The following is a 55,747-nucleotide window of genomic DNA, read 5'->3' on the forward strand; positions in this document are numbered from 1 at the left end:
GAGTTCGCCTTTCACCTCAGGGGAACTCTCCACTTTTCCGGGGCAAGTCCAGTCCGTGCGGCGGATGCAGCAGCTTCTCGCCTAGGCGCAGAACGTCGCCTACGACGTCCAGCAGGTCGACCGGCTGTTTCAGCAGAAATACGGCAACGCCTCGCTGTCGGCCTCCGACGCCCAGCTGGTCGGCGACGCGCGTGCCCGCTGGCAGAACACGGTCGGCGGTTTGCAGGACTCAATGCGGGTGCAGGCCGGGGTCGTCGGCAACATCGACGCCAACCGCGCCGAGATGGCGACGCTCGTAACCCACTCGCAGGGCGCCACCGGGGCGTTGCAGGCGGCGCAGACCGGCAATCAGCTCCTCCCGCTTCAGGCGTAACAGCTCGCCGACCTCACCGCCGTCGTCGCGGCGAACGGGCGGGCGCAGGCGCTGCAATCGGCCGAGCAGGCCGCCGCCGCCGAACAGGGCCGCGAGCAGCGTCGCCGCTTCCTGACGCCGGGCACGGGCTATCAGCCCGGCGACGCCCGCGTGTTCAACGGCAACGACTGAGGCGCATCGTGGAAGGGAAGACGCTCGCCCGTATCAGTGCCGCGGTGTTCGCCGGCATCGCCGTCACCGCTGCCGCGATCGAGATGACGCGCAAGGAGAAGCCGGTCGTACCGGGCACGGTCGAGGTGTCCACCGTGCCCGCCGATCCGTTGCGCGATGCACTATCCCGGTGCCAGTTCATGGGCGAGGCCGCGACGCGCGACGGTGCGTGCCTGCGCGCATGGGCCGGGAACCGGCAGCGCTTCCTCGCGCCCGGCGCGCGACCGATGGAGCGGTTGCCGGACGCGCCGGCTCTGGAGGATGCGGTGACGAAGCAGAGTGTCCCGCTCTTCACTCCTCCGGCCGGGGGGCGCTGACCATGGGCGGCACCGGCGTCATCGACCAGTTCCTCGCCGTCTTCACCCGCTACTGGATTGATTCCAACGTTTGATGCCCGCGCTTGACGGCAGCGATGATGTCATTCGGATCGTCGCGCCAGACGAAGGGTCGCGGCTGCTGGTTATGCTCCTTGATGAAGCGGTTGATGGCAGCCTGAAGGTCGACGACGGAGTGGAAGACGCCGTTCTTCAGGCGACGGCGGGTCAGTTTGGCGAAGAAGCCCTCGACCGCGTTCAGCCATGAACATGACGTAGGCACGAAGTGGAACGTCCAGCGCGGGTGGCGATCCAGCCAGCTTGAAGCTGCGCCAGCGGTGAGGCGCCAGGCCATGGTCGTGCCAGATCTTCACCACCAAGGAGGCCGTGATATCGACCGCCCTGGCCATGGCGCGCACCGTCCAGTGCGTCGCCTCGTGCCCAGGCGGCTCCAGCGTCAACGCCACGACCCTGTCGACCAGCGTGGTCTTGAGCGGTGCGATCCCCGGCGGTCGCGTATTGTCGCGCAGCAGGCCATCGACGCCCTCGGCCATGAACCGCTCCTGCCAGCGCCACACACAGGTCTTCGACTTGCCCGTCGCCGCCATGATCGCGACCGTGCCCAGACCATCGTCGCTCAGCAGGACGATCCGCGCCCGCCACACATGCTTCTGCGGTGAACCACGCGCCACCACCAGCGCCTCGAGCCGCTCTCTGTCCGATGCCGTGACGGCAATGCTGATCCCGCTACGCATCCCCCGACCATCGCACCCGAAGACGATACCAGGAAGCCTGTACGGATGCTTCCGTCCCGATCATTCTACTAGCAGTGACCGCCTGCTCTTCCTTATCGTTGGAAGGGCAGGCGGCCTCGCCGTCCTCAGTAGCACTCTGCCGCAACAAAGCAGCAGCTATGCTGCAAACGGACACGCATATGGTGGGCCCGGAGGGACTCGAACCCCCAACCTAGCCGTTATGAGCGGCCAGCTCTAACCATTGAGCTACAGGCCCCGCGGCGTCGCCTAGCGCAACCGCCGGCAAAGAAAAAGGGCGCCCGCGAATTTCGCGAACGCCCTTTCCCGCAATAACGCGACAGTCGGGCGCAATCGCCCGACCGGCATTACTTCATGTTGTCGATCTTCTCGTCGGCGACGTCACGCACGTTCGATGCGGCGTCTTCGAGGTTGTCCGACGCGTTCTCCAGCACTTCCGTCGCGGCAGCGTTGGAGGTGTTGTCGGCCAGGTCTTCCAGGTTATCAGCCTGCGCTTCGAGGTTATCCGCCAGCATGTCGGCGTTGTTCTCGACAGCAGCCGCTTCCGGCGACTTCGAGCAGGCTGCGACGGACATCAGGCCGGCGGCAGCAGCGATCAGAACGATCTTCTTCATTCGAATGCTCCCAAGCATAGCAATTCATCGCGGCCGACCCGATTGCCGTCGCGAAGCGGCGTGCATAGCGGACCCGGATCGCCGGTCAACGGCGAAAATTCATCAAACAGCAATGTTCGCGACGGGTGGAGGAAGGGGGGGACGGTTTCGAAACGATCGTCATGGTCGCGCGGGTACCGGGCCGATATCCTCGGGCGCGTTGGCGACGATTGCGAGCATCGTCGTCCAAGCCGCGACGTTCTGGCGCAATTGTGTCGGATCGACCCGGTCCAGCGTGTCCTCCGGCGTGTGATGCACGTCGAAATAGTGCAGGCCCGACTGGTTCAGGTCCACCCCCGCCACGCCGGTGCGGATCACCGGGCCGATATCGGTGCCGTCGCCACCGGTGCCGGTGCCACGCACGATGCCGAGGGGGGCCAGCGCGGCGGCGAGTCGGTCCGCGACCGGCCGGGCCGCGTCCGGCAGCGACGTTTCCACCCGCCACACCCGGTCGGCGCCGAAATCGCTTTCGCTGGCGGTGGCATGGCGTTCCCCGGCATGGGCCCTGGCATATTCCTGTCCGCCGAAACCGCCGATCTCCTCGTCGCCGAACCACACCACGCGAATCGTGCGGCGTGGCCGTCCGGCCTCCATCACCAGCCGGGCGGCGGCGGTGGTGATGCCCAGGCCGCTGGCGTCGTCGATCGCGCCGGTACCCAGTTCCCAGCTGTCGAGATGCCCGCCGACCAGCACGATCCCGGCATCCCGGTCCGTCCCCGGCACCTCCGCCACGACGTTGCCCGACTGGCGCGGCCCGATGAAACGCGGGGTCAGCACCAGTTTCAGCGTCACCGGCCGGCCCAGCTTTACCATCCGTTCCAGGTTCTCGGCATCCGCGACCGACAGCGCGGCGGCGGGGATCGGCGCCACGCCGGGGGCGAAATTGGTCGAACCCGCATGGGGTCCGCGCCCGTGATCGGTGCCGATCGACCGGATCACGATCGCCGCCGCGCCCTTTTGCGCGGCGACATTGGGGCCGACGAAGCGGGCCGCGCCGGCGCTGCCATAGCTCGATCCGTCCTGCGTCGGCTCCATCGTGTTGGAGACGAAGGCGATCCTGCCCGTCAGGCTGCCGGCGGGCGCGGCGAGCAGATCGTTCAGCGTCGCGAAGAACGTCACCGGTGCGGTCAGGCCGCCAGCGGGGGTCGCGCCCGAATTGCCCAGCGCGGTCAGTCGCAGTGCCTGCGGATAGGGCACGACGACCTCGGCGGTCTCGACGCCGCGTTCCCAGACGTTGGGCAGGGTATAGGGTTCGATGCGGACGTTGCGGAACCCCAGCGCCTTCAGCTTCGCCACGCCCCATTCGCGCGCCCGCGCCTGCGCCGCCGATCCGCCGGTGCCGCGCTGGCCGATCTCCGTCGTCAGCCCTTCGGTGATCGCATAGGCCACGTCGTCGCCCAGCGCCTTGTCGCGCAGCGCCGCGACGCGCGGGTCGACGGCGACGGCCGGCGGCGCCGCGCGGGTGCGGGCGGCGGGGGCGGCAGGAACGGCGGGGGCGGCGGGCTGCTGCGCCGACGCGGGCGTGGCAGCGGCGAGCAGGGCAAGCGGAATGGCGTGGCGGATCATGTCGTTCCCTTTTGTAGGCAGGGCAGGGGTATGCCGCATCGCCGCCCCGGCACAAGCCCGACCGGTGTGCCGCGCCCCGGGGGCCGGGCAATTGCGTTCCGCGGCCCGGATCGCTATCTCGCGAACCACGATTTCCCGCCATTCGAACGATGGAGCCCGGCACCGCGATGGCCGTTCAGTATACCTACGTCATGAAGGGTCTGACCAAGACCTTCCCCGGCGCCAACAAGCCCGTCCTCAACAACATCCATCTGCAGTTCATTCCGTCCGCGAAGATCGCGATCATCGGGCCGAACGGCGCCGGCAAGTCGACGCTGATGAAGATCATGGCGGGCATGGACCCGGACTTCACCGGCGAGGCATGGGCGGCGGAGGGCATCCGCGTCGGCTATCTCGCGCAAGAGCCGCAGCTCGATCCGTCGAAGGACGTGATGGGCAACGTGAAGGACGGCGTCCGCCCCGTCGCCGATCTGGTCGATCGCTTCAACGCGATCTCGGCGGAGATGGGCGATCCGCAGGACGATACCGATTTCGACGCGCTGATGGAGGAGATGGGCGACCTGCAGGCCAAGATCGACGCGGTCGACGGCTGGTCGCTCGACAGCCAACTGGAACAGGCGATGGAGGCGTTGCGCTGCCCGCCGGGCGATTCGGCGGTCACCAACCTGTCGGGCGGCGAAAAGCGCCGCGTCGCGCTGTGCAAGCTGCTGCTGGAAAAGCCGGACATCCTGCTGCTCGACGAACCAACCAACCATCTCGATGCCGAATCGGTGTCGTGGCTGGAGAATTACCTCAAGGAATATACCGGTAACGTCATCCTCGTGACGCACGACCGCTACTTCCTCGACAATGTCGTCAACTGGGTGCTCGAACTCGATCGCGGCCGTTACTACACCTACGAATCCAACTATTCCGGCTATCTGGAAAAGAAGTCGAAGCGGCTGGAGCAGGAGGAGCGCGAGGAGGCCGGCAAGCAGAAGGCGATCGCCGACGAACTCGCCTGGATGCGCCAGACCCCCAAGGCCCGCCAGACCAAGTCCAAGGCGCGTATCCGCGCGTTCGACGAATTGATGGCCAAGCAGGAGAACCGCGCCGCCGGCAAGGCCGCGATCCTGATCCAGCTGCCCGAACGGCTCGGCGGTAAGGTGATCGAGGCGAAGGGCCTGACCAAGGCCTATGGCGACAAGCTGCTGTTCGACGGGCTCGACTTCACGCTGCCGCCGGGCGGCATCGTCGGCGTGATCGGCCCGAACGGCGCGGGCAAATCGACGCTGTTCAAGCTCATCACCGGGCAGGAACAGCCCGACAGCGGCACGATCGAGGTCGGCTCGACCGTGAAGCTCGGTTATGTCGACCAGAGCCGCGATCACCTCGATCCCAACAAGAACGTCTGGCAGGAAATCTCCGACGAGCTGGAGGTCTTCCGCTTCGGCAAGCAGGAACTCGGCACGCGCGCCTATGTCGGCGCGTTCAACTTCCGCGGGCCGGACCAGCAGAAGAAGGTCGGCCAGCTCTCGGGCGGTGAGCGCAACCGCGTCCACATGGCCAAGATGCTCAAGGAGGGCGGCAACGTCCTGCTGCTCGACGAACCGACCAACGATCTCGACGTCGAGACGCTGCGCGCGCTGGAAGAGGCGCTGGAGACGTTCGCGGGCTGCGCCGTGGTCATCAGCCACGATCGCTTCTTCCTCGATCGCCTCTGCACCCACATCCTCGCGTTCGAGGGCGACAGCCATGTCGAATGGTTCGAGGGCAATTACGAAAGCTACGAAGAGGACAAGCGCCGCCGCCTGGGCGACGCCGCCGACCGCCCGACGCGCCTCGCCTACAAGAAACTGACGCGCTGATGTTCGGCGTCGCTGACGTGGTAGCCCGCGTCAGCGACGCGGCCTTTGGCCGGCCGCTGGTGACGAACGTCCTGCGGGGTCATGTCGTGGAAGCGATCGTGGCCCTGGCACTCGAACCGGAATGGCGCTGGTGCGCCGCCGATTATGCGTCATGGGATTTCGAACATGATGCCGGCGTCAGGCTGGAGGTGCGGCAGTCGGCCCTTCGACAAAGCTGGGTCCAATCCTCGACCAGCGTGTCGCGACCCGCGTTCGATATTCGCGCGCGGACGGGCCGCACCGAAGCAGGCCAGTGGATCGCCGAACCAGGTCGCGCGGCGAACCTCTATTTGTTTTGCTATCACGATCGCACCGATGATGATGCCGACCATCGCGATCCTCGCCAGTGGTCGTTCTTCATCGTACCCGCCGCGTCGCTGCCCGACGCTGGCACCATCGGATTGGCGTCGCTCAGGCGGTATGCAGCGGGTGTGCCCATCACGGCCCTGCGCGCAGCCATGAACGATGCGGTCAACGCATTGACGTCCGCCGGCTGATTTTTCGGGATGCCGAACCGGACATAACGCACGTCTATGACCGGCATGGATTCCGCCGCGTCCGGCCGCCGGTAATCGTCCACCGTCAGCCCGACCGGACGATGGCTGTTGTTGAACGCCGGCCGCTCGGCCATGGTCCTTGTCTGGCATGACCGGCCGTTCGCTTCCGGGCGGTCGTGGCCTGCCGGTTTAAACCGAGGCGACGCGCGCCTATCTTGCCGGCAACAATGGCAAAAGGGGCCGATCGACGACATGGCAGTGGTGGAAGACGCGCCCGGCAACGCTGGTGTGACGGGGGATGGCGAGCTTCACTACCGCCTGCGTCAGCAATCAGTCCTCGCGGATTTCGGGATCGAGGCGCTGCGCGCGCGCGATCTCGATCCGATGCTCCAGCGCGCGGTGGAACTGTGTGCGGAGGGGATGCGCTCGCACTATTGCAAGTTCCTCGAATATAACGGCGGCTCGGGGCGATTGCTGGTTCGCACCGGCGTCGGCTGGCGTGACGGCGTGGTCGGCCAGATCGAGATGGGCGCCGACACCGGATCGCCCGCCGGCTTCGCCTATCAGACCGGTCAGGCGGTGATTTCCAACCATCTCGGCAACGAGACCCGGTTCCGCACCCCCGGTTTCATGGCCGACCACGGTATCCGCCGCGCGATCAACGTGCTCGTCCATGCCGGCGGCCATCATTACGGCGTGCTGGAGGTCGACAGCCCCGACGAGGGCCGGTTCGAGGCGGCCGATCTCGCCTTCATGCAGGGGTTCGCCAACCTGATCGGCGTCGCGATCGAGCGGCAGGCGGCCGAGCATCGGCTGAACGACGCGCTCCAGCATCAGGAACTGCTGACGCGCGAGGCGAGCCACCGGGTTAAGAACAGCCTCGCCCTCGTCTCCGCCATGCTCAACCTCCAGATGCAGGAGGACGAGGACCCGCGCATCACCCGGATGCTGGGCGATGCGCAGGCCCGGATCGCCGCGATCGCGCAGGCGCACGACCAGTTGTGGCGGGGCGACAAGGTCGGGGTCGTCTGTCTGGACGATCTGGTCGGCGGTATCGTCACCCAGCTGGGCGAGCAGTCGCCCGCGCACGATCTGAGTTGCGCGATCGTGCCGCTGGAACTCAGCGCCGATACCGCGATCCCGATCGGGTTGCTGGTTACCGAACTCGTCACCAACGCGATCAAATATGCTTATGGCGAGGCCGGCGGCCCGATCGCGGTGACTATCGACCGGCAGGACGATGCCCTGATCGTCACGGTCGCCGATCGTGGCCATGGCCTGCCCGCCGACTTCGCCATCGCCACCGCCTCGCGCCGCAGCCTGGGGATGCGGATGATCGCCAGTCTGGTGCGGCAGTTGCGCGGCGAGATCCGGTTCGAGGATGCCGGGCCGGGCGTGCGCGTCGTCGTCCGCACCGATCCGCGCGGCATGTAACCGCGCGGCGAGGCGTTACGCGCTACCGCAGCCGCCGGACATAGGACTGGCCGCCCTCGCGTCGCTCCAGCTTGAAGTTGCTGACCGATTCGATCAGGTCCGACAGCCGCTTGTAGCCATAGTTGCGCACGTCGAAGCTGGAGCGGTTGGCGGCCAGCTGCCCCATCGCGGTCAGGCTGACATATCCCTTCTCGTCGCGTTTCGAGGCGTCATAGGCGTCGATCAGCAACTGCAGCAGTTCGTCGTCGACCGGCAGCTTGGGCCGCGCGGCGGCGATCGGCGGTGGCAGGCTTTCGGCGATCGGGACCGCGACGTTGTTGACCGGCGCGACCGTGCGCGTGCCCGCCACGGGCGGGGTGGGGGCCGGCGTGGCGACGGGCGGCGGCGGCGCGACGCCCGGTTCCTCGACGGGCGCGGAAATGGCGTTCACGTCGATGAAGCGGGTGCAGGCGCGGCGGAATGCCTCCGGCGCGCGACTGGTGCCGAACCCGTAGACGGGGATGCCCTCCTGCCGAATGCGCATCGCCAGCGGCATGAAATCCGAATCGGACGACATGATCCCGAAGCCCTCGATCTTGCCCCGGAACAACAGGTCCATCGCATCGATCGTCATCTTCATGTCGGTGGCGTTCTTGCCCTTGGTCAGGTCGAACTGCTGCTGCGGCTCGATACCGTGCTTCACCGTCATGTCGCGCCAGCTCTTCAGCTCCGGCTTCGACCAGTTGCCATAGACGCGGCGGATGTTGACGGTGCCCAGTTCGGCCAGCACCGTCAGCACGGGGTCGAGCGTGGCGGCGGACGCGTTGTCGGCATCGATCAGCAACGCGACGTTGCGGGTGGGGGTGGAATCCATGGCCGCCTTGTCGCCGACCCCGACGCGGGCGGCAAGATGGATCAGGCGGGATAATCGACCGTCATCACCTCATATTCCCGTTCCCCCGCCGGCAGCACGACCCGGCGCACGTCGCCCACCGCCGCCCCGCGCAGCGCGCGGGCGAGGGGGGCGTTCCACCCGATCCGGCCCGACGCGGCATCGGTCTCGTCGTCGCCGACTAGCGTCAGCGTACGCCGCGCATCGTCCTCGTCCGCGATCGTCACCGTCGCGCCGAACCACACGCGGCTGCGATCCTCCTGCCGTGCGGGATCGACCACCTTGGCCGCCTTCATCCGTTTCGACAGGAAGCCGAGCCGCCGGTCGATCTCGCGCAACCGCTTGCGGCCATAGATGTAGTCGCCATTCTCCGACCGGTCGCCATTGCCCGCCGCCCAGCTGATCGTCTCGACCAGCGCGGGGCGTTCGGTGGCGAACAGCCGCTCATACTCCTGGCGCAGCACGGCATAGCCGGCGGGCGTGATGTAATTCGGGCGCGGCTCCATCGATCCGGCCCGGTTAGCCCGGCTGTCCCTTGCCGAGATACCATGACAGCCGCGCCGCCCCCCGGCTGCGCGATCGCGGGGGGTTCATCAGGTCGTAGACGACGGCATTTTCCAGCACGCGCTGGACGTAGTTGCGCGTCTCGCCGAACGGGATCGCCTCGATCCAGTCGACCATGTCGATCGTGCCGGTGCGCGGATCGCCGAACTGCCGCAGCCACTTGTTCACATTGCCGCCGCCCGCGTTGTACGCCGCCACCGTCAGCGGATAGCTGCCGTAATTGTCGAACACCCGCTGGAAATAGCTCGACCCCAGCTTGATCGAAATCGCCGGATCGCTCGACAATTGCTCGGGCGTGAAGGCGAGGCCGATCTTGCCGCCCTGTTCGCGCGCGGTGGCGGGCATCAGCTGCATCAGCCCGCGGGCGCCCGCGCCGCTGACGGCGGCACGGTCGAACTGGCTTTCCTGCCGCGCGATGGCATGGATCAGCGTCCAGTTGTTCTCATAGCCGGCGGGCACCGGCACGGTCGGGAAACCGGCGGCGGAATATTCGGTCAGCCCGTTCTGCATCGCGCTGCGCCCCACCATCACCGCCAGATCGGGGCGGCCGATCTGGCGCGACAGGTCGGCCGCGAGCAGATGGTCGGTATCCGACGTGGCGTCGGCGGCGATCTGGCGGACGAACGCGGTCTGATCGGTCCACTGGCCGATCTGGCCGAGGAAGCGGACGGCCTGCACCGTTTCCCGCGCGTCGAACGCGGCCTTCAGGGCAGGGGCGATCGCGGGCGCGGCGATCGCCGGCGGCGCGGCGAGCGGCCGGCCGGTCCGCTCCAGCGCGAGCTGGCCATAATACTGGTCGCGGTACCCGGCGGCGCGGGCGTAGAAGGCGGCGGATTGCGGCGCCATCCCGGCAGCTTCCGCCGCGCGCCCCGCCCAGTAGAAGCCCTTGGCGCGGGTCTGCGGCGACTGGCTGCCACGGCCGTAACGGTCGAACATCGTCGTCGCGTCGGCGGGCCGGTTCAGCTGCTTCAGCGCCGCCTGTCCCGCCAGCCACGCCAGCGAGGTATAATCGTCACGCTCGCCATACGGCTTGGTCGATACGTCGGTGCCCGCCGGATAGGCGTCGTCGACCTGCCGGGCGATGTCATAGGCGACCTGCCACTGCCCGTCCGCCGCCGCGCCGCGCGCATTGACCAGCAGCACCTCGTACCATTTCTCGACATGGCCCGGCCGGCTGGCCAGCGTGCGCGGCTGGGCCAGCCACGTCCGCGCGCTTGGGCTGAGCGTGTCGCGCAGCCACGTCGCCCGGTCGGCGATGTAACCGGGATCGTTGGCATAGATCGCCTGTGTCGCGGCGGACAGGTCGGCGGCGTTCGATGCCCTGGTGCGAAACGCCAGCCGCGCCTCGAACAGGGGGCGTTTCGCCGGGCTGACCAGCGCGATCTGGCGCTGCGCCGCGCCCGTCTGCCCCTGCCACAGCATCGCATCCATCCGCGCGTCGTTGGCCTCGGGCGTCAGCGCGGCGGGAAAGCCGGTCAGGATCGCGCTTTCGTCGGCGGAGGACAGCGCGCCCGTCTGCCACGCCGCCCGCGCGGCGGCATCCGCGCCCGCGCGGTCGCCCGTCGCCAGCAGCGCGCGCGCCTGCGCCACCATGCCGGTCGCGGTCAGTGGCGGGAAACGGCGGAAAAACGCGGCGACCCCGGCCGGATTGCCGGTGCCCAGCGCCGCCTGCCGTTCCGCCGCGCGCCGGTTCGCCGCCTCGCCCGGCCAGCCCGGATGGTTGGTGACGAAGCCGGCGTAGCTGTCGAACGGCAGTGCATCGGTCTGTTGCAGCGCACGCCACTGCGCCACCGCCGCGGCGATCGGGGCGGTGGGCAGCGGCGCAGGCCGGCCCGCCGTGCCGGGGGCGCCGGGGGTGACGCTGCGATTGGCGGCCTGCGTCGCGGCGCGCTCTGCCTCCTCCTGCGATTGGGCCAGAACGGCGCTGCCGGCCAGCATCGCCAGCAGCATCGCGGATTTCATCGGTGCGATCATGTGGACAGGATACGCATCGCGCCCGTATCTGTCCTGAACGAAATGCATCCCGCTTGCTCAAAGTTCGCCTGAAGGACACGTAAGATCATGTTTTCCGGTTCGATTCCTGCGCTCGTCACGCCGTTCGACGCAGCGGGCGAATTCGACGAGGCGGCGTTCCGCCATTTCGTCGAGTGGCAGATCGCCGAAGGATCGGCCGCGCTGGTCGCCTGCGGCACCACGGGGGAGGCGGCGACGCTGACATATGACGAACATTTCCGGGTGGTGCGCATCTGCGTCGATCAGGCGCGTGGGCGGGTGCCGGTGATCGCCGGGGCGGGTTCCAACGACACCCGCGTCGCCACCGCCAACCTGCGCGCGGCGCGCGATGCGGGGGCGGACGCCGCGCTGATGGTACCCCCTTATTACAACCGGCCCTCGCAGGAAGGCATCTTTCGCCATTTCGAGGCGCTGGCGGCGGACGCGCCGTTGCCGATCGTCCTCTACAACGTGCCCGCCCGCACCGTGACGGATATCCAGCCCGCCACCGTCATCCGCATCGTGCAGGCGTTTCCGCAGGTGTTCGTCGGGATCAAGGATGCCTCCGGCGCGCTGGCCCGCGTGTCGCAGCATCGCGGCGCGCTGGGCGAGGGGTTCGTGCAGTTGTCGGGCAACGACGATCTGGCGCTGGCCTATAACGCGATGGGCGGCACCGGCTGCATCTCGGTCAGCGCCAACGTCGCGCCCCGGCTGTGCGCGGATTTCCAGGCGGCCTGCGCGGCGGGCGACATGGCGACCGCGCTGACGCTCCATGACCGGCTGTTCCCGCTGCACGATGCGCTGTTCACCGACGCGTCGCCCGGCCCCGTCAAGTACGCGATGACCCGCATCCGCGCCGATTTCCCCCCGCACCTGCGCCTGCCGATGACCCCGGCGAACGAGGCGTCGCGGGCGGCAGTCGATGCGGCGCTCGTCCATGCCGGACTGCTGTAACCGGCGCGCTTCCCCCTCGATGTCCTACACGCCGCTGGCCTGCTATGACCCCGGCAACCGCTCCTTCTCATCGCCGTCACCCCGATAAGGGCAGCCGCCGTCGCACCGTATCGACCCCTGTAGGATGCGACGTTCGTGACTTTCGGTGTGACTTTCCACGCCCGCCGTCGCCGCTTTGCGCCCGTTCGGCGTCCCCCGCTTCCCAACGGCCCATGGGCCGCCTACATCGCACCCGCATGTCCCGTCCCAAACCCGCCACCTTCGACAAGAAGAAGATCGTCGCCGAGAATCGCCGGGCGCGGTTCGAATATTCGATCGAAACCGTCTACGAGGCGGGGATCGCGCTGACCGGCACCGAGGTGAAGTCGCTGCGCTTCGGGCAAGGGACGATCGCCGAAAGCTATGCGGAGGTGCGGGGCGAGGAGGTCTGGCTGGTCAATGCCAACGTCCCCGAATTTAGCCACGGCAACCGCTTCAACCACGAAGCGAAGCGCCCGCGTAAACTGCTTCTTCATGAGCGGGAGATCAACAAGCTGCACGGCGCGGTCGCGCGCGAGGGGATGACCCTGGTGCCGCTGTCGGTCTATTTCAATTCACGGGGAAGGGCCAAGGTGGAACTGGCACTGGCCAAGGGCCGCAAGGATCACGACAAGCGCGCCGCGATCAAGGAACGCGAGTGGAAGCGTGAAGCCGGCCGCCTGATGCGCGAACGCGGCTGATGGCGTCCGCGGCGCCCGGCCTGTGGCAGCGTGGGGCCGCCTGGTGTCGCCGTAACCTGCCGACGCGGGAATCGATGGAGCGCAGCCGCCTGCTCCGCCCGGTCGCGCACCGGGTGCTGGCGCCCGAACTGTGGCGGTTCACCCGCCGGTCGGTGCCGCGCGGCGTCGCGCTCGGGATGGTCGCGGGGTTCCTGTTCCCCGTCGCGCAGATCGCGATCGCCGCGCTGTTCGCGCTGCCGTTCCGCGCCAATGTCTCGGTCGCGGCGCTGACCACCTTCATTACCAACCCCTTCACCACGCCGCTGCTCTGGCTGCTGGCCTACAAGATCGGATCGTGGCTGCTGCGCAGCAACGCGCCGATGGTGGCGCAGCCGATCGCCGATGCGGCGACCGGGTGGCTGCAATGGGCGACGGGATGCCTGCACTGGCTGTGGGACAAGGGGCCGGCATTCGGGGTCGGGCTGCTGGTGCTGACCGTGGCGGCGGCGATCCTCGGCTTCGTGCTGTCCGCGTTCGGGTGGCGGCTGTGGATCGCCCGGAAATGGCGGACCCGGCATCTCTGACCACCATCCGGCGGTCTGCAACGATTCGTAGCGGCTGACGCGTTTCGACGCGTATGCTGGGTTGGTCCCGAATCGGTCATGATTCGGGACGATGCTACGGGTTGACGCCATGCCGCTGCCGACTGAAAGCGATGTCATGGCCGTCCTCTCCCCCCGTTCGTCACCCAGTCTGGCGGCTGCCATCGTCGCGATCGTCGCCGGTATCGCCGCGGCGGCGGTGGTGATGGTGTTCGCGGGCAGCTGGATCATGGCCGCCGGCTTTCTGGCGGCGGCGATCGTCGGGGTGGCGATCGCGGTGGCGTGGCGGTTGCTGGCGCCGGTGGCGGGCACCGGGCCTCGCGCGATCGACTGGAACCTCACCCGCGCGGTCGCGGGGGCCAGCGGCGATGCGGTGGCGATCACCGATCGCGCCGGCCGGCTGGTCTGCGCCAACGACAGCTACGAACTGATTTTCGACGGTTTTCCGACCCCGCCCGCGCTGCCGCTGGACGACGAGGCCAATGCCGCGCTGGCCGAGGCGGCACGCGAGGCGTGGCGGGAGGGGATCGCCCGCGTCGACGGGGTCGAGGCGATGGACGCGACGCTCGGCGTCAGCATCATCCGCGCCGGGGACGAGGCGGACATGCTCGTCTGGCGGTTCGAACCCAAGCGCGAACGCGATCGCGCCGATGCCGCCCGTTCGATCATCACGGGGCCGACCGGCGATCGGCTGGGCGAAGCGGGGATCATGGCGGCGCTGGTGTCGCCCGATGGCCATGTGCTGGCCGCCAATCCGGTGCTCGCCCGGCGGGCGCTGGGCCGGCCGGGCACGATCAACGGCCGCGACATCGTCGACATGCTGATGACGGACAGTCGGGGGCTGGTCCGGTTCGAGCGCGAGGGGCTGGAGGGGACGCCGCTGCGCCTGTTGCAGGTGCCGTTCCTCGACGACGAGCAGGCGCCGCTGCTGGTGATGATCCTCGACGACCGCGACGATGCGGCGGGTGTCCGCGAAGGGGCCTCCGCGACCGAGCATGTCCGCTCGCTCGTCAGCCTGATGCCGTTCGGCATGGCGCTGGTCGATCGCGACGGGCGGTTCATGCAGATGAACGAATCGTTCCTGCGGGCGGCGGGGGTCGATGCCGAATCGATCCCGCTCTATCCGGGCGATCTCGTGGTGCGCGAGGACAAGGCCGCCGTCGCCGACGCGATCCGCCGCTTCGCGAGCGGCGCCACCCATTCCACCGACATGGCGGTCCGGCTGAAGGACCACCCGGATGAACCCGTCGCGCTGACCATCGCCGGCGCGCGCGGGCTGGGCGATGCCGCGGTGCTGCTCAGCCTGAAGAACAACAGCGAGGAGACCCGGCTGAAGCGCGAGGTCGCACAGGCGACCAAGATGCAGGCGGTGGGCCAGCTCGCCGGGGGCGTCGCGCATGATTTCAACAATATCCTGACCGCGATCCTGGGGCATTGCGACCTGATGCTGATGCGCCATTCGCCCGGCGACAGCGATTACGACGACATCCAGCAGATCCGCACCAATTCCAACCGCGCCGCCAGCCTGACCCGGCAGTTGCTCGCCTTCTCCCGCCAGCAGACGCTGCGGCCGCAGGTGCTGCAACTGCCCGACGTGGTGTCGGAGGTGTCGACGCTGCTGAAACGGCTGATGGGCGAGACGGTGCGGCTGGATGTCAGCCACGGTCGCGGGCTGGGCGCGGTGCGGGCCGATCCGGGGCAGCTGGAGCAGGTGGTCGTCAACCTTGCGGTCAACGCGCGCGATGCGATCATGTCGGCCAATCCCGGCGGCGGCGGTACGCTGACCATCCATACCCGCGCGGTATCCGCCGCGGAGGTGCGCGAGATGGCGATCGATATCCTGCCGCCGGCCGATTACACCGCGCTGTCCGTCACCGATACCGGCGCGGGCATTCCCCCCGAAATCCTGCCCAAGATATTCGAGCCGTTCTTTACCACCAAAGAGACGGGCAAGGGCACCGGGCTCGGCCTGTCGACCGTCTATGGCATCGTCAAGCAATCGGGCGGCTGGATATTCGCCGATTCGCGGCCGGGACAGGGTGCTACCTTCACCATGTATCTGCCGGTCCATGCCGATACGGGCGCGCCGGCGCTGCGCATCGCCCCGCCGCCCAAGCCGGCGGTCCGCGCCCGCGAGATGTGGGGACAGGGGACCATCCTGCTGGTCGAGGACGAGGACATGGTCCGCGCCGTCGCCGAGCGCGCGCTGACGCGGCAGGGCTATACCGTGCTGACCGCGGAGAATGGCGAGGTGGCGCTGGAACTGCTGCGTGAGGCCGCCCGCCCCGACCTGCTGATTTCGGACGTGGTCATGCCGACGATGGACGGGCCGACGATGGTCCGCCACGTCCGCGAACGCTATCCGGATCTGCCGGTGCTGTTCATGTCGGGCTATGCCGAGGAGCAGTTGCGCAACTCGATCGACATCGACAACGTTGCGTTCCTGCCAAAGCCGTTCTCGGTCCAGCAACTGGCCGATGCGACGCGTGAGGTATTGGCCGGGGCATGACGTTGCTTTTACGCGGCGAGTGCCGCTAAGGGCGGGAAGCATGACCGAAGCCAAGCAGATTCTCATCGTCGAGGATGAACCCCTCATCGCCATGATGCTGGAGGATTTCCTTGATATCCTTGACCAGCAGGTCGCCGGCAGCGCCGATAGCGTCGCGACCGCGCTGGAACGCGTCGGTCAGGGCGGGATCGACGCCGCGATTCTCGACGTCAATCTGCGCGGTGGCGAAAAAAGCACGCCGGTGGCCGAGGCATTGGCCGCCGCCGGGGTTCCCTTCGTCTTCGCGACCGGGGGCGGGGACGACAGCGTCGACGTGCGTTTCCGGGACCGGCCGGTGCTGCAGAAGCCGTTCACGATGGATGGCGTGGCCAAGGCGCTCGCCGCGCTCTGACTGAGACTGGGATCGATGCGGGCGGTCGCTCGTGGCGATTGACGTAATAAGCTTGCGTGGATGACCGGTTTCGCGACATAGGCGCGTTCCATGACCAGCATCGACAAGTCCCGCCTGCCGAGCCGCCACGTCTCGGTGGGTCCCGAACGCGCGCCGCATCGCAGCTATTATTATGCGATGGGGATCACCGAGGAGGATATCGCCAAGCCGTTCGTGGCGCTCGCCTCCGCCGGCAACAACTCCGCGCCGTGCAACACCACGCTGGATGCGCAGGCGGATGCCGCGCAGGGCGGCGTGATCCAGGCCGGCGGGATGCCACGCCGGTTCAACACCATCACCGTCACCGACGGGATCGCGATGGGCCATCAGGGGATGAAATCCTCGCTGGTCAGCCGTGAGGTGATCGCCGATTCGGTCGAACTGTCGGTTCGCGGCCATTGCTACGACGCGCTGGTCGGCTTCGCCGGCTGCGACAAGTCGTTGCCCGGCATGATGATGGCGATGCTGCGGCTCGATGTGCCGTCGATCTTCGTCTATGGCGGATCGATCCTGCCCGGCCGCTATCACGATCGCGACGTGACCGTGGTGGATGTGTTCGAAGTGGTCGGCCGCTATGCCGCCGGTTCCTGCCCGCTGTCCGAATTGCAGGAACTCGAAAAGGTCGCCTGCCCCGGCCACGGCGCGTGCGGCGGGCAATTCACCGCCAACACGATGGCCTGCGTCGGCGAGGCGATCGGCCTGTCGCTGCCCAACAGCAACATGGTGCCGGCTCCCTATACCAGCCGCGAACAGATCGCGATCGCGGCGGGCGCGCAGGTGATGGAACTGGTCGCCAGCCAGTTGCGCCCCCGCGCGATCTGCACGCGCGAGGCGTTCGAGAATGCCGCGCGCGTCGTCGCCGCCACCGGCGGTTCCACCAACGCCGCGCTGCACCTGCCCGCGATGGCGAACGAGGCGGGGATCGATTTCGACCTGTTCGACGTGGCCGAGGTGTTCCGCACCACGCCGTACATCGCCGACCTGAAGCCGGGCGGGCAGTATGTCGCGAAGGACATGTACGAGGCCGGCGGCGTCTACATGCTGATGAAGACGCTGATGGCGGGCGGGTATCTGCACGGCGACTGCATGACGGTGACCGGCAGGACGCTGGCCGAGAATATCGATCGGGTGACATGGAACCCGGACCAGAAGGTGATCTACGACGTGAAGACGCCGATCACCCCGACCGGCGGGGTCGTCGGCCTGCGTGGCACGCTAGCGCCCGAGGGCGCGATCGTAAAGGTCGCGGGGATGCAGCGCCTGCAGTTCGAGGGACCGGCGCGGGTGTTCGATTGCGAGGAGGATTGCTTCGCAGCGGTCGAGGCGCGGTTGATCACCGAGGGCGAGGTGCTGGTAATCCGCTACGAAGGGCCGAAGGGCGGGCCGGGGATGCGCGAGATGCTGTCCACCACCGCCGCGCTCTATGGGCTGGGGATGGGCGAGAAGGTCGCGCTCATCACCGATGGCCGTTTCTCCGGCGGGACGCGCGGTTTCTGCATCGGCCATGTCGGGCCGGAAGCGGCCGACGGCGGGCCGATCGCGCTGGTCGAGAATGGCGACACGATCCGTATCGATGCCGAAGCGGGAACGATCGACCTGATCGTCGACACCCCCACGCTCGATGCCCGCCGTGCCGCATGGCGGCCGCGGGTCAACGATTATCAGGCGGGCGCGCTGTGGCGGTACGCGCAGAATGTCGGCCCCGCGCATCTGGGCGCGGTGACGCATCCGGGCGCCAAGGCGGAACGCCACGTCTACGCGGATATCTGACGGCACGGAGCCAAGCCCTCGATCGGCCGTTCCCGCCGGCATGACACCGATCGACGGCTATCCGATCCTGACCACCGCCGCGATGCGGGCGGCGGAGGAGACGTGCGGCGATGCCGCCATGTTGATGGAACGGGCCGGCGCGGCCATCGCGACGGCGGTGGGGCGGCTGGCCGGAGGGTCGGCGATCCTGATCCTCTGCGGACCGGGCAACAACGGCGGTGACGGCTATGTCGCCGCGCGCCTGCTGGCGGCGGCGGGACATGCCGTCCGGGTCGCGGCCGATGGCGAGCCCCGCAGCGCCCTCGCCATCATTGCGCGACGCGGCTGGCCCGGACCCGTCGAGTCGCTGGATACGGCCTTGCCCGCGCCAATATTGGTCGATGCCCTGTTTGGCACCGGCCTGACCGGTCCGCTGGCCGACCGGACGGCCGCCGCGCTCCACCGCCTGGCCGATGCGGCCACCTTGCGGATCGCGATCGACCTGCCGAGCGGGGTCGCGACCGATGACGGGGCGGTGCCGACGATGCCGCCCCGTTTCGACCTGACCCTCGCACTGGCCGCACCGAAGCCCGCGCACGTCCTCCAGCCGGCGGCCCGACTGGCCGGCAGGGTGAGGGTGCTGGATATCGGCGTTGCCGTCACCGGCGACGCCCATGTTCTTGCCCATCCCGCCTTGCCAGATCCCGGCCCCGATTCGCACAAGTACAGCCGTGGCATGGTCGCGGTGGTGGGCGGCGACATGGCCGGCGCGGCCGAACTGGCGAGCCTTGCCGCGATGCGGGCAGGGGCGGGATATGTCCTGTATCTCGGCGAAGGGCAGGGAGCGCCCCATGCGCTGGTGCGGCGGCGCTGGTCGCCCGACGCGCTCGATGATCCGCGTATCGGTGCGGTCGTGGTCGGACCGGGGCTGGGCAGGGGCGACGGGGCGGGTGCCCGGCTGGCGACCGCGATCGGCAGCGGACATAAGCTGGTGATCGACGGTGACGCGCTGCGCCTGCTCGACGTCGATGCGCCTCGCACCGCCGCGACGATCCTGACCCCCCATGCCGGCGAATTCGCCCATTTGTTCGGCAAACTATCCGGCAGCAAGATCGACGCCACCCGCATGGCCGCACGTCGCGCCGACGCGGTGATCGTCCACAAGGGACCCGATACGGTGATCGCCGCACCTGACGGCCGGGTGACGGTATCTGCCGGCGCCAGCGACTGGCTGTCGGCGGCGGGAACCGGCGATGTGCTGGCCGGTGCGGCGGGCGCGATGCTCGCCGCCGGCCTGCCGCCGTTCGAGGCGGCGGGGGCCGCCGTCTGGCTGCACCGCGCGGCGGCGGCGGTTTGCGGCAGATCATTCATTGCCGACGACCTCGCCGCCGCGCTATCGCGCGTCCGATGAGCCTGATCCTCCGTGTCGCCGCGCGCGGCGATGGTGTCGCCGACGACGGCCGCCACGCCCCCCTCTCCGCCCCAGGCGATACCCTGACCGAGGCGGGCGAGGTCGTGCCCGGCCCGCATCACCAGACGCCGCCCTGTCGGCACTTCCCGGCCTGCGGCGGATGCCAGCTCCAGCAGCTCGACGATGAAAGCTATGCCGCCTTCGTCGCGGATCGTATCGCTTCCGCGCTCGATGCGCAGGGGCTGACCGCGCCGCTGCGCCCCGTGCTGCTCTCGCCGCCCAATACCCGGCGCCGCGCCACGCTCCATGCCGAACGCGGGCTGATCGGCTTCACGGCCGAGGCGAGCCACCAGATCGTCGACATGCGCGAATGCCATATTCTGGCGCCTCCGCTGTTCGCGCTGGTCGCGCCGCTCCGGGCGCTGTTCCAGCGGCTGGGGCTGAAGCGCCGGGCCGACGTGCATCTGGCACTCGCCGATCAGGGGCCGGACATCCTCGTCACCGGCTTCGCGCCGCAAGGGCTGGAAGCGGCGGAGGCGCTGACTGGCTTCTGCGAGCGCCACGGCGTCGCGCGCTTCTCGGTCGACGATGGCCTTGGTGCGGAAACCCGGTGGGAGCCGCAACCGGTGACGATCACCTTGGGCGGCGTACCGGTCGGCTTCCCCCCCGGCGGCTTCCTGCAGGCGACGCGCGAGGGCGAGGATGCGCTGGTCGCGGCGGTGGTCGAGGCGGTCGCTGGCGCGAAAACGGTGGCGGATCTGTTCGCCGGACTCGGCACCTTCACGTTCGCATTGCCGGGCAAGGTCTATGCCGCCGAGGGCGCGCGCGACGCGCTGTTCGCGCTGAAGGCGGCCGCGCATATCCGTGGCCGCGCCGTCTTCCCCGAGCATCGCGACCTGTATCGCCGGCCGCTGACCACGGTGGAATTGAACCGGTTCGACGCGATCGTGCTCGATCCCCCCCGTGCCGGTGCGCGCGAACAGGCCGCGGCGCTGGCCGCCTGCACGGTCGGGACGATCGCCTATGTCTCGTGCAACCCGTCCAGTTTCGCGCGCGACGCGAAGGCGATGGTCGCGGCGGGCTGGCGGATCGACTGGATTCAGCCGGTCGGCCAGTTCCGCTGGTCGACGCATGTGGAACTGGCGGCGCGCTTCGTCCGCTGACCGGTCAGTCCGGATAGACCGCGCCGGTGAAGAACAGCCCGTCGGGGGGCGCGTTGAGCCCCAGTCGCGCCCGGTCCCGGGCTGCCAGCGCGGTGGCGACGTCGTCGGGTGTCCACCGCCCCATGCCGACCAGCGCGAGGCAGCCGACCATCGAGCGGACCTGATGGTGCAGGAACGATCGCGCCGCCGCGATCACCGCGATCCGCTCGCCCGCGCTGGCCACCTCCAGCCGGTCGAGCGTCCGGACCGGGCTGTCCGCCTGACAGTGTGCCGACCGGAAGGTGGTGAAATCGTGCCGCCCCACCAGCATCGCCGCCGCCGCCGCCATCGCTTCGGCATCCAGCGGCTGCGGCACCTGCCAGGCCAGCCCGCGTTCCCAGGTCAACGGCGCCCGCCGGTTGACGATCCGGTATTCATAGGCGCGGCCAAGGCATGAAAAGCGCGCGTGCCAGTCGTCGGCGACGATGTCGCACGTCAGCACCGCCACCGGCGCCGGCCGCAGCCGGGCGTTGAGTGCCTCCCGCAGGCGGAACGCGTCGATCGGCTTGGCGATATCGCAATGCGCCCGCATCGCCAGCCCGTGGACGCCCGCGTCGGTGCGACCGGCGGCATGGACCGCGACCGTCTCGCCCGTGATCGCCAGCACCGCCGCCTCCAGTGCGCCTTGCACGCTCGGCCCATGCGGCTGGCGCTGCCAACCCATGAAGGGCCGGCCATCATATTCCACCGTCAGCGCGAATCGCGTCAACACGCCGTCCCCGACGGGATCGGGAAGCCGCGCAGCATGTCCTCGGTCGTTGTCACGCCGCGTCCGGCCCGCTGTACCAGCGTCGGCCGGATCGCGCCGTCGCCGCACGCGATCGTCAGCCCGTCGTCGACCGTCTCGCCGGTGCCATAGAAGGTGAACGGCAGCACATCGGCAGCCAGTATTTTCACCCGCTCCCCCTTCACCTCGATCCACGCGCCGGGGGCAGGGTTCATCGCCCGGATCAGCCGCTCGACTGCGATGGCCGGGGCAGCGAAGTCGATCCGCGCCTCCGCCTTGTCGATCTTGGCGGCGTAGGTCAGCCCTTCCTCCACCTGCGGCACCGGGGGATGACCGGCGAGGTCGCCCAGTACCGTCACCATCAGCCGGGCGCCCATCGCCGCCAGTTCTGCCGTCAGCTCGCCCGCGGTCTTGCCCGCGACGGGGGTTCGCCCTTCCAGCCTGACCGGCCCGGTATCTAGTCCCGCCTCCATCTGCATGATGCCGACCCCGGTTTCCGCGTCGCCTGCCATGATCGCCCGCTGCACCGGTGCCGCGCCGCGCCACCGCGGCAACAGCGAGCCGTGGACGTTCAGGCAGCCATGCACCGGCGCCGCCAGCACCGCGCGCGGCAAGATCAGCCCATAGGCGGCGACGACCGCGACATCGGCCGCCAGCGCGGCGAACGCCGCCTGCTCGTCCGCGCCCTTCAGCGATACTGGGGTATGGACGGGGATACCCAGCGCCTCGGCCCGCCGCTGCACGGGGGAGGGGACCAGTTCGCGCCCGCGCCGGCCGCCCGGCCGGGCCGGCTGGCTATAGGCCGCGACGATCTCGTGCCCGGCCTCGACCAGCGCATCCAATGTCGGCACCGCGAAGTCGGGCGTTCCCATGAAGACGATCCGCATGGGGGACAGCCTCTCCCCGCTGGCGCGGCCGCGTGCAACCCCCTATCTGTTCCCCGATGGCTTCCTCCGAGATCGATGCGTTGACGCAGGCGCTGGCGCGGCTGCCGGGCCTTGGGCCGCGCTCCGCGCGCCGTGCGGTGCTGCACCTGCTGAAGAAGCGCGAGGCATCGCTGACGCCGCTGCTCCATGCGCTGGCGCTGGTCGACGAGCGGCTGGAGACGTGTTCGACCTGTGGCAATGTCGATACCGCCAATCCCTGTTCGATCTGTGCCGATCCCCGTCGCGACGGTCGGGCGCTGTGCGTGGTGGAAGAGGTCGCCGACCTGTGGGCGCTCGAACGCTCCCGCCTGTTTCCCGGCCGGTTCCATGTGCTGGGCGGCCGGCTGTCGGCGCTGGAGGGCATTCGGCCGGAGGATCTGACGATCGACGCGCTGGTCGGCCGGATCGGGCAGGGCGGGATCGACGAGGTGGTGCTGGCGATGAACGCGACGCTGGAGGGGCAGACGACGGCGCATTACCTGGCCGAGCGGATCGAGCGGTTTCCGGTACGGGTCACGCAACTGGCCCACGGCCTGCCCGTGGGCGGCGAACTCGATTACCTGGACGAAGGGACGCTGGCACAGGCGTTAAGGGCACGCCGGCCGGTGGCATGAACTTGACGGCCACCGGTCCCGCGCATAGCGGACCCGGCATGGCCGTTCTTCCCATCGTAGAAATCCCCGATCCCCGTCTTCGCCTCGTCTCGCGCGCCGTCGATGCTGTCGACGACGAGATCCGCACGCTCGTCGCTGACATGACCGAGACGATGTATGCGGCGCACGGCATCGGCCTCGCCGCGATCCAGGTCGGGGTCGATCGCCGCGTCGTCGTGATCGACCTGCAGGAACAGGAAAGCGAGGACAGCGAACCCGTCCGCAATCCCCGCGCCTATATCAATCCGGAAGTGCTGAGCGAGAGCGAGGAACTGTCGGCCTATAACGAGGGCTGCCTGTCGATTCCCGAGCAATATGCCGAGGTGAAGCGCCCCGCCCGGTGCCGCGTCCGCTGGCTGGACGAGCAGGGCGAGACGCATGAGGAGGAACTCGACGGCCTCCTCGCTACCTGCATGCAGCACGAGATCGATCATCTGGACGGTATCCTGTTCATCGATCACGTGTCCAAGCTGAAGCGCGACATGCTGCTCAAGAAGCTGGCCAAGCAGCGTCGCGGCTGAGAGAGGGGGCTTGTCCCCTAGATCGCGTTCCTGCTACGTTCCCTCGCACGGCGAATGGTTCCGCCGGATGAGGGACATGCAGGTGGCGCGGAAAATGTCGGTGGTCGGTCATGGCGCCTGAATTGTTGATCGTCGCGCTGCTGGCGCTCGCGCTGGGATTGCTGATCGGCTGGCTGGTGGCCGGTCGCCGGGCGGGAACGCTGGCAAGCGATCTGGCGGTGGCCCGTGCCCGCGCCGACGATGCCGATCTGCTCCGCCAGACCCGCGATGCGGTGGAGCGGGAACGCAATACCGCGATGCAGGACCTTGCCTCGCTGCGCGCGCGCGCGGCGGAACGCGACGCCGCCTATGACGATGCGGTACGGCAGTTGTTCGAGGCGCGCGAGGCCATTCAGGACCTCGCCTCGCTGCGCGCGCAAAGCGAGGAGCGGCAGGCCGCCCATGCCGAAACGCTGCGCCAGCTGGCCGATGCGCGCGAGGCGATGCACGCGCATTTCGATGCGGCTGCCGCGCGGGCGCTGGAAGGCGCGCAGACCCGCTTCCTCGAACGCGCGCATCAGCGTTTCACCGAGGCGGAACTGTCGCAGGGCCAGCGGCTGGCGGCCTTGCTGCAACCGGTCAACGATCGCCTGCAACGTTATGAGGAAGGCGTCGCGAAGGTCGAGGCGGAACGGCGCGACGCGTTCGGCGACCTGAAGGGGCAGATCGAGCAGATGCGCCTCGGTCAGGAACGCGTGTCCGGGGAAGCGGCCAAGCTGGTCAACGCGTTGCGCAACGCGCCCAAGGCACGGGGCCGCTGGGGCGAGCAGCAGTTACGCAACGTGCTGGAAACTTGCGGGCTTGCCGAACATACCGATTTCGCGATGGAGGTCAGCGTATCGGACGGCGAGGGTGGTCGCCTGCGCCCCGACGCGATCGTCAAGGTGCCCGGCGGCAAGTCGCTCATCATCGATGCCAAGGTATCGCTCAACGCCTATCAGGACGCGTTCGGCGCGGTGGATGAGGGGGAACGGCAACTGGGGCTGGTCGCCCATGCCCAGTCGATGCGCAACCACGTCAACGGCCTCGGCAACAAGAGCTACTGGACGCAGTTCGAGGATACGCCCGAATATGTCATCATGTTCGTGCCGGGCGAACATTTTCTGTCCGCGGCGCTCGAACATGATCCGACTCTGTGGGATTTCGCGTTCGACAAGCGCGTGCTGCTCGCCACCCCGACCAACCTGATCGCGATCGCGCGCACGGTGTCGGCGGTGTGGCGGCAGGAGAAACTGGCGGCACAGGCGCGCGAGATCGGGATGCTGGGCAAGGAGCTGTACGGCCGGCTCGCCAAGATGGGTGAGCATGTCGGCAAGCTTGGCCGCAATCTCGAAACCGCGACGACCGCCTACAACCAGTTCGTCGGCAGTCTCGAAAGCCAGGTGCTGACCACCGCCAAACGGTTTGAAGCACTGAACATCGATACCGCCGGCAAGTCGATCGAACCGCTGCCCGCCGTCGAGCAGACGCCGCGTCCGCTGACCAAATTGGCGACGTCAGGTGAACAGGGCGGCATACCGGCGATCTGACCCCCCCCGTCGGTACGGGGAAATCCAGTACGGGGAAATTGCGGCTTACCCCCGCTGCTGAGCCAGCACTTCATAGGCCATCACCGCGGTCGCGACCGCGGCGTTGAGGCTGTCGGCCTTGCCGAGCATGGGAATCTTCACGAGCAGATCGCAACCGGCGGCATAGCCTTCGGGCATCCCCTGCGCCTCGTTGCCGGTGAGCAGGAAGGTGGGCGCCTGATAGCGTACGCCGCGATAATCGTGATCGGTGTCGAGGCTGAGGCCGACGAGCTGCCCCGGCCCCGTGCGCAGCCAGGTGAGAAAGCTGGCCCATTCGGCATGGACGACGGGCACGGTGAACAGCGCTCCCATGCTGGCGCGAACTGCCTCGACCGAGAAGGGGTCGACGCAATCGCCGATCAGGATCAGTCCGCCGGCCCCTACCGCATCGCCGGTGCGCAGAATCGTGCCTAGATTACCGGGATCGCGCAGCCGCTCCGCGACCAGCCAGATGCCCGAGGTATGGCGATCGAGATCGTCCAGCGTGGTCGCGAACTCCTCGAACACGCCGACCACCGCCTGCGGATTGTCCTTGCCCGACAGTTTCGACAGGATGTCGGGCGTGGTCTGTACGGCATCGCCGCCGGCCCGTTCCACCTCGGCGATCAGCGTGCGGACCAGCGGATGCATCGCGCTGGCGGCGGCGAAGAACAGCAGGACGGGCAGCCGCCCCGCTTCGCGCGCCTCGGTCAGTATGCGCAGCCCCTCGGCCAGGAAACGGCGCTGTTCGCGACGATGACGCTTGTCGCGCAGATCGCGGACGCTCTTGATGAGCGGGTTGGAGAAGGCGGTGATCTCGCGCGGCATGACGGTGATATCGGCGGACGTCAGTCCTCGCCGAACTTGCCCTCGACCAGATCGACCAGCGCGGCCACCGCCGTTTCCGCGTCGTCGCCATTCGCGGAGATGGTGATGCTGTCGCCCATCGCGGCGCCCAGCATCATCAGTCCCATGATCGACGTGCCCGTCACCGCGCCGCCTTCATGCTTTTCGACCAGCACCTCGCACGGGAGGCCGGACGCCATGGTGACGAACTTGGCACTGGCGCGTGCATGCAGGCCACGGCGATTGCAGATGGTGACGGTGCGGCGCACGGTCATGCCGCCGCCTCGCCCAGCACTTCGGACGCGACGGAGATGTACTTGCGCCCCGCCTCACGCGCGGCGGCGACCGCTTCCACCACCTTCATCGATTTGCGCGCGGAACCCAGCCGGATCAACATCGGCAGGTTCATGCCCGCGATCACCTCTACCCGGCCGCGCTCCATCAGCGAGATCGCCAAGTTGGAGGGCGTACCCCCGAACAGGTCGGTCAGCACGATCACGCCGCGGCCCGTATCGACCTCGGCGATGGCGGTGGCGATGTCCAGCCGGCGAGACTCCATGTCGTCGTCCGGGCCGATCGCGATCGCCGCCACCCGCTCCTGCGGGCCGACGACGTGGACCATCGCGGTCACGAACTCGTCCGCGAGCCGCCCGTGCGTCACCAGAACCAGACCGATCATAATCGGATGCGCTACCTACCTGCTGGGCGACCGGCGGCACTCCAGCGAGTCCTGCGGTGCTGCCCCCAAATCACGATGCCCGACTGTGGGCGAAAATCCCGCATCGCACAAGGAGCGGGCGATCCGTTCTGCGACGTGCACCGAACGATGTCTCCCTCCGGTACAACCGATGGCGATCGAAACATAGGCCTTTCCCTCGGCGGCGTAGCGCGGAAGCAACAGCGCCAGCAAATCTTCGATACGCGAGACGGCCGGCTCATAGGCGGGGTCGGCGGCGATATAGGCGGCGACATCGTCGTCCAGTCCCGTGCCGGGTTTGAGCGCCGGCACCCAGTGGGGATTGCGCAGGAAGCGCATGTCGAACACCAGATCGGCCCCGCGCGGCAGCCCGCGGGCGAATCCGAACGAGGTCACCGACACCACCGTCTCTGCCGCATCGTCACCCGAAAAGGTGACGCGGATTTCCTGCGCCAGATCGTGGGTGGACAGGGTGCTGGTGTCGATCCGTCGCGGTGCCGCCTCGCGTAGGGGGGCCAGTAGGTCGCGTTCGCGGGCGATGCCGTCACGCGCCGGCCGGTCGGGCGCCATGGGGTGTCGCCGCCGCGTCTCGGTATAGCGGCGCTCCAGTTCGGCGTCGGTGCAATCCAGGAACAGCAGTCCGATCGGATCGCGATCGTCGCCCTGACCCTGTGCGACGCGTTCGACCACCCGCTGCGGATCGAAATCGCGCGTGCCGGCGCCGAGCCCCAGCGCCAGCCGTGGCCGGCGGCCGTCCGCACCGATCGGCAACGGCGCGTCGAGCAGCCGGTCGAGCAGCGCGAGCGGGAGGTTGTCGACCGTTTCCCAGCCCAGATCCTCCAGCGTCTTCAACACGGTGGACTTGCCGGCACCCGACAGGCCGGTGACGATCAGGATGTCCTGTGGTGCGGTCATGCCGGCAATCCCTTTCGCAAGGCGAGTTCGACCCTGATCGGCGTGGAGGCTGAGAACGGCTCCAGCACGATCTCCGCGATCGCGACGCCCTCGACCATGCGGGTGCGCGGATCGGGTAGACGCGGCACGTCGGCACCGAGACGCACGATCAGGGCGACTGGGGTCGGCGGGGCGGCGGGCAGATCGACGATGCCGATCCCGCGCACCTCGATCATCCCGGCGATCGTCGCGGGCGCCGAACTCCATAGCCGCCCATCTCGCACGGCGACGATCGTGTAGTCGTCGCTGACCAGCATCGCGCCGCGATCGATCAGGCGCAGCGCGAGATCGGATTTTCCGGCGCCCGACGGCCCCTCGATCATCACAGCGTGCCCGTCGATCGCGACGGTGGAGGCATGGAGCGTGACGGTCGTCACCGCTCGGTTCCGGCGGGCAGGCAGACGGTGAAGCGCGCGCCGGTACGATCATCCTCGCGTGATTCGACCGTGATGACGCCGCCATGCCCCTCGACGATCGTGCGCGCGATCGCCAGCCCCAGTCCGGAATGGCGGCCGAACTCCTCGCTGTGCGGACGGATCGACTGGAACCGGCGGAAGATCGCCTCGCGTGCTTCCTCCGGCACGCCGGGGCCTTCGTCCTCGACCATGACGACCAAGTCTCCGTTTCGCACCGTTGCCGCGATCGTCACGAGACCATTGTCGGGCGAAAAGGAATGGGCGTTGTCGAGCAAATTCTCGAACACCCGCTCCAGTCGGGCGCCTTCGCCCATCGCCACCAGCGGGACATCGGCCGGGCGGTCGAAATCGAAGCGGATGTCGCGACCGATGCCCCGCTGCGCGCGCTGGTCGAGCAATCCGGCGACCATCGCACCGATATCGACCGGCTCGAATTTCGCGCGGCTGAGCTGTGCATCGAGCCGTGACGCCTCCGAGATGTCGGTGATGAGCCGGTCGAGCCGATGCACGTCGTCCTGCACGATCGCCAGCAATTGTGCCTGCAGGGCGGGATCGCTGACCCGCCCCAGCCCGTCGACCGCCGACCGCAACGAGGCGAGGGGGTTCTTCATCTCATGGGTCACATCGGCGGCGAACGCCTCGGTCGCATCGATCCGGGCGCGCAGCGCGAGGCTCATGTCCGACAGCGCCCGCGCCAGCATGCCCAGTTCGTCGCGGCGGGAGGGCAGGCGCGGTACCACCACCTCGCGCGCGCGCCCCAGCCGGACGCGCACCGCCGCGCGGGCCAGGCGGCGGAGCGGCCGGACGATGGTGCGGGCGAGGAACAGCGACAGCAGAACCGAGACGATCGTCACCATCAGCAGCACGAGGCTGAGGCGCAGCCGCTCGGTCCGCACGGTGCGGGTGATGTCGCGGGCGTTGATGGCGGTCAGCGCGATCATGCCGTCCGGCAGCCGCGCGGCGGCGGTGATGACCGGGGTCCGGTCCGGCGCGCGCCAGACGGTGGCGGCGACGATGCCGCGCCGGGCGGCGCGCACGTCGGGCCATTGCGCGGGATCGGAACGATCACGATAGAGCGGGGGCCGGGCGGCGGCGACCACGGTATCGATCATTCCGTCCAGAAAACGCGCGATCCGTTGGTCCAGCCCCTCGCGGTCGGGGTCCTGCAACAGGAAGTTGCGCAGGCCCAGCGCCCGGCTGTCCATCGTGACCCCCGCCGGGCCGAGCAGGCGGATGCGCGCGCCAGTATCGCGGGCCAGCCGCAACAGCAGTGCCTCGCGTCCGGTATCGGCGGCCGCCAGCGCCTCCGCGATCAACCGGGCCTCACGCGATGCCTGCGCGACGCGGTTGTCGACGATGCGCGACCGGTAGCTGTCGAGATAGAAGAATCCGCCCGCCAGCAGCAGCAGCGCGATGATGTTGACCGCCAGGATACGCCGCGTGAGCGAGACGCGCCCCGACCAGCGCAACGCCAGATCGGGCCCCTCGTCGGACGGGGACTCATTCCTCGGAAAAGCGATAACCGGCACCATAAAGGGTTTCGATCGCGTCGAATTCGGGGTCGACCCCGCGGAATTTGCGGCGGACGCGCTTGATATGGCTGTCGATCGTGCGATCGTCGACATAGATGTCGTCCTGATAAGCGGCATCCATCAGCTGGTTGCGCGTCTTCACCACGCCCGGCCGCTGCGCCAGCGTTTCTAGGATCAGGAATTCGGTGACGGTCAGCGTCACCGGCTCGTTGTCCCACAGCACGCGGTGGCGGGCCGGGTCCATCGCCAGTCGCCCGCGCACCAGCGTCTCCGCAGTCGGCTCGCCCCCCGCACCGGCGGGTTGCAACGGTTCCGCCCGGCGCAGGATGGCGCGGATGCGGGCGATCAGCAGCCGCTGGGAAAAGGGCTTGGCGATGTAATCGTCCGCGCCCATCGCCAGACCCAGCGCCTCGTCCAGCTCGTCGTCCTTGGAGGTCAGGAAGATCACCGGGGTCGATTGGCGTTCGCGCAGACGACGCAGCAATTCCAGCCCGTCCATTCGCGGCATCTTGATATCGAAAATCGCCAGATCGGGTGGATTGTCGGCCAGCGCCTTCAACGCCGCCTCGCCATCCGAATAGACGCGCGTCAGGAACCCCTCCGCCTGAAGGGCGATCGATACCGAGGTCAGGATGTTGCGATCGTCGTCGACGAGCGCGATCGTTGCCGTCATGCCTTGCGCCTAGTCCAAAGCGTGGACGCGCTCAACCATGCCGATCCACTGGCCCTGCCGCGCCGGGCGGTTTAAGGGGGCACGATGACCAACACGCCCCCTCCGCCGCAGTTCTTCCACGGTTCCGACGGTGTCCGTCTGGCGTGGCGGGAAGTGGGTGAGGGGCGGCCGGTGGTGCTGATCCACGGCTATTTCAGCGACGCGTGGACCAACTGGCTGCGGTACGGCCATGCCGCCGTGATCGCGGCCACCGGGTGCCGGGTCATCATGCCGGACCTGCGCGCGCATGGGGACAGCGATCGGCCGCATGACCCCGCCGCCTATGTGCCCGATATCCTGACGCGTGATGGCCATGCGCTGATCGCCCATCTGGGGCTGACCGATTACGATCTCGGCGGTTATTCGCTGGGCGCGCGCACGGCATCGCGAATGCTGGCGACGGGGGCGACGCCGGGGCGCGTGATCTTCGCCGGCATGGGGCTAGAGGGGCTGACCGAGACCGATCGCCGCGTCGATCATTTCCGCAATATCCTGACCCGCCTGGGCGAGCACAGGCGCGGCAGCCCGGAATGGCTGGCGGAGGCGTTTCTGAAGACCACCGGTGGCGATCCGGCGGCGTTGCTGGGTATCCTCGATACCTTCGCCGATACCCCACTGGCGACGATCCGGGGATTCGCGATGCCGGCACTGGTCGTGGCGGGCATGGAGGATTTCGACAACGGGTCGGCGGCAGCGCTGGCCGATGCGTTGCCCGACGGCCGTTTCGTCGAGGTGCCGGGCGGGCATATGAGCTCGGTGGCCAAGCCCGAACTGGGGCAGGCGATCGCCGCGTTTCTGGCGACTTGACGGCGGCGGGCGGCGGGTGGATCACCACGCCGTCCGTCCGAAAAGGAACATCATGATCCGTACCACCGCCTCGCTCGCCGTGCTGGCGAGCGTGCTTGCCGCCACCCCGCTCCCGGCGCAGACGGCCACGCCCGTCACCGTGGCACAGGCCGACGCCTTCGTCGCCGATGCCGAAAAGCAGATCGCCGACCGGTCGATCCCGCTCAACCGGATCAGCTGGGTCAACGCCACCTACATCACCGACGATACCGACGCCCTGGCCGCGCAGGCGAACGGGGCGATGACCGAATTGCAGGTGACGCTCGCCACGCAGGCCGCGCGCTATGCCACGCTGCCCGGCCTGTCGTTCGATACCCGGCGCAAGCTCGACCTGCTGCGCGGTGGCATCACCCTTCCGGCTGCGGCGACGCCCGGCGCGGCGGAAGCGCTGGCGACGCTGACCACGCGGATGTCGTCCGCCTATGGCAAGGGCCGGGGGACGCTCGACGGCAAGCCGGTCAACGGCTCGGACATCGAGGCGGCGATGGGGGAAAGCCGCGATCCTGCCAAGCTGAAGGAGATGTGGATCAGCTGGCACGACAATGTCGGTGCGCCGATGCGCGCCGATTACATGAAGATGACCGATCTCGCCAATGCGGGGGCCAAGGGGCTCGGCTATGCCGACACCGGCGCGCTGTGGCGGTCCGGCTACGACATGACCCCCGATGCCTTCGCGGCCACTACCGATCGCATCTGGAAGGAGGTCGAGCCGCTCTATCTGGCGCTCCACACCTATGTCCGCTGGAAGCTGAACGAGAAATACGGCGATGCGGTGCAGGCGAAGACCGGGCCGATCCGCGCCGACCTGCTCGGCAATATGTGGGCACAGGAATGGGGCAACATCTATGACCTCGTCGCGCCGGCGGGGGCCGGCGATCTGGGCTACGACACCGGCGACCTGCTGAAGGCCAAGGGCTATGACGCGACGCGGATGGTCCGTCAGGGCGAGGCCTTCTATTCGTCGCTCGGTTTCGCGCCGCTGCCCGAGACGTTCTGGCAGCGGTCGCAGATCGTGAAGCCTGCCGACCGTGAGGTGATCTGCCATGCCTCGGCATGGGATCTCGACAATGCCGACGATATCCGCATCAAGATGTGCACCAAGGTGAACGGCGACGATTTCGTCACCATCCACCACGAACTCGGTCACAATTACTATCAGCGGGCGTACAAGGCGCAGCCGTTCCTGTACAAGAACGGTGCCAATGACGGGTTCCACGAGGCGATCGGCGATACCGTCGCGCTGTCGATCACGCCCGACTATCTGGTCGGCATCGGCCTGCTCGACAAGGCGAAGGTGCCGAGCGCGGACAAGGACATCGGCCTGTTGCTGCGCCAGGCGATGGACAAGGTCGCCTTCCTGCCGTTCGGCCTGCTGATCGACAAATGGCGCTGGGGCGTGTTCTCGGGCGAGATCAAGCCGACCGGCTATCAGGCGGGATGGGACAAGCTTCGCCTGCAATATCAGGGAGTGGCGCCGCCGGTGGCGCGGGACGAGACGAAATTCGATCCCGGCGCGAAATATCACATTCCGGCGGGCGTACCCTATACGCGCTATTTCCTCGCCCGCGTGCTTCAGTTCCAGTTCTATCAGGCGGCGTGCAAGCAGGCCGGATGGAAGGGGCCGCTCCATCGCTGTTCGTTCTATGGCGACAAGACGGTCGGCACGCGGCTGAACGCGATGCTGGCGATGGGCCAGTCGAAGCCGTGGCCCGATGCGCTCCAGCAGTTCACCGGTACCCGCGAGATGAGCGGCAAGGCGCTGATCGCCTATTTCGCACCGTTGAAGGCGTGGCTGGACCAGCAGAACAAGGGCAAGCCACAGGGCTGGTGACGTCAGGAAAGCCCCTCTCCACCGGGAGAGGGGCTTTTCGGAGCCGGGGCAGGGTTACCTACCCCGTCATGGCGTTCGCACCCACGACGGTGCGGGTTTTACGCGGTCATGACCCGAATTATCGCAACCGCTCGATCGCATGGGCAAGGGCGACGTAGAGCTTGCCCATGTCGGATGACAGCAGGGTCACCCCCAGCGCCGATCCGTCGCGCTGGGTCAGGATGGCCCGCAGCATCGCCTCGAAATCGTGGATGTAGCGGTTGACGTGTTCGTTGAACGTGCGGTCGCCATCGTACAGGTTCGCGATCCGCTGTGCATCGCCGCTGTCGATCAGGCGTACCGCACGGCGGGTGAAGACGCCGCGATCCCCCTTCAGATAGGCGGCCCAGGCACTGTCGGCGACGTCGGGGGCGAAGGCCTTGGCGATGTCGATCGACGCGGAATTGAGCGTCTCGATCAACTGGGTGACGCGCCCCGCCATCGAATCGCTGTCGCGTACCGCGGCCAGCCGGGCATCGAGCGCCGCGCTCTGCTGCGTGATCGCATCGATCTGGCCGGTCAGCTGCTCGGTCGCACGGGCGGTGGCGGCGACCACCTCCTGCGTGGCATCGCCGATCGCCGCGACCTGACGCTCGATCGTGTCGCCGGCGGCGCGGCGCATCGCCTCCGCGCTCGCCTGTTCCAGCTTGGCGGCGGCGGCTGGGATGACCGCGGTGATCGCCTCCCGCGCGCGATCCGCCGCGACCTGTGCGGTGTCGCGGACGCGCAGCAGCGCCTCGACCAGCCGTGGCGTGGCCTCTTCCGACAAGCGGTGGCTGCGGTCGATTGCCTGATCGACCGCCTCGGCCAGCGCGCCGGCGCTGTCACGGCCGTTGCTGAGCGTGTCGAGCAGATTGCCCGAAAGGTCGTCCAGCGAGCGGCGCTGATCGGCGATGGTGCCCGCAATCGCCTCCACCGCGTCGTGCGTCGTCTCGGCGGCGCTGACCAGCGTCAGCAGGTCGGGCCGGGCCTGGGCGATCAGGTGCCGGCTGCTGTCGACCCGGCCGTCGAGCCGGCCGAGCGCATCGGGCAATGTCTCGTCGATCTCGCGCGCGGCGGCGTCGAGGGCGACCAGCAGCGCCTCGGTGGTGGCGATCGTCCGGGCGGCCATCGCCTCGCCGGTCCGCAACGCTTCGGTCATCGCATCGGCCGAACCACCCAGCGCGCTGATCGAGGCGGCGAGCAATTGCGTCCGTTCGCTGCCGTTCGTGTGAAGCGAATCAAGCTGGCGTTCGACCAGCGCCACGCCATCGGCCAGATCGCCGACCAGTTCCTGGCCGATGCTCCGCTGTCTGCCGAGGCGGGCGGCAAGGCGATCGATCGTCGTATCGACTTCCTCCAGCCGGATCGCCAGCCCATCGACACCGTCGCGCGCGGTCTTTTCGAGCGCGGTCTGATGCGCGGCAACCGCCACCAGCATCTCGTCGCCACGATCGGCCAGTCGGGCGCGGGCGCCTTCCGCCGCGGCCTCGGTCCGGTCAACCAGCGCGGTGATCGTCGCCGCCAGTTGACCGCCGGCCTCCGTCATCCGCCCCGTCGCGGCGGTACCCGCACTGCCGAGATGTTCGATCTGCCGGTCGAGCCGCCGCGCCGCCGATTCGACCAGTTGATCCAGCGCGTGCGAGGCGGCGGCCGTCGCCTCCTCCAGCCGGGTGCCGGCGCGGTGGCTGGTCGCGTCCATCCGCTCGATATGCATCGCGAGCCGTTCGGCGGCGGCGGCGGCGGCCTCGTTCGATTCGCGCGCCCGCCGGCCGAGCGCGTCGAGCTGCGCCTCCAGGGCGGCGGCCTGCGCGGCGGCGGTCAGCCCGGCCTGGTCCAGCCGTCGGCCGACTTCCTCGCTGTCGTTGCGGGCCTGCGGCATCGCCGCGATCAGTTCGCCGACGGTGGCGCGCGCCCGCTCGGCGGTGGCGGCGAGGTGGTCCGCCTGCGCCTCCGCCTGCACCACTTCGCGATGAAGGGCATGGCCGATCGCCTCGAACCGGGTCGCTGCGGCCGTGCCGGCGTCCAGCTGGGCCCCGATCGCCTCGCGCTGCGCGGTCAGCGTGCGCGACAGCGAGGCGATCCGGCGTTCGAGCGCTGCCGCCTCCGCCCGCATCGCCTGCGCCGACGCACCGAACCGCTGCGCCTCCGCCCGGCTGGTGCGTCGCGCCAGCAGCCAGACGATGCCGACCAGCGCGGGGGCGATGCACAGGGCGGTGAGGAACTGGACGAGATCGATCGGCGTCATCGATCCCAGCGCGTCGCGGACCAGCCAGGTCAGCCCGCCGGCCCAGACCAGCACGACCGCCCCCGCCAGCGCGGGGGCGATCCAGCCGCCCGCCGCGTTGTCCGTCGTGGCGGGATCGATCCCGTCCGCCGTCCGGTCCGCGCCGTCCTGTCCGGCCCAGCCACCGATCGCAGTCGGCCAGAGATCTTCATGCGTGTCGATGCGCGCGCCCATTACCGGCCCCCCGTTCATCGGCGCGGTTGTAGCATTTTTCTCCCGCAGGCAAAGTCCGTGTGTCACAATCCGTCCGATCGCCCCGTCCGATCGCCCTGCCGGGGCGGTCAACGCAACCTTAATCCCGATCGGGATAGGGGGTTGGGATGGCTTATGATCCTGGTGCAATCGATGCGACGCTGGCGGCGACCGTGGGGGACGAACCCGCGCTGATCGTCGAGTTGCGGCTGGCCTTCATCGCGGGTGCGGAGCGGACGCTGGGGCTGATGGAACTGGCGGGTGACAACGTCGACGAATGGCGCGGCGCGGCGCTCCGCCTGCATGGATTGGCCGCCAGCTTCGGCGCGGTCCGGCTGATGACGCTGGCACGTAGCGCGATCGACGGTCGCCCCGGCGATCTGTCCACCGTCGCCAAGCTGCGCCGGGCGATCGCCCGCCTGTGACGGGACCGTTGGCGGGAACGGATCGTCACGGATCGCCCGGATAACGGCCGCAACGGGCTTGCATCGTGGCGGCGCTTGCCTAACAGCCTGTCCGGATGCTCGCAGGGCTTCTTTTCGCAAATGACGAGGCGCTCGATCGTCCCGGCCAACTGACGGCGACGTTGCCGTTCGGCGGCGTGTGCCTGATCGAATATCAGGCGCGGCTGCTGGTCGCGGCGGGGGCCGCGCATGTGATCGTGTCGGTCGGTCGCCTGACCCCCGAACTGCTCGGCGCGCTGGGGCGGATCGGGAAACGGGGCGTGACGATCGATGCGGTCCGCACCGCTGCGGAAGCGTCGGAGAAACTGCATCCGCTGTCGCATGTCGTCATGCTGGCCGATGGCCTCATCACCACGCAGGAGGTGGTGGACCGGTTCGCGGTCGAACCCCGCGACGCGTTGCTCGTCCTGCCGGAAGAGGATGCCGCCCCGGCGTTCGAACGGATCGGCGGCCGCATGGCGTGGGCGGGCGTGGCGCGGATCGACGCCGCGCTGATCGCGGAGGTGGCGGCGCTGCCACGCGACTACGACCTGCAATCGACGACGTTGCGGCTGGCCGCCCAGGCCCTGGCTTCGCAGGTGCCGATCGCGCCCGCGATGCTGCATGACGGGCACGGTATCGAACATGCCAGCGCGGCGCTGGCGAAGCGGGGCCGGGCGATCCTGGCGTCGATCGCCGCGGACCGGCGCAACTGGTTCAACGGCTGGATCATCGCCCCTGTCGCGCGGCTGGCGGCACCGTGGCTGATGGACCGTGCGGTGCCGAGTGCAGTGCCCGCGGGCATCGGCGGCACCATCGGACTGGCGGGTGCGATCGCCGTGGTGCTGGGCACCCCGGCATCCGGGCTGGTCGCTGTGCTGGCAGGATGCGTGGGGCTGGGTCTTGGTCGCGTTCTGGCGGTGTTGCGCGACGAACAGGGGCTGGCGCGGGCGCAGGCCAGTGCGATGGCGATCCTGCCCGCGCTGGCGGTGGTGATGCTGGGTCTGGCGCTGGGCGGCGCGGAGGCGGGTGGTACGACCGGCCCCTTGCTGGCGCTGGCGTTGCTGTTCACCGGCGGGCTGGCGGAGCGGGCGATCGTGCCGCCGCTGCGCCGCCGCTGGTGGTCATCACCGCCCGCCTGCCTGACCGTGCTGACGGCGGTGACCCTGCTGGGATCGCCGGTCGCGGGGCTGGCGGCGGCGACGCTCTATGCCGCCGCGACGCTGATCGCGGTGGTGGAGACGTTGCGGCCCGACGCGTGACGGGACGTTAACCGGCGTCTGCTAATCCCCCTTGCCATGGTGGCCGGTCGAAACGATGACACAGGGCGGGGATGGGCCCCATATGGTTTGGCGACGCGGGTCGCCGCAGCCGAGGCGCGGGCACAGGCCGAACTGGATACCGCGATCGCGGATCTGGGCGTCGTCGAGGCGCTGCGGCTCGATGACCGGACACGGCTCGATATCGAAACGATGGTCGGTGGATTGGTGGCGACGATCGGCACGACGCTGCGTCGCCATGCCGCCCGTCTGCTGTCCGATCGGGATATCGATGGCGCCGCGGTATTGCGGCCGGTCGCCGAACTGATGCCGAGGCTGGTGGCTGCGGGTCTGCTGCGCGATCGCGCGCTCGTCGCCGCGCTGGTCCGCCGCGCCCGTCATGACCAGATCGCCGCCGCGCTGCCCTTGTTGCCGACGGCGGACGCGACACCCGGCCTGCTGATCCGTCTGGCGGGAGACGCCGATGCGGAAGTCGCCGAGGCGGCGCTCGCGCTGCTGGGGCTGGACGGTCGTCGGCGAGACGCGTGGGAGCAGGGCGGGGCCGGCCCGGTCGGTCTCCCGGTGGCGCTCCATAGCCGGGTCGCCTGGCACGTGGCGGCGGTGTTACGGGCGGACGATGGCAGCGCGGCGGTAACGCGGGCCGTCGATCGCGCACTGGCGGAGGCGACCGGCCGCCTGCTTGCCGGCCATGACGATGACAAGACCGCCGATGCCGTCGCCCTCAGGCTGGCGACCGCGCTCGATCCTCGTGCGAACGAGATCGTCGCGCTGCTCGTGGCGGCGATCGACGATCGGCGACTCGATCTGTTCACTGCGTTGATCGCACACGCGTTGGATATCGGGATGCCGGACATGCGGGCGATCGTGATCGATCCGGTCGGCGACCGGCTGTGGCTGGCCCTGCGGGCATTGTCGGTCGATCGTACCGGTCTGGCCCGGATCGCGTTGGCGCTGGCGGATGCCGATCGGCGTCGCGACATCGACGGCTTCGCCGCGCAACTGGATGCGATCGCCGCTGTTCCGGCGGCTGAGGCGGCAGCCATACTCTCACCGCTGGCACTGCCGGCCGCGTTCCACGCCGCGATCCAGGCGACGGGGCAGCGAGCCCGGTGATGACGACGCTCGATCTGCCGGTCGACGATCTGACCGCCTATGCGGTGATCGATCGTGACGGGCGGCTTCTGTCCGCCGATGCTGCGATCGCGGGGCTGAACGGGCGGGCCGGCGGCGTCCTCGGCCTGCCGCTGGCGGTGCCGCAACTGGCGGCGGCCGTGTGGCTGACGCAGCGGCTGGGCATTGCGGTCAGCCGCCGCCTGATCGTGGCGGACGAGGAAGCGGATGTCGAACTGCACATCCGGGTCGAGCCGGAGGGTAATCACATCCAGCTGGCCGTAAGCGGCTGGACCCTGCGTCCCGTCTGGCGGCCGGGTCCCGGCATGATGCCCGCCCACCGCGCCGACGATGGTCTGGCCTGGGAAACGGATGCCGCGTTGCGTTTCGTTTTCCTCGCCAGCCGGGAAGGGGCGGATCAGGGATTCGATCCGGTAACGATGCTCGGCCGCCCGTTGACCGCGCTGTTCCGGTTCGATGACGGCGCCGCGTCGATCCTCGACGCGCTGGCCGGGCGACGCCGCCGGATCGAACAGGCCGCGGTGAACCGGATCACCGGGCGGGGGATGATCCTGTCCGCGACGCTGCGCACCGATCCGATGGGCGGCGTGGCGGGTCTGATCGGTACCGCTCGCCTCGCCCCCGTCGATCCGCCGGGTGAGGACGTGCTCGCCACCGCCTTCACCGCCGGGCTTGATCGGGCGTTGCGCACCTCACTGGCCCGCATCGTCGATGAGGCGGATGCGATCGGCATCCGGCAGGACGGGCCGATCGCCACTGATTATGCCGATTATGCCGGCGACATCGCCAGCGCGGGGCGGCATCTGATGGGGCTGATCGACGACCTGATCGACCTTCAGGCGATCGAACGGCCGGACTTCGTCCCCACTGCGGAACCCGTCGATCTGGCTGATCTGGGGCGCCGGGCGGCGGGGCTGCTTGCGGTACGTGCCGATCATGCCGGGGTGAGGATCCAACGTCCTGACGCCGAGGCGCGGGTGCCGTGCGTCGGCGATCCCCGTCGCGTGCTGCAAATTCTCGTCAATCTGGTCGGCAACGCCCTGCGTTATAGCCCGATGGGCGGATCGATTGCGATCGATACCGACTGGTCGGCCGCCGCCGCCCGGATCACCGTGGCCGATCGCGGCAAGGGGATCGCCGCCGAAGATCAGGCGCGCATATTCGGCAAGTTCGAACGGGTCGATCCGGGGGAGGCAGGCGGCAATGGCCTGGGCCTGTTCATCGCCCGCCGGCTGGCCACCGCGATGGGGGGCGACCTGACCGTGGAAAGTGCCCTCGGCGAAGGCGCACGCTTCACCCTGACCCTACCGGCGCGGCAGGCGTCGGGCGACCAGCAGTAACAGCAATCCGACGACCGCGACCGCGGCGCCGTAATCCGCCCATGGCCGCTGATCGAGCATGAAGCTCGACCGCGGCCAATGGATATAGCCCAGCCCCTGGCCGATCCACAACGCCCCCGTCAGCGCACAGACGACGCCGAGGACAAGGATGATGGGCCGGAGGCTGCGCATCGCCGCTTACCGGTCGGCCAGCGGTACGTAGGAGCGCTGCGTCGGGCCGCTGTACAGCTGACGCGGGCGGCCGATCTTCTGGTCCGGATCGGTGATCATCTCGTTCCACTGCGCGACCCAGCCGACGGTGCGGGCCAGCGCGAACAGCACGGTGAACATCGAGGTCGGGAAGCCGATCGCCGACAGGATCACGCCCGAATAGAAGTCGACGTTCGGGAACAGCTTCTTCTCAACGAAGTAATCGTCGCTGAGCGCGATTTCCTCCAGCCGCAGCGCCGTTTCGAACAGCGGATCGTTCACGTTCAGCGCGTCGAACACCTCGCGCACGGTCTTCTGCATCACCGTCGCGCGGGGGTCGTAGTTCTTGTAGACGCGGTGACCGAAGCCCATCAGGCGGAACGGATCGTTCTTGTCCTTGGCGCGGGCGATATACTCCGGAATCTTGTCCGGCGTGCCGATCTCCCGCAGCATGTTGAGTGCCGCCTCGTTGGCGCCGCCATGCGCCGGGCCCCACAGGCAGGCGATGCCCGCCGCGATGCAGGCGAACGGATTGGCGCCCGACGATCCGGCCAGCCGGACGGTCGAGGTCGATGCGTTCTGCTCGTGATCGGCGTGGAGGATGAAGATACGGTCCATCGCCTTCTCGACCGCCGGGTTCACCTCGTACGGCTCGGCGGGAACGCCGAAGGTCATGCGCAGGAAATTGCCGGTGTAGGACAACGAATTGTCCGGATACACGAAGGGCTGGCCGACGCTGTACTTGTACGCCATCGCCGCGATCGTGGGGATCTTGGCGATCAGGCGATGCGACGCGATCACGCGCTGTGCCGGATCGTGGATATCGGTCGAGTCGTGATAGAAGGCGGACAGCGCGCCGACGACGCCGCACATGATCGCCATCGGGTGCGCATCGCGGCGGAACCCGCGGAAGAACGCCGCCAGTTGCTCGTGCACCATCGTGTGGCGGGTGATCGTGCGATCGAACGTGGCCAGCTGGTCGCCGTCCGGCAGCTCGCCGTTCAGCAGCAGATACGCCACTTCCATGAAGCTGGACTGTTCGGCCAGTTCGCCGATCGGATAGCCGCGATGCAGCAGCACGCCCTGATCGCCATCGATATAGGTCAGCTTCGACTGGCACGACGCGGTCGAGGTGAAGCCGGGGTCGTAGGTGAAGTTATCCGTCTGGGCATAGAGCTTGCGGATATCGATCACATCCGGGCCGATCGTGCCCGACATGACCGGATATTCGAAATCCTTGCCGGTCAGGGAGAGCTTTGCAGCATCGGTCATTCCACGCATCCTTTGTGCTGGCGGGTCATGGTATCAGGCGGCCATGCGGTCGGCGATGCGACCCAGGCTTTCCTCGCGCCCTAGAAGGACGAGAACGTCGAAGATGCCGGGCGAGGTCTTGCGCCCGGTCAGCGCGGCGCGCAGCGGCTGCGCGGCCTGACCGAGCTTCACGCCCCGTGACTCGGCCACGCCGCGTACCGCGGCTTCGAGCGCCTCCGTATCCCAGTCGTCCACCGCGTCAAGCGCTGCATGGAGATCGGATAGGATTGCCGGCGCCTCACCGGCCAGCAGCGGCGCCGCCGCCTCGTCGATCGTGAGGGGGCGGGCGGCGAACAGGAAGCCGGTGGCATCGGTCAGTTCGATCAGGTTGGCGGCACGCGGTTTCAGCGCGGGCATCGCCGCGGTCAGCAGCGCAGTATCCGCCTGGCCGCCCAGCCGGTCCGCCACCAGGGCCGCCAGCCGGGCATCGTCCGCCTCGCGGATGTAATGGCCGTTCAGGTTTTCGAGCTTCTTCAGGTCGAACCGCGACGGGCTCTTGCCGACCGCGCCCAGATCGAACCACTTCACCGCCTCGTCGCGCGCGATGATCTCCGCATCGCCGTGGCCCCAGCCCAGCCGGAGCAGGTAATTGCCCAGCGCCTCGGGCAGGATGCCCAGTTCGTCGCGATATGCCTCGATCCCGACCGCGCCGTGGCGCTTGGACAGCTTCGCTCCGTCCGATCCGTGGATCAGCGGGATATGGGCATGGACCGGTACGTTCCAGCCATTGGCGGTGTAGATCGGCAACTGGCGGAACGCGTTGTTCAGGTGGTCGTCACCGCGGATGACGTGCGTCACCCCCATGTCGTGATCGTCGACGACGACCGCGAGCATATAGGTTGGCGTACCGTCGGACCGCAGCAATACGAGATCGTCCAGTTCGGCATTCTGGACGGTGACCGGCCCTTGCACCCGGTCCTCGATCGTCGTCGCCCCTTCCTGCGGCGCGCGCAGGCGGACGACGTAGGGAAGGTCGGCGGGGGCATCGGTCCGGTCGCGCCAGGGGCTGCGGATACGCAACGGCTGTTTTGCTGCCTGCGCCGCAGCGCGCTGCGCGGCGATCTCGTCGGCGGTCATGTAGCAGCGATACGCATGGCCGGCGGCGACCATCGCATGCGCGACCTCGGCATGGCGGTCGGCGCGGGCGAACTGGAACACCGCATCGCCGTCCCAGTCCAGCCCCAGCCAGCGCATGCCGGCCAGGATCGCGTCGATCGCCGGCTGGGTCGAGCGCGCCCGGTCGGTATCCTCGATCCGCAGCAGGAACCGCCCGCCATGATGGCGCGCGAACAGCCAGTTGAACAGCGCGGTGCGCGCTCCGCCGATATGCAGGAAACCGGTCGGCGACGGCGCGAAGCGCGTCACCACATCGGTGGACATTGCGGGTGCCGCAGCGGCACCCCGTTCGGTTGTTGCGCCCAAGCGCACATGCTCCCAGACTGGATGATCGATGGCCGGTTCAGCCGTGAACGCCCCTAGCATGCACCTCCCCCGGCGACAAATGTCGCTGGCGCCGATGGCCGCTGCGATCGAGCGGCGGCTGGAGGCGGAGCGTGACCGCCTGCCGTTAGGGCTGCCGGTGATGCTGGGTGCCGGTGTGGCCGCCTGGTTCGCGCTGCCGCGCGCCGCGTGGTGGAGCGCCAGCGCACTGGCGTTGCTCGCCTTCGGACTGGCGGCTGCGGCCCTGGGGCGGGGCGGGCGGTCCGCGCGGACCCTGATGATCGGCGCCCTGGCGATGGCGGCGGGGCTGGGCCTTGTCTGGTTGCGCGCCGAACGGGTCGCCGCGCCGGTGCTTGCACGCCCTGCGGTGGTAGAGATGACGGCCCGCGTCGTACGGGTGGAGTCGCTGGCCGCGCGTGATCTGGTTCGGCTGACGCTGCTTCCCGGTGTCGCCGATTTGCCGCCGCGCGTTCGCGTCAACCTCGCCACCGCGGACGTGCCGGCGGGTATTGGCCCGGGGGCGACGATCCGCCTGCGGGCGCGGCTGATGCCGCCGCCCGAAGCGGCCGTGCCCGGCGCCTATGATTATGCGCGGGTGGCATGGTTCACGGGCATCGGCGCGACCGGTCGCGGCTTCGCACCCGTCGTCATGCTGACGCCGTCGCGGGGGCAATCCGGCCTCCGCACCCGATTGGGCGCGCACATCACCCAACGGATCGCCGGCAGCGCGGGTGGCATCGCATCCGCCCTGGCGACGGGCGATACCGGCGCCATCACGCAGACGGATGCGGATGCGATGCGCGCGGCGGGGCTGGCGCATCTGCTGTCGGTCAGCGGGTTGCACATCACCGCCGTCGTCACCGCGACGATGGTGATCGTGCTGCGGTTGCTGGCGCTGGTGCCGGCCCTCGCGCTCAGGGTTCGATTGCCGTTGGTGGCGGCAGGGGCGGGGGCGCTTGCCGCGATCGGCTATACATTGCTGACGGGCGCGGAGGTGCCGACGATCCGGTCGTGCGTCGCGGCGCTGCTGGTGCTGGTTGGGCTGGCGCTGGGACGGGAGGCGATGACGCTGCGGCTGGTCGCGGCCGGCGCGCTCGTCGTGGTGATGGTCTGGCCGGAGGCGGTGGCGGGGCCGAGTTTCCAGCTGTCCTTCGCGGCGATCACCGCGATCGTGGCTCTGCACGAGCATCCCGCCTTGCGTGCCTTCGCGATGCCGCGTGACGAGGCGTGGTGGCGACGGCTGGCGCGGGGCGGGGCGCTGTTGCTGGCGACCGGCGTGGTGGTGGAGGCGGCGCTGATGCCCATCGCCGCCTATCACTTCCACAAAGCGGGGTTGTACGGCGCCCTCGCCAATATCGTTGCGATCCCATGGACGACCTTCGTGGTGATGCCGCTGGAAGTGCTGGCACTGTTGCTGGATGCGGTCGGGCTGGGTGGGCCGATATGGTGGCTGGTGGCGCATGCGATCACGGCGCTGCTCTGGCTGGCGCGGACCGTCGCGGCGGCACCGGGTGCGGTATCGGCGGTGCCGGTGATGCCGGACGGGGCGTTCGCCTTGATGGTGATCGGTGGGCTGTGGCTGGCACTGTGGCGGACCGGGTGGCGGCGATGGGGTCTGGTGCCGCTTGCAGTCGGCACGATCTGGGCGCTGACGGTACCGCTGCCCGATCTGCTGGTGACGGGCGATGGTCGTCATGCCGCGATCCGTACCGCGACGGAGATATCGCTCCTACGAGACCGAACGGGTGATTACATGCGCGCGGTGCTGGGCGAGACGGGCGGTGCCGATGGCGAGCCCGGTCTGCTGTCAGAGACGACGACCGCCCGCTGCACGGCCGATCTGTGTCTAGCGGCGGTCGGTCGCTGGCGGGTGCTGATGACCCGCAGTATCTATCTGGTGCCGGTCGACGAACTAGCTGCCGCCTGTCGCACCGCCGATGTCGTGGTCAGCGAACGACGGTTGCCCCGGACCTGCCAGCCACGCTGGCTTCGCCTCGATCGCCCGACGCTGGCACGCACCGGCGGGATAACGGTGAATTTCGCCCGCAACACCATCAGGACGGTAAGGACAGCAGATGACGAGCATCCCTGGCGCCAACCGCCGACTTTAATGCCACCCCGTCCATTCCGACAGGAAAGCCGATCCGTCCGGCCGTTCCGGCGGGACGGATCGGGATACCGTCAGTCGTACCGGCGCAATATACCCGACAACTTGCCCTGAATCCGTACCTGCTGCGGCGAATAACGCTGCGGATCATAGGCACGGTTGGCAGGATCGAGGCGTACCATCGCCCCTTCGCGACGAAAATATTTCAGCGTCGCCTCGGCCTCCTCGATCAGCGCGACGACGATCTCGCCGTCCCGTGCCACTTCGGTGCGCCGGACCAGCGCATAGTCACCGTCGAGGATACCTGCCTCGACCATCGAATCACCCGCCACTTCCAGCGCATAGTGATCGCCGGCACCCAGCAAGGCAGCCGGTACGGCGAGCATCGTCGATCCCTCGAACGCCTCGATCGGCACACCGGCGGCGATACGACCATGCAAGGGGATCTCGACCACGTCGTTCGCGGCGGGCACCACCGACGGCGCGGCGGCGGGCACCGTCGCCTTGGGGCGGGGAGGCTTCTTCTCGGCGCGCTCCGGCATCCGCAACACCTCAAGCGCGCGGGCGCGATTGGGCAGGCGGCGGATGAAGGCACGCTCCTCCAGCGCGGAGATCAGACGATGCACGCCCGACTTCGACTTCAGGTCGAGTGCCTCCTTCATTTCCTCGAACGAGGGGGAGACACCCGTTTCATTCAGCCGGTCATTGATGAAGCAGACCAGTTCGTGCTGCTTGCGCGTAAGCATACCCAGACTCCGTCGGGAACAGACTGGGAACTGATACGGAACGACAGGGCTTGCGTCAAGCGATCACTAGGATTTCCGCCGATTCGCCCGCCATTGCCGTTTGGGCATGCGCCGGGCGGATGACGAGGCAGGTCGACCGGGCCAGCGTCAACAGCATGGAGCTGTCCTGGATGGTCGAGGCGAAGATTCGTCCGTCGCGCAGTTCGGCGCGCAGATAATCGATCCGCCCCTGATTGGCCGGCAGGTCTTCGCCCAGCACCGCGCTGGTCACGACCGGCAACGGATCACGTGCGCCACCCAGATGCGCCACCATCGGCAGGACGAACAACAGCGCCGTCACGAAGGCGGAAACGGGATTGCCGGGCAACCCCAGCACCACCGCATCGCCCAGCCGCCCCGCCATCATCGGCTTGCCCGGCCTGAGCGCGATCCGCCAGAAATCGATGTTGCCGCCCGCCGCCTCGATCGCGGGGCGGACGAGATCGTGATCGCCGACCGAAGCGCCACCCGTGGTCACGAGCAGATCGGCCCGAACGCCCGCAAACGCCTCGCGCAGCACGTCCAGCCGGTCGGGCAGGATACCCAGGTCGATCAGATCGACGGGCAATCCGGCCAGCATCGCCGCCAGCATCGCGCCGTTCGATTCGGGCAACGCCGCGCCATCGGGGTCGCTGCCCGGCGGCACCAGTTCGTCGCCTGTCGCCGCGATCGCGACGCGCACACGGCGGCGCACCGGCAATTCGCCATGCCCTCCCGTGGCCGTCACGGCGATCCGTGCCGGGGTCAGCCGATCCCCCGCCGCGACCAGCCGGTCACCCTGGGCGAAGTCCAGCCCCCGGCGGCGGACGTTGCGCCCCAAGTTCGGCGGACCTTCCCCCGCCAGCATCAACCGCTCGTCATCCCGTGCGGCCTCTTCCTGCACCAATACCGTATCGGCGCCGGCGGGCATCGCCGCACCGGTGAATATCCGCGTCGCCTCCCCCGGCCCGACCGATCCGGCGAACGGGTTTCCCGCCGCGCTCTCGCCGATCACCCGCCATGGGCCGGGCAGATCGGCGAAGCGGATCGCATAACCGTCCATCGCCGACAGATCGGCGGCCGGCTGGGTGCGCCGCGCCGCGATGTCCGCCGCCGCCCATCTTCCGGCCGCGACCCGCAACGGCACTTTCTCCGCGGCGACCGGACGGACCATCGCGAACAGCCGCGCCTGTGCCTCGGCGACCGGCAGAAGCGGCGGACTACCCGACATCGGTCGCGGTCCAGTCGCCGGACTTGCCGCCGCTCTTGCTCAACAGGCGTATGCCATCGATCACCATCGCCTTGTCGACCGCCTTCACCATGTCATGGATCGTCAGCAGCGCGACGGAGACGGCGGTCAGCGCCTCCATCTCCACACCCGTCCGCCCGGTGGTGGCGCAGGTGGCGGTCACCGCGACCCCGTCGTCCAGCACCGCCAGGTCGATCGCCACGCGCGACAGCGGCAGCGGATGGCATAGCGGGATCAGTTCCGCCGTCCGCTTCGCCGCCATGATCCCCGCGACGCGCGCGACCGCGAGCACGTCGCCCTTGTTCGCGGCGGCATCGCGGACCAGCGCCAGCGCGGCCGGCGTCATGGAGATGCGGCCGGTGGCGACGGCCTCTCGCGTAGTGACGGCTTTGGCGCCGACATCGACCATGCGCGCGGCGCCGGTATCGTCGAGATGGGTCAGGCTGGTCATGATCCGCGCGGTAACGCACGAAGCCGGGCAGGTGAACCGGACCCCACACGAATTAGTCGCAACTCCCGCCCCGATCCGGCCGTTGGATGGTTCATGAAGGATTATGACGAACAGCTCGCCGCGCTTCAGCTCGCGCTGCTGCGTACCCAGCAGGCGATGATCGAGGCCGGCACCCGTGCCGTCATCCTGCTGGAGGGGCGCGACGCCGCCGGCAAGGATGGCACGATCAAGCGGCTGACCGAGCATCTTACGCCGCGGGCCACCCGTGCCGTCGCGCTGCCCAAGCCGACCGACCACGAGCGTGGGCAGTGGTATTTCCAGCGATACGTCGCGCATCTGCCGGGTGCGGGCGAACTCGTGATCTTCAACCGCTCATGGTACAATCGCGCCGGGGTGGAGGTGGTGATGGGCTTTTCCACCCCGGCCGAACAGGCGCAGTTCCTGCGCGATGCGCCCGATGTGGAACGGATGCTCGTCGAAAGCGGCATCCGCATCATCAAGATCTGGCTCGACATCGATCGCGACGAGCAGAAGGAACGTCTGGCCGAACGGCACGACGATCCGCTGAAGGCGCTGAAGATATCCGACATGGATGCCGTCGCGCAGGCACGGTGGAGCGATTATTCCGCCGCCCGCGATACGATGCTGGTCCGCACGCACCTCCCGATCGCGCCGTGGTACGTCGTGCGTGCCAATCACAAGAAGCCCGCACGCCTCGCGGTGATGCGGCATATCATCCGCCTCCTCGCGCCGTCCGTGATCGCCAAGGACGTGGACGGTCCCGACCCCGCGATCCTGTTTCCGTTCGAGAAGCAGGCGCTGACCGATGGCCGGCTGTCGCCCTAGGCGACCAACGACCGCGTCGCCGCCTCGACATCGGGTTGCCGCATCAGCGCCTCGCCGATCAGGAAGCAATGGACGCCGTGCGCGGCCATCGCGTCCAGATCGGCACGGGTCGACAGGCCGCTTTCGGCCACGAACGTGCAGTCCGCCGGCACCAGCGCCTTGAGGCGGTACGACCGGGTCACGTCGACCGAGAAATCCCGCAGGTCGCGGTTGTTGCAACCGATCAGGCGTGAGCGCAGCGTCAGCGCCCGCTCCAGTTCCGCCTCGTCATGCACCTCGACCAGCACGTCCATGCCCTGTTCGATCGCCGCCGCCTCGATCTCGGCCAGCGTGCCGTCGTCCAGCGCACCGACGATCAGCAGGATCGCATCGGCACCCAGCGCGCGTGATTCCGCCGCCTGCCATGGATCGACCATGAAATCCTTGCGGATCACCGGAAGGGAAACCGCCCCCCGCGCCGCGACCAGGTAATCGTCCGCTCCCTGAAAAAACCGCTCGTCGGTCAACACCGACAGGCAGGCGGCACCGCCGGCCTGATAGGCGCGGGCATGGGCGGGCGGATCGAAATCGGGGCGGATCAGGCCCTTGGATGGGCTGGCCTTCTTCACCTCGGCGATCAGCGCATGGCCCGGCGCGGCATCCAATGCCAACCGGAAGCCGCGCGGCCGCTCCGCCGCGGCGATCCGGGCCGTCAGATCGGCGTCGCTCAGGGCCGCCTTGCGCGTAGCGACTTCATCCCGCTTGTGCGCGATGATCGTGTCGAGAACAGTCATGAATAGGCGATCCACCGGTCGAGCAGCCGTCCCGCGGCGCCATTGTCGAGCATCTCCGCCGCCAGCGCGGCGGCATCGGGCAGGGCAGGGGCCGCATCGGCCAGCACCAGCGCGGCGGCGGCGTTGAGCAGCACCGCTTCCCGGTACGCGCCATGCTCGCCTGCCAGCAGGCGTCGCAGCGCCTGTGCGTTATGCAGCGGATCGCCGCCACGGATCGCCTCGACCGGATGACGGGTCAGGCCTGCGTCTTCGGGTACGATCCGCGTCGGCAGGGTTACGGCACCTACCGTGGCGACCAGGCTGCCCCCCGCGCCGGACAGTTCGTCCAGCCCCTCCTCGCCCGAGACGACCAGCGCCGCTTCGGTGCCCAGTTGCTCCAGCGCTTCGGCATAGACCGTCGCATAGTCGGGACGGGCAATGCCGATTAGCTGCCGCGCGACGCGCGCGGGATTGGCGAGCGGCCCCATCAGGTTGAAGATCGTCCGCCGGCCGATGCGGCGGCGGATCGGCGTGATCCGCGCCATCGCCGGATGGTGGTTGGCCGCAAACAGGAAACAGATGCCGAGATCGTTCAGGCTCGCTTCCGCACAGGCGCCCGCGCGGGCCATGTCGAGCCCCAGCGCCTCCAGCGTGTCGGCCGCGCCCGCCTTGGACGAGGCGGCGCGATTGCCGTGCTTGGCCACCGGCACGCCGCATGCCGCCACCACCAGCGATACCGCGGTCGAGACGTTGAGCGTATGATGGCCGTCACCGCCGGTGCCGCACACGTCGACCGCCCCGGCTGGCGCGGTGATCGGGATCAGCCGTGCCCTGAGCGCCCGCGCGGCTTCCGCGATCTCGACAGAGGTTTCGCCACGATCGGTCAGCCCGATCAGGAACGTCGCGATCGCCGCGTCATCGGCATGGCCATCGAGGATATCGGCGAAGGCGAGCGCGGCGCTTTCCCGGGACAGCGGCGTCGATGGATCGGGCAGCGCGGCCATCGTCGTCACGCCATTTCCCTGACCGCCATGCCCGCCGCGCGCATGAAATTGGCGAGCATCGCATGGCCATGTTCGGTGGCGATGCTTTCGGGGTGGAACTGCACGCCATGGATCGGCAACGTCGCATGGCGGAACCCCATCACCGTGCCGTCCTCCGCGCGGGCGTTGACCAGCAGGTCGCCGGGAATGTCGTTGACGATCAGCGAGTGATAGCGGGTGGCGACAAAGGGGGATGGCAGATCGGCGAACAGCCCGCTGCCGTCATGCAGCACGGGCGATGTCTTGCCGTGCATCAGTCCGCCACGCTCCACCGTACCGCCGAAATGCTGCCCGATCGCCTGATGGCCGAGGCATACACCGAGCAACGGTCGCTTCGCCTCGGCACAGGCGGCGACGAGGTCGAGGCTGATGCCGGCTTCGTTCGGGGTGCAGGGGCCGGGTGAAATCAGGAACGCCTCTGCCCCCGACGACAGCGCCTGCCCCGCCGACATCGCATCGTTGCGCACCACCTCCACCTCCGCCCCCAGTTCCTGAAGGTAATGGACGAGGTTCCAGGTGAAGCTGTCGTAATTATCGATTACGAGGATCATCGCCTGCCCATAGCCGCCTGAAACATTCCCGCAACCCGCCCTTGCGGCCCGATGTCGCGAAAGACGATCGGGACGGAGCCGGCGGGACCGCCGGACGTTGTACGTTTGAAGGAGTTCGATCCATGATTCGCCTCACCTTAGCCGTCGCGTTGATGGCCGTTCCGGCGATCGCCGGGGCGCAGACGTCCGCCGGCGCGGCGGGTTCGCCGCCGCAGCGTATCCGCAGCGTGCAACTAACCGCCGGACAGCAATGCCCGAAGGGGGAGGGGGACGAGATCGTCGTCTGTTCGCCCGCCGAGGAACCCTATCGGATTCCCAAGAGCCTGCGTGACAGCGGACCGATTCGGGCGCAGAATCAGAGCTGGGTCAACCGGGTCGCCGATATCGACCAGACCGGGCGTGTCGCGGGCGGTATCCCCAATACCTGTTCGCCGATCGGCAATGGCGGACAGACCGGCTGCTCGGTACTTGCCGCCAAGCGTTGGGCGGCGGAGAAGCGGGCACAACGACAGGCCGAATCATCGATCCCCTGATCCCGGGTCGTCGACAGGAACAGGGGCGCGCGGCCTTACTGTCCGAAGCCGCTTTCCGCCGCCCGCGCTACCGCCTCGCGGGCGGCGGCCAGGATCGCGCCGGCCTTCGCCTCGCATTCCCGCTGTTCATATTCGGGAACGGAATCGGCGACGATGCCCGCACCCGCCTGCACATGGATCGTCCCGTCCTTCACCACGGCGGTGCGTAGGACGATGCACGAATCCAGCGATCCGTCCGGGGAGAAATAGCCGACGCCGCCGGCATAGGCACCGCGCCGTTCCGGCTCCAGTTCGGCGATGATCTGGCAGGCCCGCACCTTCGGCGCCCCGCTCACCGTGCCGGCCGGGAACCCCGCGAACATCGCATCCAGCGCATCGCGGCCCGGTGCCAGCCGTGCCGTGACGTTCGAGACGATGTGCATGACATGGCTGTAGAACTCGACGGTATAGCTGTCCGTCACCCGCACACTGCCCGGCGCGGCCGCGCGGCCGGCATCGTTGCGACCCAGATCGAGCAGCATCAGGTGTTCGGCGCGTTCCTTCGGATCGGCGAGCAGGCTGGCCCGATTGGCCTCGTCCTCGCGTGCCGTCTTGCCGCGCGGGCGGGTGCCGGCGATCGGGCGGACGGTGATCTCGCCGTCCCGCACCCGCACCAGGATTTCGGGGCTCGACCCGATCAGCGCGAAACCCGGCAGGTCGAGATGATAGAGGAAAGGCGACGGATTGATCCGCCGCAGGCTGCGATAGAGCTCGAACGGCGGTAGCGCGAACGGCGCGGTGAAGCGCTGGGCCAGCACCACCTGAAAGATATCGCCCGCCGCGATATAGTCCTTCGCCGCCGCCACCATCGCCGGATAGCGATCGGGCGGCAGGATCGGGGTATAGACCGGTTCGGGCAGGTGGGCGCGCACCGGCGGCGGCAGCGCCGCATCCGCCAGCCGCGCCGCGACCGCATCCAGCCGATCTTCCGCCGCCGTCACGATCGCGTCCGGATCGCGCGAGGGATCGGGCCACGCGGGGGCGACCAGATACAGCACATCCGCCAGCCGGTCGAACGCGAGCAGCACCGTCGGCCGCACGAACATCATGTCGGGCAAACCGAGCGGATCGGCCGCGGGCTGCGCCAGCTTCTCGACCAGCCCGACCGTCTCATAGCCAAAATAGCCGACGAGGAAGGCCAGCGCCCGGGGCAATTCGTCAGGCACGTCGCACCGGCAATCCGCGACCAGCGCGCGCAGGGCATCCAGCGTCGGCGCGGCGCAGGGTTCCCATGCCTCCGCATCCCTCGCCCAATGGCGGTTGATCGCGGCGTCGTTGCCCTGTGCCCGGAAGACGAGGTCGGGGGCGAGCCCGATCCAGCTGTAGCGGCCCCGGATCGCACCACCCTCGACCGATTCGAGCAAGAAATCGCCGCGACCCGGCTCCATCAGCCGCAGCGCGGCGGCGACGGGCGTCTCGGTGTCAGCCACCTGTCGGCGCCAGACCAGCGCCGGCCGCCCTGCCGCCAGGGTGGTGCGGGGATCAGTTATCGGAGCCACCCTGACCAGACAGTTCGTCGCGCACCCGCTTCAGCGCCGCCGCATCGGTCTTGACGCCGATGCCGGCACGTACCGCGCGGGCGAACTGCTCGGCATATTCCGCGCCCATGCCACGCCCCAGCTCGGACTTGGCGGAGGCGAGGATCGCGCGATTGCGGCTGGCATCGCCCGGCGTGTTGCGGTCGAGCCGCACGATGATCCAGCCGGTGCCCTGCGGTGCCTCGGTCAGCTTGGCGGTGCGCGGCGCCATGCTGAACATCATCACCATCGCCGGATCGGGCGGCCCTTCCTGTCGCCCCAGATCGGCCCGGGTGCCACCGATCGCGCGCACCGGGGGCAGGGCCACGCCGGCCTGCGTCAGTGCCTGTGCCATCGGCATGCCGCCGTTCACCTTCGCCAGCACGGCGTTGGCGATCCGGCGCGCGGCCTGACGGCTGCGGTCCGCCCGGAAAGCGGCGGCGACCTCGTCGCGCACCGCGGCCAGCGGGCGCGGCGCGGCCGGCGTCACCTGACCGACCGCGACGATCGCGAAGCCGCCGTCCTGCCCGGTCTGCACCAGCTGCGGGCCGTCGCCATCCTCTGCGGTGAAGGCGGCGGCTGCGAGCGGAACCAGCGCCGGGTCGGCGGCACCGGGGGCGTCGGGATTCGTGCCCTGCGCGGTCAGTGCCGGAGTGGTCTGTGCCTGAAGCCTGGCGTCCTTCACCGCCTCATCGAAGGTCGCGCCGTTACCCAGCGCATCGTCAATCGAATCGTGCAACTGGGACAAGGCCTCGGCGGTCTTGCGCGCGGTGATCGCGGTTGCGAGCTCGCCGCGCACCTGCGCCAGCGTCCGCCCGGCGACCTGTTCGATCCCCTCGACCCGCGCCACGGTGAAGCCCAGCGGGCCGCGCACCGGCCCGACCACGGCACCCTTGCCCGCCGCGAAGACGGCATCGGCGATCGCCGGCGCGGTCTGCGCGGCATAGCCTGCCTTGTCCTGCGCCGACAGCGTCGATGCCTCCAGCCCGCCGGCACGCGCCGCGTCGGCCAGCGAGGTGCCGCCCCGCACCTTGGCCGCCAGCGCTTCGGCCGCGGCGCGGTCGGCGACGATCACCTGCGCGATCGTGCGCTTCTCGGCCGCCTGATACTTCGCGCGATCGGCCTGATAGGCCTGGGCGATCTCCGCCTCGGTCGGTGCGACCCGCGCGCGGACCTGTTCCGGCGTGACCAGCGCGTAACGGATCGTGCGGCGTTCCGGGATGCGATAGCGTTGCAGATTGCGCGCATACCAGGTCGCGATCTCCGCTTCGGTAGGCGCCGGGCCGGCCGGGATCGCCGCGACGGGGATGAAGCCGACCTTGCCCTCACGCTTTTCGAGCAGCAGCGAGGCATAGGGCAACGCCAGTTGCTCGCCGATCTGCGCCGCGCCGATCGTCGGGGCGGTCAGTTGCTGCACCAGCGTGTCGCGCGCGATGTCGCGGCGGATGCCGGCATCGGTCAATTTCCGCTCGGACAGGATGCGGCGGTACAGATTTTCGTCGAACTTGCCGGTCGGCCCCTGCAAGCCGGGAATGCTGGCGATCTGGCCATCGACCAGCCGCTTCGACACGATCATGCCCTGCTGGCGGCCGAATTCGGCCAGCGCATAGCTGGTGATCATCCGGTCGAGCGAGGCATCGAGCTGCCCGGACGCGAGATAGCCCGCCATGTCCGCCTGCGGATTGCGCTGGCGGGCGGCGGCGACCTCGTCACCGGCGCGCTGGCGCAGTTCGGCCACGGTCACCTCCTGCTTGCCGACGGTCGCCACGTCGTTGCCGCCAAGGCCACCGCCGCCACCGAACGTCCCCGCCAGGTTCGATACGTCGCCCGCCGCGAAGGCGAACGCGATCATGCCCAGCACGATGAAGGTCACGACAAGGCCGGCCCGTGAATTGATGATGCGTCGGAAGAAGCTGAGCATGAAGGACCGTTCGCCAGAAATCAGCGGTTGCCTTAGGCTGCGGGCGGGCGGGCTTCAAGCACCGCGCGTAACTCGCTAGGGCGGGGGCTCATCACGGGAGGACGGGAATGCGGCGCAAGCTGGTAGCGGGTAACTGGAAGATGAACGGATCGCTGGCGGCGCTGTCCGAACTGGATGCGATCGGTGCGGCGGCGATGGCGGCACCGGGCGTGGACGTGGCGGTGGCGGTGCCGTTCACCCTGATCCACCCCGCCGCCGTCCGCGCGCCCGGGCTGGCGATCGGGGCGGAAGACGTTCACGAGGCGGATTCGGGGGCGCATACCGGCTGCGTGTCGGCGGCGATGGTGCGTGAGGCGGGGGCGGTCTTCACCATCGCGGGGCACAGCGAGCGCCGCGCCGATCAGGGCGAGAACAGCCACGACGCCTGGGCGAAGGCCGCCGCCGCGCATCGCCACGGCCTGTCGGTGATCCTGTGCTGCGGCGAGACGGAGGCGGAGCGCAATGCCGGCCGCGCCGAACGCGTCGTGCAGGCGCAGATCGAAAAATCGGTGCCCGAGAATGCGACCGCCGACTGGTTCACGCTCGCCTACGAACCGCGCTGGGCGATCGGCACCGGCCGCACCCCGACGCTGGACGAGATCGCGGCGATCCACGCGATCGCCCGCGCCAAGCTGGGCATGATGATCGGCGACGCGGCGGCGGCGGTCCGTATCCTGTATGGCGGGTCGGTCGTCGGCGACAATGCCGGGGCGATCCTCGCCACCGAGAATGTCGATGGCGCGCTGGTCGGCGGTGCCAGCCTGACCGCGGCGAAGTTCGTGCCGATCATCCAGGCGGCGGCACGCCTCTGATCCGGCGGTGCGCGGCGGACCGGATCGTTACGGATACCGCCGCGTTCGCCGTATGATTCTTTCCGGGAGTGAAGAATGAACGTGAACACCAAGATGGCGGCGGCGCTGACCGCCGCCCTGATGATGGCCGCATGTTCCGGGGGGACCGAACCGGGCAACGTCGCGGCCGAAGGCAACGGCGTATCGCTGCGCAATCTGACCGACACCGAGGTCGCTGCCCCCGCCGGCGATCGTAATTTCCGCCTTCAGGGCACGTTGATCCCGACCCCCTCCGATCTGCAATCGCGCCATTTCCTGCTGCGCGAGCGGCGGGCGGTCGGCGGCAACATCATCGCCATCCTGCGCGAGGAACGCGGCGACCGCGTCGCCTATGCCCGGACCGAGGTCGATTGCGCGCGCCGACTGTTCCACGTGCTCGGCGTCGGTCCATCCCGCGCGACGGCGGAGGTGGCCACCGTCTATGACGGTCCGCTGCGTCCGATGGCGGGCCTGCCGCTTCGCGAGGAACTGGGCGCCTTCATCTGCGAGCGCGCCGGAACGCCGCTGGCGACAAAGTG

At 68.8% G+C, this 55,747-nt stretch carries 53 protein-coding genes, 1 tRNA gene and 1 pseudogene (1 of these 55 cut by a window edge); 27 read left to right on the forward strand and 28 right to left on the reverse strand.

Annotation, left to right across the window (positions count from 1 at the left end; genetic code table 11):
* The first annotated feature begins 220 nt into the window (after positions 1–220).
* Both IFT82_RS21490 and trbK-alt read left to right on the forward strand, forming a co-directional pair.
* Positions 221–373, forward strand: coding sequence for a hypothetical protein (locus tag IFT82_RS21490; protein ID WP_446740973.1), 153 nt, complete (start codon positions 221–223; stop codon positions 371–373).
* A gap of 179 nt (positions 374–552) precedes the next feature.
* On the forward strand, positions 553–900 hold the full coding sequence (gene trbK-alt, locus IFT82_RS13660) for a putative entry exclusion protein TrbK-alt (RefSeq protein ID WP_192127687.1): 348 nt from the start codon (positions 553–555) through the stop codon (positions 898–900).
* A gap of 49 nt (positions 901–949) precedes the next feature.
* On the opposite strand, the pseudogene IFT82_RS13665 reads toward trbK-alt, so the two are convergent.
* The 4 genes and pseudogenes from IFT82_RS13665 to IFT82_RS13680 form a co-directional block, all read right to left on the reverse strand.
* A pseudogene (locus tag IFT82_RS13665) lies at positions 950–1,652 on the reverse strand (helix-turn-helix domain-containing protein).
* A gap of 180 nt (positions 1,653–1,832) precedes the next feature.
* A tRNA-Ile gene (locus IFT82_RS13670) sits at positions 1,833–1,908 on the reverse strand.
* 109 nt (positions 1,909–2,017) lie between these two features.
* Complete coding sequence (locus tag IFT82_RS13675; protein ID WP_192127689.1) at positions 2,018–2,284, reverse strand: hypothetical protein; 267 nt, start codon at positions 2,282–2,284, stop codon at positions 2,018–2,020.
* Between the two features lie 159 nt (positions 2,285–2,443).
* Positions 2,444–3,889 carry a M28 family peptidase gene (locus IFT82_RS13680; protein ID WP_192127691.1) on the reverse strand — a complete coding sequence of 482 codons (1,446 nt, stop codon included), beginning with the start codon at positions 3,887–3,889 and terminating at the stop codon, positions 2,444–2,446.
* 167 nt (positions 3,890–4,056) lie between these two features.
* Here IFT82_RS13680 and ettA point away from each other — a divergent pair, with 167 nt between their 5' ends.
* The 3 genes from ettA (at position 4,057) to IFT82_RS13695 (ending at position 7,706) form a co-directional block, all read left to right on the forward strand.
* On the forward strand, positions 4,057–5,736 hold the full coding sequence (ettA, locus tag IFT82_RS13685) for an energy-dependent translational throttle protein EttA (protein ID WP_192127693.1): 1,680 nt from the start codon (positions 4,057–4,059) through the stop codon (positions 5,734–5,736).
* The gene (locus IFT82_RS13690) at positions 5,736–6,272 is read left to right on the forward strand and encodes a hypothetical protein (protein ID WP_192127695.1); all 537 of its coding nucleotides are present in this window, start codon (positions 5,736–5,738) and stop codon (positions 6,270–6,272) included. The genes ettA and IFT82_RS13690 overlap by 1 nt, the downstream gene beginning before the upstream one ends.
* Positions 6,273–6,524: 252 nt before the next feature.
* A complete protein-coding gene (locus IFT82_RS13695; protein ID WP_192127697.1) occupies positions 6,525–7,706 on the forward strand; it encodes a sensor histidine kinase in 1,182 nt (393 codons plus the stop codon).
* A 22-nt stretch (positions 7,707–7,728) separates the two neighbouring features.
* On the opposite strand, the gene IFT82_RS13700 is transcribed toward IFT82_RS13695, so the two are convergent.
* The 3 genes from IFT82_RS13700 to IFT82_RS13710 are packed head-to-tail and all read right to left on the reverse strand — an operon-like array spanning position 7,729 to position 11,115.
* Positions 7,729–8,559, reverse strand: a complete 831-nt coding sequence (locus IFT82_RS13700) for an NYN domain-containing protein (RefSeq protein ID WP_192127699.1) — start codon at positions 8,557–8,559, stop codon at positions 7,729–7,731.
* A 41-nt stretch (positions 8,560–8,600) separates the two neighbouring features.
* A complete protein-coding gene (gene greB, locus IFT82_RS13705; RefSeq protein WP_192127701.1) occupies positions 8,601–9,083 on the reverse strand; it encodes a transcription elongation factor GreB in 483 nt (160 codons plus the stop codon).
* A 13-nt stretch (positions 9,084–9,096) separates the two neighbouring features.
* A complete protein-coding gene (locus IFT82_RS13710; RefSeq protein ID WP_192127703.1) occupies positions 9,097–11,115 on the reverse strand; it encodes a lytic transglycosylase domain-containing protein in 2,019 nt (672 codons plus the stop codon).
* An 87-nt stretch (positions 11,116–11,202) separates the two neighbouring features.
* Between IFT82_RS13710 and dapA the strand changes: the two genes are divergently transcribed.
* The 8 genes from dapA to IFT82_RS13750 all read left to right on the forward strand — a co-directional run bounded on the left by dapA (position 11,203) and on the right by IFT82_RS13750 (position 20,649).
* Positions 11,203–12,087 (forward strand): 4-hydroxy-tetrahydrodipicolinate synthase, encoded by an 885-nt coding sequence (dapA, locus tag IFT82_RS13715; protein WP_192127705.1) that lies wholly within the window; start codon positions 11,203–11,205, stop codon positions 12,085–12,087.
* A gap of 236 nt (positions 12,088–12,323) precedes the next feature.
* Positions 12,324–12,806 (forward strand): SsrA-binding protein SmpB, encoded by a 483-nt coding sequence (smpB, locus tag IFT82_RS13720; protein WP_192127713.1) that lies wholly within the window; start codon positions 12,324–12,326, stop codon positions 12,804–12,806.
* Complete coding sequence (locus IFT82_RS13725; protein ID WP_192127715.1) at positions 12,806–13,369, forward strand: DUF2062 domain-containing protein; 564 nt, start codon at positions 12,806–12,808, stop codon at positions 13,367–13,369. Before smpB ends, IFT82_RS13725 begins: the two co-directional genes overlap by 1 nt.
* Before the next feature lie 136 nt (positions 13,370–13,505).
* Positions 13,506–15,896, forward strand: coding sequence for a hybrid sensor histidine kinase/response regulator (locus tag IFT82_RS13730; protein WP_192127717.1), 2,391 nt, complete (start codon positions 13,506–13,508; stop codon positions 15,894–15,896).
* Between the two features lie 40 nt (positions 15,897–15,936).
* Positions 15,937–16,287: a response regulator gene (locus IFT82_RS13735; protein WP_192127719.1), complete on the forward strand. Its 351-nt coding sequence runs from the start codon at positions 15,937–15,939 to the stop codon at positions 16,285–16,287.
* 90 nt (positions 16,288–16,377) lie between these two features.
* Complete coding sequence (gene ilvD, locus IFT82_RS13740) at positions 16,378–18,096, forward strand: dihydroxy-acid dehydratase (RefSeq protein WP_192127720.1); 1,719 nt, start codon at positions 16,378–16,380, stop codon at positions 18,094–18,096.
* Between the two features lie 40 nt (positions 18,097–18,136).
* Positions 18,137–19,486: an NAD(P)H-hydrate dehydratase gene (locus tag IFT82_RS13745; RefSeq protein WP_192127722.1), complete on the forward strand. Its 1,350-nt coding sequence runs from the start codon at positions 18,137–18,139 to the stop codon at positions 19,484–19,486.
* Positions 19,483–20,649, forward strand: coding sequence for a class I SAM-dependent RNA methyltransferase (locus IFT82_RS13750; RefSeq protein WP_192127724.1), 1,167 nt, complete (start codon positions 19,483–19,485; stop codon positions 20,647–20,649). The genes IFT82_RS13745 and IFT82_RS13750 overlap by 4 nt, the downstream gene beginning before the upstream one ends.
* A gap of 4 nt (positions 20,650–20,653) precedes the next feature.
* Here the strand turns inward: IFT82_RS13750 and truA are convergent, their stop codons facing one another.
* Entirely contained in the window at positions 20,654–21,397 is a 744-nt protein-coding gene (truA, locus tag IFT82_RS13755; protein WP_192127888.1) for a tRNA pseudouridine(38-40) synthase TruA, read from the reverse strand.
* Positions 21,394–22,302, reverse strand: a complete 909-nt coding sequence (gene fmt / locus IFT82_RS13760; RefSeq protein WP_192127726.1) for a methionyl-tRNA formyltransferase — start codon at positions 22,300–22,302, stop codon at positions 21,394–21,396. Before fmt ends, truA begins: the two co-directional genes overlap by 4 nt.
* Before the next feature lie 56 nt (positions 22,303–22,358).
* Between fmt and recR the strand changes: the two genes are divergently transcribed.
* From recR to rmuC, 3 genes are all read left to right on the forward strand, one after another.
* Entirely contained in the window at positions 22,359–22,955 is a 597-nt protein-coding gene (gene recR / locus IFT82_RS13765; RefSeq protein ID WP_192127728.1) for a recombination mediator RecR, read from the forward strand.
* Between the two features lie 38 nt (positions 22,956–22,993).
* Positions 22,994–23,515, forward strand: a complete 522-nt coding sequence (gene def, locus IFT82_RS13770) for a peptide deformylase (RefSeq protein WP_192127730.1) — start codon at positions 22,994–22,996, stop codon at positions 23,513–23,515.
* Positions 23,516–23,625: 110 nt separating this feature from the next.
* Positions 23,626–25,083 carry a DNA recombination protein RmuC gene (gene rmuC / locus IFT82_RS13775; RefSeq protein ID WP_192127732.1) on the forward strand — a complete coding sequence of 486 codons (1,458 nt, stop codon included), beginning with the start codon at positions 23,626–23,628 and terminating at the stop codon, positions 25,081–25,083.
* 45 nt (positions 25,084–25,128) lie between these two features.
* On the opposite strand, the gene IFT82_RS13780 is transcribed toward rmuC, so the two are convergent.
* From IFT82_RS13780 to IFT82_RS13810, 7 genes are read right to left on the reverse strand one after another with little or no spacing between them, the layout of a single operon-like run.
* Positions 25,129–25,929 carry a TrmH family RNA methyltransferase gene (locus tag IFT82_RS13780; RefSeq protein WP_192127734.1) on the reverse strand — a complete coding sequence of 267 codons (801 nt, stop codon included), beginning with the start codon at positions 25,927–25,929 and terminating at the stop codon, positions 25,129–25,131.
* 20 nt (positions 25,930–25,949) lie between these two features.
* Positions 25,950–26,222 carry an HPr family phosphocarrier protein gene (locus tag IFT82_RS13785; RefSeq protein WP_192127736.1) on the reverse strand — a complete coding sequence of 91 codons (273 nt, stop codon included), beginning with the start codon at positions 26,220–26,222 and terminating at the stop codon, positions 25,950–25,952.
* Positions 26,219–26,626: a PTS sugar transporter subunit IIA gene (locus tag IFT82_RS13790; RefSeq protein ID WP_192127738.1), complete on the reverse strand. Its 408-nt coding sequence runs from the start codon at positions 26,624–26,626 to the stop codon at positions 26,219–26,221. The genes IFT82_RS13785 and IFT82_RS13790 overlap by 4 nt, the downstream gene beginning before the upstream one ends.
* A 15-nt stretch (positions 26,627–26,641) precedes the next feature.
* Positions 26,642–27,559, reverse strand: coding sequence for an RNase adapter RapZ (gene rapZ, locus IFT82_RS13795; RefSeq protein WP_192127740.1), 918 nt, complete (start codon positions 27,557–27,559; stop codon positions 26,642–26,644).
* Complete coding sequence (locus IFT82_RS13800) at positions 27,556–27,975, reverse strand: HPr kinase/phosphatase C-terminal domain-containing protein (protein WP_192127742.1); 420 nt, start codon at positions 27,973–27,975, stop codon at positions 27,556–27,558. The genes rapZ and IFT82_RS13800 overlap by 4 nt, the downstream gene beginning before the upstream one ends.
* Positions 27,972–29,546: a sensor histidine kinase gene (locus tag IFT82_RS13805; protein WP_192127744.1), complete on the reverse strand. Its 1,575-nt coding sequence runs from the start codon at positions 29,544–29,546 to the stop codon at positions 27,972–27,974. The genes IFT82_RS13800 and IFT82_RS13805 overlap by 4 nt, the downstream gene beginning before the upstream one ends.
* The gene (locus tag IFT82_RS13810) at positions 29,515–30,219 is read right to left on the reverse strand and encodes a response regulator transcription factor (protein WP_192127746.1); all 705 of its coding nucleotides are present in this window, start codon (positions 30,217–30,219) and stop codon (positions 29,515–29,517) included. Before IFT82_RS13810 ends, IFT82_RS13805 begins: the two co-directional genes overlap by 32 nt.
* A gap of 84 nt (positions 30,220–30,303) precedes the next feature.
* On the opposite strand from IFT82_RS13810, the gene IFT82_RS13815 reads away from it, so the two are divergent.
* Together IFT82_RS13815 and IFT82_RS13820 are read left to right on the forward strand one after the other, a co-directional pair.
* Positions 30,304–31,065: an alpha/beta fold hydrolase gene (locus tag IFT82_RS13815; protein WP_192127748.1), complete on the forward strand. Its 762-nt coding sequence runs from the start codon at positions 30,304–30,306 to the stop codon at positions 31,063–31,065.
* Between the two features lie 52 nt (positions 31,066–31,117).
* Positions 31,118–32,935 carry a M2 family metallopeptidase gene (locus IFT82_RS13820; protein ID WP_192127750.1) on the forward strand — a complete coding sequence of 606 codons (1,818 nt, stop codon included), beginning with the start codon at positions 31,118–31,120 and terminating at the stop codon, positions 32,933–32,935.
* Positions 32,936–33,053: 118 nt separating this feature from the next.
* On the opposite strand, the gene IFT82_RS13825 is transcribed toward IFT82_RS13820, so the two are convergent.
* A complete protein-coding gene (locus IFT82_RS13825; protein ID WP_192127752.1) occupies positions 33,054–35,414 on the reverse strand; it encodes a hypothetical protein in 2,361 nt (786 codons plus the stop codon).
* A gap of 146 nt (positions 35,415–35,560) precedes the next feature.
* On the opposite strand from IFT82_RS13825, the gene IFT82_RS13830 reads away from it, so the two are divergent.
* The 4 genes from IFT82_RS13830 to IFT82_RS13845 all read left to right on the forward strand — a co-directional run bounded on the left by IFT82_RS13830 (position 35,561) and on the right by IFT82_RS13845 (position 39,626).
* On the forward strand, positions 35,561–35,857 hold the full coding sequence (locus tag IFT82_RS13830) for an Hpt domain-containing protein (RefSeq protein WP_192127754.1): 297 nt from the start codon (positions 35,561–35,563) through the stop codon (positions 35,855–35,857).
* 95 nt (positions 35,858–35,952) lie between these two features.
* Complete coding sequence (locus IFT82_RS13835) at positions 35,953–37,137, forward strand: hypothetical protein (RefSeq protein WP_192127755.1); 1,185 nt, start codon at positions 35,953–35,955, stop codon at positions 37,135–37,137.
* A gap of 87 nt (positions 37,138–37,224) precedes the next feature.
* Entirely contained in the window at positions 37,225–38,268 is a 1,044-nt protein-coding gene (locus tag IFT82_RS13840; protein ID WP_244646760.1) for a hypothetical protein, read from the forward strand.
* Positions 38,268–39,626, forward strand: coding sequence for a sensor histidine kinase (locus IFT82_RS13845; RefSeq protein WP_192127759.1), 1,359 nt, complete (start codon positions 38,268–38,270; stop codon positions 39,624–39,626). Before IFT82_RS13840 ends, IFT82_RS13845 begins: the two co-directional genes overlap by 1 nt.
* Here the strand turns inward: IFT82_RS13845 and IFT82_RS13850 are convergent.
* The 3 genes from IFT82_RS13850 to gltX are packed head-to-tail and all read right to left on the reverse strand — an operon-like array spanning position 39,591 to position 42,548.
* Positions 39,591–39,797, reverse strand: coding sequence for a hypothetical protein (locus IFT82_RS13850; protein WP_192127761.1), 207 nt, complete (start codon positions 39,795–39,797; stop codon positions 39,591–39,593). The two genes, IFT82_RS13845 and IFT82_RS13850, sit on opposite strands and share 36 nt — an antisense overlap.
* 6 nt (positions 39,798–39,803) lie before the next feature.
* The gene (locus IFT82_RS13855; protein ID WP_192127769.1) at positions 39,804–41,087 is read right to left on the reverse strand and encodes a citrate synthase; all 1,284 of its coding nucleotides are present in this window, start codon (positions 41,085–41,087) and stop codon (positions 39,804–39,806) included.
* Between the two features lie 33 nt (positions 41,088–41,120).
* On the reverse strand, positions 41,121–42,548 hold the full coding sequence (gltX, locus tag IFT82_RS13860) for a glutamate--tRNA ligase (protein ID WP_446740974.1): 1,428 nt from the start codon (positions 42,546–42,548) through the stop codon (positions 41,121–41,123).
* A gap of 94 nt (positions 42,549–42,642) precedes the next feature.
* Here gltX and IFT82_RS13865 point away from each other — a divergent pair, with 94 nt between their 5' ends.
* Positions 42,643–44,787, forward strand: a complete 2,145-nt coding sequence (locus tag IFT82_RS13865) for a ComEC/Rec2 family competence protein (RefSeq protein WP_192127896.1) — start codon at positions 42,643–42,645, stop codon at positions 44,785–44,787.
* Here IFT82_RS13865 and lexA read toward each other — a convergent pair.
* Genes lexA through moaC form a run of 3 tightly spaced genes read right to left on the reverse strand, consistent with a single transcriptional unit; the run spans position 44,748 to position 47,137 of the window.
* Positions 44,748–45,419, reverse strand: a complete 672-nt coding sequence (gene lexA / locus IFT82_RS13870) for a transcriptional repressor LexA (RefSeq protein WP_192127772.1) — start codon at positions 45,417–45,419, stop codon at positions 44,748–44,750. The two genes, IFT82_RS13865 and lexA, sit on opposite strands and share 40 nt — an antisense overlap.
* Positions 45,420–45,474: 55 nt before the next feature.
* On the reverse strand, positions 45,475–46,668 hold the full coding sequence (locus IFT82_RS13875) for a molybdopterin molybdotransferase MoeA (RefSeq protein ID WP_192127774.1): 1,194 nt from the start codon (positions 46,666–46,668) through the stop codon (positions 45,475–45,477).
* Complete coding sequence (moaC, locus tag IFT82_RS13880) at positions 46,658–47,137, reverse strand: cyclic pyranopterin monophosphate synthase MoaC (RefSeq protein ID WP_192127776.1); 480 nt, start codon at positions 47,135–47,137, stop codon at positions 46,658–46,660. Before moaC ends, IFT82_RS13875 begins: the two co-directional genes overlap by 11 nt.
* Before the next feature lie 93 nt (positions 47,138–47,230).
* Between moaC and ppk2 the strand changes: the two genes are divergently transcribed.
* Positions 47,231–47,983: a polyphosphate kinase 2 gene (ppk2, locus tag IFT82_RS13885; RefSeq protein ID WP_192127778.1), complete on the forward strand. Its 753-nt coding sequence runs from the start codon at positions 47,231–47,233 to the stop codon at positions 47,981–47,983.
* Here ppk2 and trpC read toward each other — a convergent pair.
* Genes trpC through IFT82_RS13900 form a run of 3 tightly spaced genes read right to left on the reverse strand, consistent with a single transcriptional unit; the run spans position 47,980 to position 50,329 of the window.
* Positions 47,980–48,756, reverse strand: coding sequence for an indole-3-glycerol phosphate synthase TrpC (trpC, locus tag IFT82_RS13890; protein WP_192127780.1), 777 nt, complete (start codon positions 48,754–48,756; stop codon positions 47,980–47,982). The genes ppk2 and trpC overlap by 4 nt on opposite strands.
* Positions 48,753–49,739: an anthranilate phosphoribosyltransferase gene (trpD, locus tag IFT82_RS13895; protein ID WP_199860507.1), complete on the reverse strand. Its 987-nt coding sequence runs from the start codon at positions 49,737–49,739 to the stop codon at positions 48,753–48,755. The genes trpC and trpD overlap by 4 nt, the downstream gene beginning before the upstream one ends.
* A gap of 5 nt (positions 49,740–49,744) precedes the next feature.
* Positions 49,745–50,329 carry an anthranilate synthase component II gene (locus IFT82_RS13900; protein WP_192127784.1) on the reverse strand — a complete coding sequence of 195 codons (585 nt, stop codon included), beginning with the start codon at positions 50,327–50,329 and terminating at the stop codon, positions 49,745–49,747.
* 122 nt (positions 50,330–50,451) lie between these two features.
* Between IFT82_RS13900 and IFT82_RS13905 the strand changes: the two genes are divergently transcribed.
* Complete coding sequence (locus IFT82_RS13905; protein ID WP_192127786.1) at positions 50,452–50,862, forward strand: hypothetical protein; 411 nt, start codon at positions 50,452–50,454, stop codon at positions 50,860–50,862.
* Between the two features lie 35 nt (positions 50,863–50,897).
* Here the strand turns inward: IFT82_RS13905 and IFT82_RS13910 are convergent, their stop codons facing one another.
* Together IFT82_RS13910 and IFT82_RS13915 are read right to left on the reverse strand one after the other, a co-directional pair.
* Complete coding sequence (locus IFT82_RS13910; RefSeq protein ID WP_192127788.1) at positions 50,898–52,400, reverse strand: chorismate-binding protein; 1,503 nt, start codon at positions 52,398–52,400, stop codon at positions 50,898–50,900.
* On the reverse strand, positions 52,384–54,339 hold the full coding sequence (locus IFT82_RS13915; RefSeq protein WP_192127790.1) for a peptidylprolyl isomerase: 1,956 nt from the start codon (positions 54,337–54,339) through the stop codon (positions 52,384–52,386). Before IFT82_RS13915 ends, IFT82_RS13910 begins: the two co-directional genes overlap by 17 nt.
* 107 nt (positions 54,340–54,446) lie before the next feature.
* Between IFT82_RS13915 and tpiA the strand changes: the two genes are divergently transcribed.
* Entirely contained in the window at positions 54,447–55,190 is a 744-nt protein-coding gene (tpiA, locus tag IFT82_RS13920; protein WP_192127792.1) for a triose-phosphate isomerase, read from the forward strand.
* A 75-nt stretch (positions 55,191–55,265) separates the two neighbouring features.
* On the forward strand, positions 55,266–55,747 hold the 5' portion of the coding sequence (locus IFT82_RS13925; RefSeq protein ID WP_192127794.1) for a hypothetical protein. 1 nt of this gene lie beyond the right edge of the window; 482 of the gene's 483 nt are visible here — the first part of the coding sequence; its start codon is at positions 55,266–55,268; only part of the stop codon is in view: it crosses the right edge, with 2 bases visible at positions 55,746–55,747.

Origin of the sequence: Sphingomonas sp. CFBP 8760 (assembly GCF_014841615.1) — a bacterium.
In the GTDB taxonomy this organism is placed as follows: Bacteria; Pseudomonadota; Alphaproteobacteria; order Sphingomonadales; family Sphingomonadaceae; genus Sphingomonas.

What these genes read in the sequence shown, in the direction of transcription:
- IFT82_RS13790 (WP_192127738.1), bottom strand. Translation starts at nt 26,626, where the DNA reads ATGATCGGTCTGGTTCTGGTGACGCACGGGCGGCTCGCGGACGAGTTC.
- moaC (WP_192127776.1), bottom strand. Translation starts at nt 47,137, where the DNA reads ATGACCAGCCTGACCCATCTCGACGATACCGGCGCCGCGCGCATGGTC.
- IFT82_RS13825 (WP_192127752.1), bottom strand. Translation starts at nt 35,414, where the DNA reads ATGGGCGCGCGCATCGACACGCATGAAGATCTCTGGCCGACTGCGATC.
- IFT82_RS13820 (WP_192127750.1), top strand. Translation starts at nt 31,118, where the DNA reads ATGATCCGTACCACCGCCTCGCTCGCCGTGCTGGCGAGCGTGCTTGCC.
- recR (WP_192127728.1), top strand. Translation starts at nt 22,359, where the DNA reads ATGGCTTCCTCCGAGATCGATGCGTTGACGCAGGCGCTGGCGCGGCTG.
- IFT82_RS13735 (WP_192127719.1), top strand. Translation starts at nt 15,937, where the DNA reads ATGACCGAAGCCAAGCAGATTCTCATCGTCGAGGATGAACCCCTCATC.
- IFT82_RS13850 (WP_192127761.1), bottom strand. Translation starts at nt 39,797, where the DNA reads ATGCGCAGCCTCCGGCCCATCATCCTTGTCCTCGGCGTCGTCTGTGCG.
- IFT82_RS13900 (WP_192127784.1), bottom strand. Translation starts at nt 50,329, where the DNA reads ATGATCCTCGTAATCGATAATTACGACAGCTTCACCTGGAACCTCGTC.
- IFT82_RS13675 (WP_192127689.1), bottom strand. Translation starts at nt 2,284, where the DNA reads ATGAAGAAGATCGTTCTGATCGCTGCTGCCGCCGGCCTGATGTCCGTC.
- fmt (WP_192127726.1), bottom strand. Translation starts at nt 22,302, where the DNA reads ATGCGGATCGTCTTCATGGGAACGCCCGACTTCGCGGTGCCGACATTG.
- IFT82_RS13750 (WP_192127724.1), top strand. Translation starts at nt 19,483, where the DNA reads ATGAGCCTGATCCTCCGTGTCGCCGCGCGCGGCGATGGTGTCGCCGAC.
- dapA (WP_192127705.1), top strand. Translation starts at nt 11,203, where the DNA reads ATGTTTTCCGGTTCGATTCCTGCGCTCGTCACGCCGTTCGACGCAGCG.
- ppk2 (WP_192127778.1), top strand. Translation starts at nt 47,231, where the DNA reads ATGAAGGATTATGACGAACAGCTCGCCGCGCTTCAGCTCGCGCTGCTG.
- IFT82_RS13865 (WP_192127896.1), top strand. Translation starts at nt 42,643, where the DNA reads ATGGCCGCTGCGATCGAGCGGCGGCTGGAGGCGGAGCGTGACCGCCTG.
- IFT82_RS13725 (WP_192127715.1), top strand. Translation starts at nt 12,806, where the DNA reads ATGGCGTCCGCGGCGCCCGGCCTGTGGCAGCGTGGGGCCGCCTGGTGT.
- IFT82_RS13700 (WP_192127699.1), bottom strand. Translation starts at nt 8,559, where the DNA reads ATGGATTCCACCCCCACCCGCAACGTCGCGTTGCTGATCGATGCCGAC.
- IFT82_RS13805 (WP_192127744.1), bottom strand. Translation starts at nt 29,546, where the DNA reads ATGGTGCCGGTTATCGCTTTTCCGAGGAATGAGTCCCCGTCCGACGAG.
- smpB (WP_192127713.1), top strand. Translation starts at nt 12,324, where the DNA reads ATGTCCCGTCCCAAACCCGCCACCTTCGACAAGAAGAAGATCGTCGCC.
- IFT82_RS13745 (WP_192127722.1), top strand. Translation starts at nt 18,137, where the DNA reads ATGACACCGATCGACGGCTATCCGATCCTGACCACCGCCGCGATGCGG.
- tpiA (WP_192127792.1), top strand. Translation starts at nt 54,447, where the DNA reads ATGCGGCGCAAGCTGGTAGCGGGTAACTGGAAGATGAACGGATCGCTG.
- trpD (WP_199860507.1), bottom strand. Translation starts at nt 49,739, where the DNA reads ATGGCCGCGCTGCCCGATCCATCGACGCCGCTGTCCCGGGAAAGCGCC.
- IFT82_RS13710 (WP_192127703.1), bottom strand. Translation starts at nt 11,115, where the DNA reads ATGATCGCACCGATGAAATCCGCGATGCTGCTGGCGATGCTGGCCGGC.
- rmuC (WP_192127732.1), top strand. Translation starts at nt 23,626, where the DNA reads ATGGCGCCTGAATTGTTGATCGTCGCGCTGCTGGCGCTCGCGCTGGGA.
- rapZ (WP_192127740.1), bottom strand. Translation starts at nt 27,559, where the DNA reads ATGACCGCACCACAGGACATCCTGATCGTCACCGGCCTGTCGGGTGCC.
- ettA (WP_192127693.1), top strand. Translation starts at nt 4,057, where the DNA reads ATGGCCGTTCAGTATACCTACGTCATGAAGGGTCTGACCAAGACCTTC.
- IFT82_RS13780 (WP_192127734.1), bottom strand. Translation starts at nt 25,929, where the DNA reads ATGCCGCGCGAGATCACCGCCTTCTCCAACCCGCTCATCAAGAGCGTC.
- IFT82_RS13830 (WP_192127754.1), top strand. Translation starts at nt 35,561, where the DNA reads ATGGCTTATGATCCTGGTGCAATCGATGCGACGCTGGCGGCGACCGTG.
- IFT82_RS13905 (WP_192127786.1), top strand. Translation starts at nt 50,452, where the DNA reads ATGATTCGCCTCACCTTAGCCGTCGCGTTGATGGCCGTTCCGGCGATC.
- lexA (WP_192127772.1), bottom strand. Translation starts at nt 45,419, where the DNA reads ATGCTTACGCGCAAGCAGCACGAACTGGTCTGCTTCATCAATGACCGG.
- trpC (WP_192127780.1), bottom strand. Translation starts at nt 48,756, where the DNA reads ATGACTGTTCTCGACACGATCATCGCGCACAAGCGGGATGAAGTCGCT.
- IFT82_RS13915 (WP_192127790.1), bottom strand. Translation starts at nt 54,339, where the DNA reads ATGCTCAGCTTCTTCCGACGCATCATCAATTCACGGGCCGGCCTTGTC.
- def (WP_192127730.1), top strand. Translation starts at nt 22,994, where the DNA reads ATGGCCGTTCTTCCCATCGTAGAAATCCCCGATCCCCGTCTTCGCCTC.
- IFT82_RS13810 (WP_192127746.1), bottom strand. Translation starts at nt 30,219, where the DNA reads ATGACGGCAACGATCGCGCTCGTCGACGACGATCGCAACATCCTGACC.
- IFT82_RS13875 (WP_192127774.1), bottom strand. Translation starts at nt 46,668, where the DNA reads ATGTCGGGTAGTCCGCCGCTTCTGCCGGTCGCCGAGGCACAGGCGCGG.
- IFT82_RS13730 (WP_192127717.1), top strand. Translation starts at nt 13,506, where the DNA reads ATGGCCGTCCTCTCCCCCCGTTCGTCACCCAGTCTGGCGGCTGCCATC.
- IFT82_RS13690 (WP_192127695.1), top strand. Translation starts at nt 5,736, where the DNA reads ATGTTCGGCGTCGCTGACGTGGTAGCCCGCGTCAGCGACGCGGCCTTT.
- IFT82_RS13785 (WP_192127736.1), bottom strand. Translation starts at nt 26,222, where the DNA reads ATGACCGTGCGCCGCACCGTCACCATCTGCAATCGCCGTGGCCTGCAT.
- IFT82_RS13815 (WP_192127748.1), top strand. Translation starts at nt 30,304, where the DNA reads ATGACCAACACGCCCCCTCCGCCGCAGTTCTTCCACGGTTCCGACGGT.
- ilvD (WP_192127720.1), top strand. Translation starts at nt 16,378, where the DNA reads ATGACCAGCATCGACAAGTCCCGCCTGCCGAGCCGCCACGTCTCGGTG.
- IFT82_RS13680 (WP_192127691.1), bottom strand. Translation starts at nt 3,889, where the DNA reads ATGATCCGCCACGCCATTCCGCTTGCCCTGCTCGCCGCTGCCACGCCC.
- IFT82_RS13855 (WP_192127769.1), bottom strand. Translation starts at nt 41,087, where the DNA reads ATGACCGATGCTGCAAAGCTCTCCCTGACCGGCAAGGATTTCGAATAT.
- greB (WP_192127701.1), bottom strand. Translation starts at nt 9,083, where the DNA reads ATGGAGCCGCGCCCGAATTACATCACGCCCGCCGGCTATGCCGTGCTG.
- IFT82_RS13835 (WP_192127755.1), top strand. Translation starts at nt 35,953, where the DNA reads ATGCTCGCAGGGCTTCTTTTCGCAAATGACGAGGCGCTCGATCGTCCC.
- IFT82_RS13695 (WP_192127697.1), top strand. Translation starts at nt 6,525, where the DNA reads ATGGCAGTGGTGGAAGACGCGCCCGGCAACGCTGGTGTGACGGGGGAT.
- IFT82_RS13845 (WP_192127759.1), top strand. Translation starts at nt 38,268, where the DNA reads ATGACGACGCTCGATCTGCCGGTCGACGATCTGACCGCCTATGCGGTG.